This is a genomic window from Methylosinus sp. KRF6, from assembly GCF_018887255.1.
GTDB classification, from domain to species: domain Bacteria; phylum Pseudomonadota; class Alphaproteobacteria; order Rhizobiales; family Beijerinckiaceae; genus Methylosinus; species Methylosinus sporium.
The window spans coordinates 715,855-771,388 of the sequence record NZ_JAHLJF010000001.1 but is presented as its reverse complement, the minus strand read 5'-3'; the positions used below and the strand labels follow the sequence as shown (position 1 = coordinate 771,388).

General features: G+C 65.9%; 55 protein-coding genes, 1 tRNA gene and 1 riboswitch (1 of these 57 cut by a window edge). Of the genes, 31 read left to right on the top strand and 25 right to left on the bottom strand.

Annotated elements, in window-relative coordinates; all coding sequences use genetic code 11:
- From KP010_RS03685 to KP010_RS03580, 22 genes are all read left to right on the top strand, one after another.
- Positions 1 to 187, top strand: the end of a protein-coding gene (locus tag KP010_RS03685) for a phage major capsid protein (protein WP_216280433.1). It extends 1,043 nt beyond the left edge of the window; only the last 187 of its 1,230 coding nucleotides appear in the window; the start codon falls outside the window, past its left edge; it ends in the stop codon at positions 185 to 187.
- 4 nt (positions 188 to 191) lie between these two features.
- Positions 192 to 854, top strand: a complete 663-nt coding sequence (locus KP010_RS03680; RefSeq protein ID WP_371824187.1) for a head-tail connector protein — start codon at positions 192 to 194, stop codon at positions 852 to 854.
- Complete coding sequence (locus tag KP010_RS03675; RefSeq protein WP_216280432.1) at positions 851 to 1,177, top strand: phage head closure protein; 327 nt, start codon at positions 851 to 853, stop codon at positions 1,175 to 1,177. Before KP010_RS03680 ends, KP010_RS03675 begins: the two co-directional genes overlap by 4 nt.
- 10 nt (positions 1,178 to 1,187) lie before the next feature.
- Entirely contained in the window at positions 1,188 to 1,598 is a 411-nt protein-coding gene (locus KP010_RS03670; protein ID WP_216280431.1) for a DUF3168 domain-containing protein, read from the top strand.
- Positions 1,599 to 1,628: 30 nt separating this feature from the next.
- Positions 1,629 to 2,039: a phage major tail protein, TP901-1 family gene (locus KP010_RS03665; RefSeq protein ID WP_108916302.1), complete on the top strand. Its 411-nt coding sequence runs from the start codon at positions 1,629 to 1,631 to the stop codon at positions 2,037 to 2,039.
- A 10-nt stretch (positions 2,040 to 2,049) separates the two neighbouring features.
- Positions 2,050 to 2,400 carry a gene transfer agent family protein gene (locus KP010_RS03660; RefSeq protein ID WP_216280430.1) on the top strand — a complete coding sequence of 117 codons (351 nt, stop codon included), beginning with the start codon at positions 2,050 to 2,052 and terminating at the stop codon, positions 2,398 to 2,400.
- Positions 2,397 to 2,600, top strand: a complete 204-nt coding sequence (locus KP010_RS03655) for a rcc01693 family protein (RefSeq protein ID WP_216280429.1) — start codon at positions 2,397 to 2,399, stop codon at positions 2,598 to 2,600. The genes KP010_RS03660 and KP010_RS03655 overlap by 4 nt, the downstream gene beginning before the upstream one ends.
- Positions 2,597 to 3,187 carry a phage tail tape measure protein gene (locus KP010_RS03650; RefSeq protein ID WP_142863901.1) on the top strand — a complete coding sequence of 197 codons (591 nt, stop codon included), beginning with the start codon at positions 2,597 to 2,599 and terminating at the stop codon, positions 3,185 to 3,187. The genes KP010_RS03655 and KP010_RS03650 overlap by 4 nt, the downstream gene beginning before the upstream one ends.
- 12 nt (positions 3,188 to 3,199) lie before the next feature.
- Positions 3,200 to 3,841 (top strand): DUF2460 domain-containing protein, encoded by a 642-nt coding sequence (locus KP010_RS03645; protein ID WP_216280428.1) that lies wholly within the window; start codon positions 3,200 to 3,202, stop codon positions 3,839 to 3,841.
- A 15-nt stretch (positions 3,842 to 3,856) separates the two neighbouring features.
- Positions 3,857 to 4,762: a DUF2163 domain-containing protein gene (locus tag KP010_RS03640; protein ID WP_216280427.1), complete on the top strand. Its 906-nt coding sequence runs from the start codon at positions 3,857 to 3,859 to the stop codon at positions 4,760 to 4,762.
- The gene (locus tag KP010_RS03635; RefSeq protein ID WP_216280426.1) at positions 4,759 to 5,196 is read left to right on the top strand and encodes an NlpC/P60 family protein; all 438 of its coding nucleotides are present in this window, start codon (positions 4,759 to 4,761) and stop codon (positions 5,194 to 5,196) included. The genes KP010_RS03640 and KP010_RS03635 overlap by 4 nt, the downstream gene beginning before the upstream one ends.
- A gap of 13 nt (positions 5,197 to 5,209) precedes the next feature.
- Positions 5,210 to 9,076, top strand: a complete 3,867-nt coding sequence (locus tag KP010_RS03630; protein ID WP_142863897.1) for a glycoside hydrolase/phage tail family protein — start codon at positions 5,210 to 5,212, stop codon at positions 9,074 to 9,076.
- 5 nt (positions 9,077 to 9,081) lie between these two features.
- Entirely contained in the window at positions 9,082 to 10,491 is a 1,410-nt protein-coding gene (locus tag KP010_RS03625) for a DUF2793 domain-containing protein (protein WP_142863896.1), read from the top strand.
- A 5-nt stretch (positions 10,492 to 10,496) separates the two neighbouring features.
- Entirely contained in the window at positions 10,497 to 11,021 is a 525-nt protein-coding gene (locus KP010_RS03620; RefSeq protein WP_142863895.1) for a DUF4376 domain-containing protein, read from the top strand.
- Between the two features lie 158 nt (positions 11,022 to 11,179).
- Complete coding sequence (locus tag KP010_RS03615; protein ID WP_142863894.1) at positions 11,180 to 12,781, top strand: right-handed parallel beta-helix repeat-containing protein; 1,602 nt, start codon at positions 11,180 to 11,182, stop codon at positions 12,779 to 12,781.
- A gap of 279 nt (positions 12,782 to 13,060) precedes the next feature.
- A complete protein-coding gene (locus KP010_RS03610) occupies positions 13,061 to 13,660 on the top strand; it encodes a hypothetical protein (RefSeq protein ID WP_142863893.1) in 600 nt (199 codons plus the stop codon).
- A 157-nt stretch (positions 13,661 to 13,817) separates the two neighbouring features.
- On the top strand, positions 13,818 to 14,621 hold the full coding sequence (locus KP010_RS03605; RefSeq protein ID WP_142863892.1) for a TIGR02594 family protein: 804 nt from the start codon (positions 13,818 to 13,820) through the stop codon (positions 14,619 to 14,621).
- Positions 14,622 to 14,701: 80 nt separating this feature from the next.
- On the top strand, positions 14,702 to 14,893 hold the full coding sequence (locus KP010_RS03600) for a hypothetical protein (protein ID WP_142863891.1): 192 nt from the start codon (positions 14,702 to 14,704) through the stop codon (positions 14,891 to 14,893).
- Positions 14,894 to 15,009: 116 nt separating this feature from the next.
- Positions 15,010 to 15,336, top strand: a complete 327-nt coding sequence (locus tag KP010_RS03595) for a PepSY domain-containing protein (protein WP_142863890.1) — start codon at positions 15,010 to 15,012, stop codon at positions 15,334 to 15,336.
- Between the two features lie 34 nt (positions 15,337 to 15,370).
- Positions 15,371 to 16,045, top strand: coding sequence for a response regulator transcription factor (locus tag KP010_RS03590; RefSeq protein WP_108916318.1), 675 nt, complete (start codon positions 15,371 to 15,373; stop codon positions 16,043 to 16,045).
- 6 nt (positions 16,046 to 16,051) lie between these two features.
- On the top strand, positions 16,052 to 17,434 hold the full coding sequence (locus KP010_RS03585) for a sensor histidine kinase (protein WP_142863889.1): 1,383 nt from the start codon (positions 16,052 to 16,054) through the stop codon (positions 17,432 to 17,434).
- 54 nt (positions 17,435 to 17,488) lie between these two features.
- The gene (locus tag KP010_RS03580; RefSeq protein ID WP_142863888.1) at positions 17,489 to 17,902 is read left to right on the top strand and encodes a hypothetical protein; all 414 of its coding nucleotides are present in this window, start codon (positions 17,489 to 17,491) and stop codon (positions 17,900 to 17,902) included.
- A gap of 126 nt (positions 17,903 to 18,028) precedes the next feature.
- On the opposite strand, the gene KP010_RS03575 is transcribed toward KP010_RS03580, so the two are convergent.
- Positions 18,029 to 18,114 (bottom strand) — tRNA-Leu (locus KP010_RS03575).
- A 138-nt stretch (positions 18,115 to 18,252) separates the two neighbouring features.
- Here KP010_RS03575 and KP010_RS03570 point away from each other — a divergent pair.
- Positions 18,253 to 20,199 (top strand): hypothetical protein, encoded by a 1,947-nt coding sequence (locus KP010_RS03570; protein WP_142863887.1) that lies wholly within the window; start codon positions 18,253 to 18,255, stop codon positions 20,197 to 20,199.
- A 6-nt stretch (positions 20,200 to 20,205) separates the two neighbouring features.
- Here the strand turns inward: KP010_RS03570 and gpt are convergent, their stop codons facing one another.
- Positions 20,206 to 20,691 (bottom strand): xanthine phosphoribosyltransferase, encoded by a 486-nt coding sequence (gene gpt / locus KP010_RS03565; RefSeq protein ID WP_142863886.1) that lies wholly within the window; start codon positions 20,689 to 20,691, stop codon positions 20,206 to 20,208.
- A gap of 31 nt (positions 20,692 to 20,722) precedes the next feature.
- Positions 20,723 to 21,475, bottom strand: coding sequence for a molybdopterin-binding protein (locus tag KP010_RS03560; RefSeq protein ID WP_142863885.1), 753 nt, complete (start codon positions 21,473 to 21,475; stop codon positions 20,723 to 20,725).
- A 157-nt stretch (positions 21,476 to 21,632) separates the two neighbouring features.
- Between KP010_RS03560 and map the strand changes: the two genes are divergently transcribed.
- The 3 genes from map to KP010_RS03545 all read left to right on the top strand — a co-directional run bounded on the left by map (position 21,633) and on the right by KP010_RS03545 (position 24,695).
- Positions 21,633 to 22,484: a type I methionyl aminopeptidase gene (gene map / locus KP010_RS03555; RefSeq protein ID WP_142863884.1), complete on the top strand. Its 852-nt coding sequence runs from the start codon at positions 21,633 to 21,635 to the stop codon at positions 22,482 to 22,484.
- Entirely contained in the window at positions 22,481 to 23,221 is a 741-nt protein-coding gene (gene radC, locus KP010_RS03550; RefSeq protein ID WP_108916324.1) for a DNA repair protein RadC, read from the top strand. The genes map and radC overlap by 4 nt, the downstream gene beginning before the upstream one ends.
- Positions 23,222 to 23,288: 67 nt before the next feature.
- A complete protein-coding gene (locus KP010_RS03545) occupies positions 23,289 to 24,695 on the top strand; it encodes a DHA2 family efflux MFS transporter permease subunit (RefSeq protein ID WP_142863883.1) in 1,407 nt (468 codons plus the stop codon).
- Here KP010_RS03545 and KP010_RS03540 read toward each other — a convergent pair.
- The gene (locus KP010_RS03540; RefSeq protein WP_142863882.1) at positions 24,692 to 25,387 is read right to left on the bottom strand and encodes an RlmE family RNA methyltransferase; all 696 of its coding nucleotides are present in this window, start codon (positions 25,385 to 25,387) and stop codon (positions 24,692 to 24,694) included. The two genes, KP010_RS03545 and KP010_RS03540, sit on opposite strands and share 4 nt — an antisense overlap.
- Positions 25,384 to 27,483, bottom strand: coding sequence for an ABC transporter ATP-binding protein/permease (locus tag KP010_RS03535; RefSeq protein ID WP_142863881.1), 2,100 nt, complete (start codon positions 27,481 to 27,483; stop codon positions 25,384 to 25,386). Before KP010_RS03535 ends, KP010_RS03540 begins: the two co-directional genes overlap by 4 nt.
- 398 nt (positions 27,484 to 27,881) lie before the next feature.
- Here KP010_RS03535 and KP010_RS03530 point away from each other — a divergent pair, with 398 nt between their 5' ends.
- Both KP010_RS03530 and KP010_RS03525 read left to right on the top strand, forming a co-directional pair.
- Positions 27,882 to 28,832 (top strand): acetyl-CoA carboxylase carboxyltransferase subunit alpha, encoded by a 951-nt coding sequence (locus KP010_RS03530; RefSeq protein ID WP_108916327.1) that lies wholly within the window; start codon positions 27,882 to 27,884, stop codon positions 28,830 to 28,832.
- A gap of 249 nt (positions 28,833 to 29,081) precedes the next feature.
- Positions 29,082 to 30,635 carry a murein L,D-transpeptidase family protein gene (locus KP010_RS03525; RefSeq protein WP_142863880.1) on the top strand — a complete coding sequence of 518 codons (1,554 nt, stop codon included), beginning with the start codon at positions 29,082 to 29,084 and terminating at the stop codon, positions 30,633 to 30,635.
- A 287-nt stretch (positions 30,636 to 30,922) separates the two neighbouring features.
- Here KP010_RS03525 and KP010_RS03520 read toward each other — a convergent pair whose 3' ends face one another.
- Genes KP010_RS03520 through KP010_RS03465 form a run of 12 tightly spaced genes read right to left on the bottom strand, consistent with a single transcriptional unit; the run spans position 30,923 to position 43,577 of the window.
- Positions 30,923 to 32,248, bottom strand: coding sequence for a cobyrinate a,c-diamide synthase (locus KP010_RS03520; RefSeq protein WP_216281450.1), 1,326 nt, complete (start codon positions 32,246 to 32,248; stop codon positions 30,923 to 30,925).
- Positions 32,245 to 33,012: a precorrin-4 C(11)-methyltransferase gene (gene cobM / locus KP010_RS03515; protein ID WP_142863878.1), complete on the bottom strand. Its 768-nt coding sequence runs from the start codon at positions 33,010 to 33,012 to the stop codon at positions 32,245 to 32,247. The genes KP010_RS03520 and cobM overlap by 4 nt, the downstream gene beginning before the upstream one ends.
- Entirely contained in the window at positions 33,009 to 33,581 is a 573-nt protein-coding gene (locus tag KP010_RS23025) for a cobalamin biosynthesis protein (RefSeq protein WP_216280425.1), read from the bottom strand. The genes cobM and KP010_RS23025 overlap by 4 nt, the downstream gene beginning before the upstream one ends.
- Positions 33,560 to 34,768 (bottom strand): precorrin-6y C5,15-methyltransferase (decarboxylating) subunit CbiE, encoded by a 1,209-nt coding sequence (cbiE, locus tag KP010_RS03505; protein ID WP_142864337.1) that lies wholly within the window; start codon positions 34,766 to 34,768, stop codon positions 33,560 to 33,562. The genes KP010_RS23025 and cbiE overlap by 22 nt, the downstream gene beginning before the upstream one ends.
- Positions 34,765 to 35,532, bottom strand: a complete 768-nt coding sequence (gene cobJ / locus KP010_RS03500) for a precorrin-3B C(17)-methyltransferase (protein WP_108916333.1) — start codon at positions 35,530 to 35,532, stop codon at positions 34,765 to 34,767. Before cobJ ends, cbiE begins: the two co-directional genes overlap by 4 nt.
- Complete coding sequence (locus KP010_RS03495; protein ID WP_142864336.1) at positions 35,529 to 36,302, bottom strand: precorrin-2 C(20)-methyltransferase; 774 nt, start codon at positions 36,300 to 36,302, stop codon at positions 35,529 to 35,531. Before KP010_RS03495 ends, cobJ begins: the two co-directional genes overlap by 4 nt.
- Positions 36,299 to 36,931, bottom strand: a complete 633-nt coding sequence (locus KP010_RS03490) for a precorrin-8X methylmutase (RefSeq protein ID WP_142864335.1) — start codon at positions 36,929 to 36,931, stop codon at positions 36,299 to 36,301. The genes KP010_RS03495 and KP010_RS03490 overlap by 4 nt, the downstream gene beginning before the upstream one ends.
- On the bottom strand, positions 36,916 to 38,217 hold the full coding sequence (gene cobG, locus KP010_RS03485) for a precorrin-3B synthase (RefSeq protein ID WP_142864334.1): 1,302 nt from the start codon (positions 38,215 to 38,217) through the stop codon (positions 36,916 to 36,918). Before cobG ends, KP010_RS03490 begins: the two co-directional genes overlap by 16 nt.
- Entirely contained in the window at positions 38,214 to 41,636 is a 3,423-nt protein-coding gene (gene cobN / locus KP010_RS03480; protein ID WP_142864333.1) for a cobaltochelatase subunit CobN, read from the bottom strand. The genes cobG and cobN overlap by 4 nt, the downstream gene beginning before the upstream one ends.
- Positions 41,637 to 41,645: 9 nt before the next feature.
- Positions 41,646 to 42,680 carry a cobalamin biosynthesis protein CobW gene (gene cobW, locus KP010_RS03475; RefSeq protein WP_142864332.1) on the bottom strand — a complete coding sequence of 345 codons (1,035 nt, stop codon included), beginning with the start codon at positions 42,678 to 42,680 and terminating at the stop codon, positions 41,646 to 41,648.
- Complete coding sequence (locus tag KP010_RS03470; RefSeq protein ID WP_142864331.1) at positions 42,677 to 43,384, bottom strand: CbtA family protein; 708 nt, start codon at positions 43,382 to 43,384, stop codon at positions 42,677 to 42,679. Before KP010_RS03470 ends, cobW begins: the two co-directional genes overlap by 4 nt.
- A gap of 7 nt (positions 43,385 to 43,391) precedes the next feature.
- The gene (locus tag KP010_RS03465; protein WP_108916362.1) at positions 43,392 to 43,577 is read right to left on the bottom strand and encodes a CbtB-domain containing protein; all 186 of its coding nucleotides are present in this window, start codon (positions 43,575 to 43,577) and stop codon (positions 43,392 to 43,394) included.
- 30 nt (positions 43,578 to 43,607) lie between these two features.
- Positions 43,608 to 43,801, bottom strand: a riboswitch (cobalamin riboswitch).
- A gap of 41 nt (positions 43,802 to 43,842) precedes the next feature.
- Between KP010_RS03465 and cobO the strand changes: the two genes are divergently transcribed.
- Positions 43,843 to 44,472, top strand: coding sequence for a cob(I)yrinic acid a,c-diamide adenosyltransferase (gene cobO, locus KP010_RS03460; protein WP_142864330.1), 630 nt, complete (start codon positions 43,843 to 43,845; stop codon positions 44,470 to 44,472).
- A 54-nt stretch (positions 44,473 to 44,526) separates the two neighbouring features.
- Here the strand turns inward: cobO and KP010_RS03455 are convergent, their stop codons facing one another.
- Together KP010_RS03455 and KP010_RS03450 are read right to left on the bottom strand one after the other, a co-directional pair.
- The gene (locus KP010_RS03455; protein ID WP_185966602.1) at positions 44,527 to 44,850 is read right to left on the bottom strand and encodes a hypothetical protein; all 324 of its coding nucleotides are present in this window, start codon (positions 44,848 to 44,850) and stop codon (positions 44,527 to 44,529) included.
- Positions 44,851 to 44,990: 140 nt separating this feature from the next.
- Entirely contained in the window at positions 44,991 to 46,316 is a 1,326-nt protein-coding gene (locus KP010_RS03450) for an Nramp family divalent metal transporter (RefSeq protein WP_142864329.1), read from the bottom strand.
- A 465-nt stretch (positions 46,317 to 46,781) separates the two neighbouring features.
- On the opposite strand from KP010_RS03450, the gene KP010_RS03445 reads away from it, so the two are divergent.
- Together KP010_RS03445 and KP010_RS03440 are read left to right on the top strand one after the other, a co-directional pair.
- Complete coding sequence (locus tag KP010_RS03445; protein WP_142864328.1) at positions 46,782 to 47,663, top strand: tetratricopeptide repeat protein; 882 nt, start codon at positions 46,782 to 46,784, stop codon at positions 47,661 to 47,663.
- 225 nt (positions 47,664 to 47,888) lie between these two features.
- On the top strand, positions 47,889 to 48,071 hold the full coding sequence (locus KP010_RS03440; protein WP_108916344.1) for a hypothetical protein: 183 nt from the start codon (positions 47,889 to 47,891) through the stop codon (positions 48,069 to 48,071).
- A 223-nt stretch (positions 48,072 to 48,294) separates the two neighbouring features.
- On the opposite strand, the gene serA is transcribed toward KP010_RS03440, so the two are convergent.
- The 6 genes from serA to KP010_RS03410 form a co-directional block, all read right to left on the bottom strand.
- A complete protein-coding gene (serA, locus tag KP010_RS03435; protein WP_142864327.1) occupies positions 48,295 to 49,881 on the bottom strand; it encodes a phosphoglycerate dehydrogenase in 1,587 nt (528 codons plus the stop codon).
- 101 nt (positions 49,882 to 49,982) lie between these two features.
- The gene (locus KP010_RS03430) at positions 49,983 to 51,155 is read right to left on the bottom strand and encodes a phosphoserine transaminase (RefSeq protein WP_142864326.1); all 1,173 of its coding nucleotides are present in this window, start codon (positions 51,153 to 51,155) and stop codon (positions 49,983 to 49,985) included.
- Positions 51,156 to 51,350: 195 nt separating this feature from the next.
- Positions 51,351 to 52,199 carry an outer membrane protein gene (locus tag KP010_RS03425; protein WP_216280424.1) on the bottom strand — a complete coding sequence of 283 codons (849 nt, stop codon included), beginning with the start codon at positions 52,197 to 52,199 and terminating at the stop codon, positions 51,351 to 51,353.
- A gap of 131 nt (positions 52,200 to 52,330) precedes the next feature.
- Positions 52,331 to 52,879: a hypothetical protein gene (locus tag KP010_RS03420; RefSeq protein ID WP_216280423.1), complete on the bottom strand. Its 549-nt coding sequence runs from the start codon at positions 52,877 to 52,879 to the stop codon at positions 52,331 to 52,333.
- 174 nt (positions 52,880 to 53,053) lie between these two features.
- Complete coding sequence (locus KP010_RS03415; RefSeq protein WP_216280422.1) at positions 53,054 to 54,463, bottom strand: glycosyltransferase family 1 protein; 1,410 nt, start codon at positions 54,461 to 54,463, stop codon at positions 53,054 to 53,056.
- The gene (locus tag KP010_RS03410) at positions 54,460 to 55,455 is read right to left on the bottom strand and encodes an NAD-dependent epimerase/dehydratase family protein (RefSeq protein WP_216280421.1); all 996 of its coding nucleotides are present in this window, start codon (positions 55,453 to 55,455) and stop codon (positions 54,460 to 54,462) included. Before KP010_RS03410 ends, KP010_RS03415 begins: the two co-directional genes overlap by 4 nt.
- Positions 55,456 to 55,534: the final 79 nt, after the last annotated feature.

Sequence of the window (55,534 nt, the reverse complement as noted above, 5' to 3'; positions counted from 1 at the left end):
CGATAGCCTCTCCGTCGCTTTCGGCGATTTCGCGCGCGGCTATCTCGTCGTCGATCGGCTCGGCGTGCGCGTGCTGCGCGATCCTTATTCCGCCAAGCCCTATGTGCTCTTTTATACGACGAAGCGCGTCGGCGGAGGCGTGCAGGATTTCGAGGCCATCAAGCTCTTGAAATTCGGCGCCGCCTGAGGGTGTGACCGGCGCAATAGCGGGCGGCGAGCCGATCTCGCCGCTCGTATCTCGCCTCGTCGCCAATCAGGCATGGGACAAAGACATGATTCCCGATCTTCTCACAGGGCCGGGGTCGGAGCCCGTTTCGCTCGACGAGGTCAAAGCTTGGCTTCGGCTCGATTCCAGCGACGAAGACCAGCTGTTGTCTACGCTGATCGTCTCGGCGCGCATGACGCTAGAAGCCTATACGCGGCGCTTCTTCGTGACGCAGCGTTGGCGAATGCGGCTCGACGCATGGCCGGCGCAGACGCTGCGCCGTCGGACCTTGGCCATTCCATTCGCGCCTCTCTCGGCCGTGTCGGATATTCGCGTCTATGATTCATCCAATGTCGCGCAGACCGTCTCCCGCGAATCCTATCGTGCGGCGCCGACGCGCGAGGCCGGGCGGCTGGTGTTCCTCGAGCCGCCAGCGGAGCCGGGGCGCGCCTATGACGGAATCGAGATCGACATCGATGTGGGATATGGCGAAAGCGCCACGGATACGCCCGAGTCTTTGCGTCGCGCCATTCTGGCGCTCGTCGCGCACTGGCACGAAAATCGTGGAGACGCGGCGGAGACGGGCGCGGCTCTGCCGACGATCGTCCTGGCCTTGGCCAAGCCGTTTCGACGCGAGCGGCTGACATGAGCGCGCCGAAGATCGGCGAGTTGCGCCTGCGCATGGGCCTCGAAGCGCCGGTCGACACGCCGGACGACAGCGGCGCGATGACGCGCAGCTATGTGACGATCGCCGACGTCTGGACGAAATTGACGCCGCTCTCCGGCGAAGCGCGCTTCGTCGAGGAGAGGCAGGAGCAAGTGCTCGAATGGCTAGCGCAGCTCCGGTGGCGCGCCGATGTGGCGAGCGAGATGCGGCTCGTCGCCGGCGGGCGCAGGCTGCGCGTCCTAGCCGTCTATGATCCGGACGGACGGCGCCGCTTTCTGTGGTGCCGCTGCGAGGAGATCGCATGAGGGGACCCGAATGAGCCGATCGCCGATCATCGTTCTGCGCCGCGTGATTCGCGCCTGCCTGGCGAGCGACGCCACTCTCGTCGCAGCGCTCGGCGGCGCGAAAATCTACGACGAGGCGCCGCGCGGCGCCGAAGCTCCCTATCTGCTGTTCGCCGAGGCGTCACTGCGCGACTGGTCGACCACCGGCAGTCGTGGAGCCGAGCAAATCTTTACTGTCTCGGTCGTCTCGATCGAGCGTGGCGTGGCGCAGGCGCTCACGATCGGCGAGCAGATCGTCGCGCTGCTCGACGAGGCGCCGCTCATTCTCGATGGGCATCATCTCGTCGATCTGCGTCATCAGGCGAGCGAGACGCGGCGTGAGCGCAATGGTCGCTTCGCGCGGGTCGATCTGCGCTTTCGCGCGACCACCGAATCTCTCTAGCCTCAACGATAGATATTCTGGAGCCATCGCATGTCCGCACAAAAGGGCAAAGATCTGCTTTTGAAGGTCGATGACGGCAGTGGAGCCTTCATTTCCGTCGCCGGCCTGCGCACGCGGCGACTTTCGCTGAACGCCGAGGCCGTCGATGTCACCGACGCGGAATCGAGCGGACGCTGGCGTGAATTGCTGGACGGCGCCGGCGTGAAGCGCGCGAGCCTCGCCGGGACCGGAATTTTCAAGGATCAGGCTTCGGACGGTCTCATTCGGCAGCTCTTCTTCGACGGCGTGCTGCGCCAATGGAAACTCGTGGTCCCCGATTTCGGCGTCATGACGGGTTCGTTCCAAATCACGAGCCTCGACTATCGCGGCGAACACAATGCCGAAATGACCTTCGACATCGCGCTCGAATCCGCGAGCGCGATCTCTTTCACGCCGGCGTGAGGCTCTCTTCATGGCCAATCGGAAACGCGGCGACGTCGAGGCGACGCTGGACGGAGAGACCTATCGTCTCTGCCTCACGCTCGGAGCGCTCGCCGAGCTCGAGAGCGGGTTCGGCGTCGACGATCTCGTCGCGCTCGCGGAACGTTTCGAAGCGCGCCGCCTTTCGGCGCGTGATCTCATTCGCGTCATCGGATGCGGATTGCGCGGCGCAGGATATGAAATGAGCGACGACGAGGTCGCGCGCATGACCGTCGCCGCGGGCCTCGGCGATTATGTGAAAATCGTCGCAGATCTATTGGCCGCGACTTTCGGAGATGGCGGCGACGCAAACCCTCCGCCGCCGCGGGACACGAGCGGATGAGGCCTCGGCCCTTTCCTTGGGCGCGGGCCATGGCCTTCGGTCTCGGCGTGCTGCGCCTCGCGCCGCGCGACTTCTGGGCGATGACGCCGCGTGAATTGGCCTGCGCGGCCGAAGGCGTCTATGGCCGCGCCGTCGGCGCGCCGTCGCGCGACGCTTTGACGGCGCTGATGCGCGCGTTTCCCGATGGAGACGAAAAGTGACCGACTCGACCAGCAGCGAAAATGGCGCGCAACTCTCCTTCGATCCGTCCTTTCATGCGCTCGATCTAAAGACGACGAAAGCGCTGTTGCAAGACATAAATGTCGCCGCCGCTTCGGCGACGAAGACATTGTCCAGCGGGCTCGCCGGCGCGGCGGCGAATGGCAAGAGCTTCGACGCGACGCTCGCCTCCATCGCGCGTTCGCTCGCCGAGCTCGGCGTCGGCGCCGGAACGCAGGCGTTGACGCGAGGCCTGACGAGCGGACTGAGCGGATTGCTCTCGGGCGCCTTCGGGACGGGAGGCGGCGCTTCGGTGGCGCCATTCGCAGAGGGCGGCGTCGTCGCCAGTCCGACATTCTTCGGCGCGAATGGGGCCGTCGGACTCATGGGCGAGCGCGGGGCCGAGGCGATCATGCCGTTGGCGCGCGGGCCGGATGGACGGCTCGGCGTGTCGATGCAAGGCGCGCAACAATCCGTCGCCGTGACCGTCAATATCGCTGCGCAGGACGTCGACAGCTTTCGGCGTTCCGAAGGGCAGATCACCGCGGCTTTGGCGCGCGCGGTGGCGCGTGGCCGGCGCAATATTTGAGGATGAGGCGCCATGACGGATTTTCACGAGACGCGCTTTCCGCTGGACATATCGCTGAATGGACGTGGGGGGCCGGAACGCCGTACCGATGTGATCACGCTCGGCTCCAATCGCGAGTCGCGCAATGCGCGATGGGCGCACTCACGCCGACGTTACGAGGCGGGCTATGGGGTAAAATCGCTGGCGCAGCTCGCCGCGGTGATCGAATTCTTCGAGGAGCGGCGCGGTCGGCTGTTCGGCTTTCGCTGGCGTGATCGCGCCGATTTTTCCTCCGCGCGATCGGGCGGAGCGGTTTCGGCGAGCGATCAGACGCTCGGCGTCGGCGATGGCGCACGCACGCAATTTCAGCTGCTCAAGACCTATGGCGAGAGCTTCGCGCCTTATGCGCGCGTCATCGCCAAGCCGGTCGCAGACAGCGTTCGCGTCGCTGTCTCCGGCGTCGAAAAGACGTGTGGCGTCGATTTCGGCGTCGATACGACGAGCGGCGTCGTGACTTTCGCGCCTTCGGCGGTTCCGCCGACAGGAGCCGTGGTGACGGCCGGATTTCTCTTCGATGTGCCCGCGCGATTCGATGAGGACTATCTCGAAATCAACGTCTCCTCCTTCGAGGCCGGCGCGATTCCGAAAATTCCGATCATCGAAATCGTTCCTTGAACGAAAGGAGCCTTCATGCGTTCGCCCTCGACCGCCATGCGGGAGCGTCTCGACGCTTCGGCTTCGACCTTCTGCAATTGCTGGCGCCTCGCGCGCAAGGATGGGACGATCGAGGGATTTACCGATCATGATCGCGATCTTTCATTCGGCGGCGTGACCTATCGCGCCGCGTCCGGCCTCACGGCGACGCAAATCGAGGCGAGCGTCGGTCTCGCGGTCGGGAGCGGCGAGGTGGTCGGCGCATTGCAATCGGACGGTCTTTGTGAGCGCGATCTGGCGGGCGGGCTCTATGACGGCGCAGGTGTGGAGATATGGCTCGTCGATTGGCGCGACGCCGACAATCGACTGCTTCTCGATGCGACCACGATCGGCGAGGTGACGCGCAGCGAATTCGCCTTCCGCGCCGAATTGCGGTCGCTCGCGCATCTCTTCGACGAGACGCGCGGCGAAAGCTTCCAGCGCGGCTGTTCCGCCGATCTCGGCGACGCGCGTTGCAAGGTCGATCTCGGCGCTGCGTCGTTTCACACGACGGGCGTCGTGCTGGCGCTCGCTCATCTGGCGCTCGCTCATGGCGCGATCATCGCGGGCCTGGCGAGCGAATTCGCCGATGAGTTTTTCACCGGCGGCTCGCTGACTTTCACGAGCGGCGCCAATGCCGGCGCGCGCGTCACGGTAAAGTCGCATCGGCGCTCTGGCGAAAACGCCGGGATAGCCTTGTGGTCCCAGCTCGCGGGGCCCGTCGCTTCGGGCGATACTTTCGCGATCGTGGCGGGATGCGACAAGAGCGCGGCGAGCTGCGAGCGGAAATTTTCCAATATCGTCAATTTTCGCGGCTTTCCGCATATGCCGGGCAATGATGTGGTGATGTCTTATCCGAGCTCGCTGGCGCCGTCGATGGACGGCGGGAGCTTTTTCGAGTGAGCGGGCTCGCGCGCGCGGCGATCGTGTCGGAGGCGCGGCGCTGGATCGCGACGCCCTATCGTCATCAGGCGTCGCTCATTCATATCGGTTGCGATTGCCTCGGGCTGGTGCGCGGCGTGTGGCGCGCGCTCGTCGGGCCGGAGCCGGTGGAGGCGCCGCCATATTCGCCCGATTGGGCGGAGGCGGAAGGCGAGGAGAGGTTGGCGCTCGCCGCCCATCGGCATTTTTCGTTTGTCGAGCGAGAGGGATTTCGCGCGGGCGACGTTCTGCTGTTTCGCTTCAAAGCGCATTTGCCGGCGCAGCATCTCGGCATAGCGACGAGCGCCACGCATATGGTCCATGCGCATGGCGGCGCCTGTGTCGCCGAGGCGCCGATCGGAGCATGGCGCAAAAGATTGGTCGGCGCCTTCGCCTTTCCCGGCGTCACAGACTGAGCTCGAGGACGAGATGGCCACTTTGTTGTTGCAGGCGGCCGGCGCAGCGATCGCGCCGGTCGGCTCGATCGTCGGCAATCTCGTCGGCGTCGTCGGCGGCGCGCTCGTCGATGCGGCGCTACAGCCGCGCGGCGCGACGCGCTATGAGGTCGGTCCGCGTCTCAAAGCGATGGACGGCGTCGCCTCCACCGAGGGCGCAGCCATCCCACGCGTCTATGGTCGCGCGCGCATCGGCGGTCAGATGATCTGGGCGACGCGCTTCATCGAGCAGGCCAATGTCTCGTTGGACGGCGGCTCCGGCAATAGCGGCAAGGGCGGGGGCGGTTCGGCGCAGACGATCGGCGTCACATATTCCTATTACGCCAATTTCGCGATCGGGCTGTGCGAGGGGCCGATCGCTTTCGTGAGGCGCATTTTCGCGGATGGAAACGAGCTCGACATGACGAGCCTTCCCATTCGAATTTATTCGGGCGACGAGGAGCAGCTTCCCGATCCGTTGATCGTCGCCAAGGAAGGAGCGGAGAATGCGCCGGCATATCGCGGCCTCGCCTATGTCGTGTTCGAGCAATTGGCGCTGTCGGCTTTCGGCAATCGCATTCCGCAATTCACATTCGAGGTGACGCGGCCGGTCGCCGGACTGGGCCGAGAGATTCGCGCGATCGATGTCATTCCGGGCGCGACGGAGGCGGGCTATCAGCCGTCGCTGCAGCTGAGCTTCTTTTCGCCCGGAGCGACCAGCGCGGAAAATCGGCATCAGCTGACGGCGGCGAGCGATTGGACCGCATCGATCGACGCGCTGCAGGCGCTCTGCCCCAATCTCGAGAGCGTGGCGCTGGTCGTGGCCTGGTTCGGCGATGATTTGCGCGCGGCTCATTGCTCGATCGCGCCGCGCGTCGATGCGACATTCAAGACGATCGGCGAGTTCGACTATATGTTGGGGCCGTTCTGGCCTGCCGATTGGTCTGTCGCGGGATCGAGTCGCGCGGCGGCGCGCCTCGTTTCGCAGATCGGCGGACGCGCGGCTTTCGGCGGCACGCCGAGCGACGCATCGGTGCGCGGCGCCATCGCCGATCTTCGCGCGCGAGGCCTCGCGGTCGTTTTTTATCCCTTCTTGATGATGGATGTGGCGCCGGGCAATGTCTTGCCGGACCCGCGAGCGGATGCGATCGGGCAGCCGGCTTTTCCTTGGCGGGGGCGCATCACCTGCGATCCGGCGCCGGGACGCGTCGGCTCGGCGGATGGAACGAGCGAAGCGGCGACGCAGGTCGCGGCGTTTTTCGCGCAATATCGCGCGTTCATTCTACATTATGCGGAGCTTTGCGAAGAGGCGGGCGGCGTCGACGCATTTCTCGTCGGCTCGGAGCTGGTGGGGTTGACGCGCATCCGGTCCGCCGCTGGAGTCTATCCGGCGGTCGCCGCGCTGGCGTCGCTCGCCGCGGATGCGAAGGAGCTCCTTCGCAGCGGAACGAAAATCGGCTACGCCGCCGATTGGACGGAATATGGCGCGCATGTTCCCACAACGGGCGAGCTGCGCTTTCCGCTCGATCGGCTCTGGGCGTCGTCGGCGATCGATTTCGTCGGGATCGACGTTTATTGGCCGCTCTCCGATTGGCGCGATGGCGCAGATCATCTCGACGCGCAGTTCGCGCGCAATATTTATGACGCCGATTATCTTTCGGCGCGGATTGCGTCTGGCGAGGGATTCGATTGGTTCTACGCGAGCGATGAAGATCGTCTGGCGCAGATTCGCACGCCGATCGTCGATGGGCTCGGCAAGCCATGGACGTTCCGAGTGAAGGATCTCGTCGGCTGGTGGTCCAATTCGCATTACGAGCGCGTCGATGGCGCAGAGCTCGGCGCGCCGACCGCCTGGACGCCGCAGAGCAAGCCGATCTGGATCATCGAGACGGGATGTCCGGCCGTGGATCGCGGCGCCAATGCGCCCAATGTGTTTCCCGACGCGCATTCGTCGGAGGGCGGCTTGCCGTTTTTCTCGCGCGGCGGGCGGGACGATCTCATGCAGGCGCGCTTTGTCGAGGCGATGATCGCGCATTTCGATCCGACGCGCGCGGGCGGCGACACGCGCAATCCGCTGTCGAATCTTTATGATAAGCGCATGGTGGATCCGGCGCGCATTCATGTCTGGTGCTGGGATGCGCGGCCGTTTCCGGCCTTTCCCGGCTGTTCCGACATTTGGACGGATTCGGCGAATTGGGAGACCGGACATTGGCTCAATGGACGCCTCGAAGGTGCGCCGCTCGATCGGCTCATCGCGACGCTCGCCGCGACGATCGCGACCGATGATCTCGTCGCGGAGCGGCCGGCGATCGACGGTTTCGTCGACGGCTATGTTCTCGACAGCGCCATGTCGCCGCGCGAGGCGATCGAGCCGCTCGCGTCATTGTTCGGCTTCGACGCGGTGGTCTCCGGCGGAGCGCTGCGCTTTGTTTCGCACGCGATGAAAAGCGTGCGGGAGATCGGCGACGACGATCTCGTTCCGAGCAAGGATGGAACGCTCATCGAATTGCGGCGCGCGCAGGAGAGCGAGTTGCCGCATGAGATCGCGCTGTCTTTCGGCGATTCGGAATTCGATTATCGCACGGGGCGCGTGCTGTCGCGGCGTCTCGAGGGCTACTCGTCGCGACGCAGCGAAGCGCAGACGGCGGTGATGATCGGCCGGAGCAACGCTCAGAGATTGGCGGATATTTGGTTGCAGGATATTTGGGCGGGGCGGGAGACGGCGCGCTTTTCCGTGCGGCCCGGCCTCGTCGCCCTCGAGGCGGGAGATGTGACCTCGTTGGCGAGGATGCCGGGGCGCCTATGGCAGATCACGCGGATCACCGATGGCGCTGCGCGCGAAATCGACGCGCGCGCCGTCGATCCCAGCGTCTATGACGTCGGCGAGCGCTTTCTCGGCCGGCGTTCGCTCGCGGCGCCCGCCGTGATCGGGCCGCCGCGCATCATTGTTCTCGATCTCGCGATCGCGAAGGAAGGCGCGAAGGCCTTTTCCTATGTCGCGGCTTTTGCCGATCCTTGGCCGGGCGCGCTGGCCATTCGTCGGAAGATCGGCGCTTCTTTCGAGCCGGTGGGGCTCATCGAGAAGCGTGCGACGATCGGCGAAACGCTGGATACGCTCGCCCCCGGTCCGCTCGCGCGCTTCAATCGCGGCGCGAGCGTGACGGTGAAGCTCGCCTCTGGAGCGCTCGCCTCGGTGGACGACGCCGGCGCTTTCGCTCTGCGCTCGGCGATGGCGATCCGCGGAGATGATGGATGCTGGGAGATTTTCGCCTTCACGCGTGCGGAGCTCGTCGCGGCGAGCACCTATCGCTTGTCGCGACTTCTACGCGGGATCGGCGGCGAAGACGCGCTCGCGTCGCGCAGCGTGTCGGCGGGGGCGACAGTGGTACTGCTCGATGATGCGATCACGCCGCTCGCGGTCGATTTCGCGGAGATCGATTCTGCGCGCGTCTATCGGATCGGTCCGGCGGATCGCGATTACAGCGATCCGACCTATGTCGAGCTCGAAGTGACGGCGACGCGCAAATCCGCCTCTCCGTATTCGCCGAGCCATGCTCATGCGAGACGCGTGACGGAAGGCGTGGCGATTGCTTTCACCCGGCGCGGACGCATCGATGCGGACGCTTGGGAGCCGCTCGACATTCCGCTCGGAGAAGAGAGCGAGGCCTATGAGATCGTCGTCGCGCTTCCCGGCGGCGCGCAGCGTTCGCTGAGTGTGACGAGCCCTTCGGCGCTCTATGCGGCGAGCGATGAGCTCGCGGACTTCGGAGCGCCGCAGACGAGCCTCGTTGTGCAGATATTTCAAATCGACGCGCGTGTCGGACGCGGCTTTCCGCTCGTCGCGACGCTGCCTATCGAGTGACCTCCATGACCGAAACGACTCATCTCGCTCTGCCCTACATCGATGCGGCGCAAGCGCAGAAGCATGTTACTCACAATGAGGCCTTGCAGCTTCTCGACTCGATGACGCAGCTTTCCGTCATCGATCGCCGCGCATCGCCCCCGGCTTCGCCCGAGGAGGGCGATCGACACCTCGTCGTCGCGACTGCGGCGGGTGGGTTTGCCGGGAAGGAACAGATGATCGCGGCGCGCCACGCCGGCGCCTGGGTCTTTCTCGCGCCGAAGGCCGGTTGGCGCGCTTATGTCGAAAGCGAGGAGGAGCTGCTTCTCTTCGATGGCTCGTCCTGGATCGACGCCGGGCTCGCGCTGCGCGAGCTCGCAAATCTGTCCCGGCTCGGAGTCGGCGCGACGGCGGATGCGGTGGATCGGCTCGCGGTCAAGACGAATGCGGCTCTCTTGGCGGCGTTGACGGTCGCCGAGGGCGGCGCTGGCGATTTGCGCTTCAAGCTGGAAAAAGAGTCGGCGGGCAATACGGTTTCGCAGCTCTATCAATCCAATTGGTCCGGCCGCGCGGAGACCGGGCTCGTCGGCGACGATAATTTTCATGTCAAGGTGTCGGCCGACGGGACCATTTGGCGCGAGGCGCTCATCGTCGACCGGACCAGCGGCCGCGTCGCCTTTCCGAGCGGAATGGGAGACGGCGCGCCGGTAGGTTTTCGCAATCGCCTGCGCAACGCCGCATTCGCGATCAATCAGCGCGGCGTCGCCGGAACAGTGACGCTGGCGGCCGGGCAATATGGCCATGACGGCGTGAAGGCCGGCGCCGCTGGCGCGACCTACACATTTTCGTCGAGCGGAATCGACACGAGCCTTTCCATTTCCGCCGGCTCCTTGATCCTGCCGATCGAAGCCGCGCTGATCGAAGGCGGGGCCTTTGCGCTGGCGCATGAAGGAACGTCGCAGGCGCGCGTCTGGCAGGGAAACGGCTTTGCGGGCTCGGGCGCTTATGCGGCGGCTTCGCGCGGCGCGCCGCTTCTCGCCTCGGGGCTGACCGCGAATGCGCAGACCAATGTGGAGTTTTCGGGAGGCTCGATCTTGCGGCCGCAATTGGAGCCGGGGGCTCATGCGACCGATTTCGAACGGCGGCCTTCCGGCGTGGAATTAGCGCTGTGCCAGCGATATTTCACGACGCTTTCGGTCGGCTGGGCCGGGGTCGCGACGGCGATCTACCAGTTTGCGGGCGGTTATATCCCGTTTCCCGTGCATATGCGCGCGACTCCGACCGCGAGCGCGCCGACCAGCGGGGTGGGCTACAACGTCGTCGACGAATTTGTGGACCTCATATCGCAATCGGGGTTCCGATATCTGATTCGCGCGGCGGGCGAGGGTTCTTTCACGAGCGCCAATTCCATCGTCACTTTCAGCGCGGAGATATGAGCGCGATGAGCTATTCGATCGCGATCGACATCAGCGGAGCCGAGCAGCGGGATTTCGTGCGCAGAGACGCCGACGGCGCACGCATCCCCGTCGACGCCGACACGGCCGACGGCCGCGTCTATCGGGAATGGCTCGCCATGGGCAATGCGCCGACGCCGCTCCCGGCGTCGACGCTGGTCGAGGCGAAGCGCGAGAAGCTCGCAGCGCTCGCCGAGCGGCGCTGGCGCGCAGAGACGGCGGGAGCGACCGTGCTCGGAATGCGCATGTCGACCGACGAGCGGACGCAGGGAAAGCTCACCGCCGCCGTGGTCGCGAGCGTGCTCGATAATAGTTACGCAGTGAATTGGAAGCTGGCGGATGGAACTTTCGTCACTTTCGATCATGCGACGCTGATCGCCGTCGCGCAGGGCGTGCGCGCGCATGTGCAGAGCTGCTTCGATCGCGAAGCGCAGCTCGTCGTCGCCATAGAGGCGGCGCAAGACATGGCTGCGCTCGCGGCGATCGACATAGATTCGGCCTGGCCCGTCTGACGAGAAGGCGCGCGTCCGGCTGTCATGCAGCAGACAGTTTCGGTTTTCTGATCATCGGGTTCGCGATGCTGCGAGCGGAGTCGTCTTGTTCAGAAGAACACGACGAACCCGATGGACGACTCCGTTATTACCATGAACATCTCGCATAGGATGGAACCATGTTCGTTAGACTTCTGTTAACTTTGGCGACAATCGCTTCTTTGGCGACTGTCGCGCGCGGCGCTCCAGCCATTTACCTGACGTGGTCGCAGATACCGACGACGACGATCTCTAGTGAGATTCAGTCATTCGTCACTGCTGGTTATGCGACGGTGTTCGATGGCGGCGAGGGTTGCGAATGGACGCGCGCGACCGTTTCCGCTCCTGGCGCTGTTCAGTCCGCAGACGGCGCCTATTGGGCGCTCTCGACGCAGGCCGCAATCCGGGCCGAATGCTTCGGTCTTGTCGGAACGGTTGCGGATGCGACGCCGATCATGCAGGCGGCGTTCGACGCGGCGATTAATCCCGCGACTGGCTCTTATGGCCGCGTGACGACTGGTCACAAATACCCCTACCCAATCATCCATACGGCAGGGCTGACACAGCATAATGTCCAGGGGTTCTCTGGCTGCGACGCCGGCCGAGCTCGTTTCGAAAGCGATCTCGCGTCTGGTTTTGCCTGGACTGTGATGGGGTCGGCAAATTTCACGCAATGCTTGGAGTTGTATAACAACAATCCGACAAACACGGCTTATGGAATACGTTCAGGAGATGGTAGTCTATATGACGCTGGCGCGCAAAGCCGTCTATTCGACAACTTCTATGTCGGCGGGTTCGACACTGGAATTGCGCAGCTTTCATCGAACGGCTGGACATATCGACATGGCGTAATCGAATCGTATTCCGCCGATGCGATGCTGATCGACAACGCCGTATGCGATGGTGGCGATTGGTCCATCACAGATGTCGTATTTGGTTTCCCGAAAGTCGGCGCAACCGGGACGCATAACATAAATTGGCGTTGCTCCGGCGGCGCTAAAATAACAGCGAACAAACTGTTCGGGGCAGAAACCGGGATAGGACTGCATCCGTCCCATTCCGGAGGGACGCAGGCTATCCAGATCACTGGAAACTCGATCGAGAACCAGACTAGCTTCGGCATCGATTGCAGCACGGACACATCGGATGTCGTCGGAAATGTCTCGATCGTCGGGAATGAATTCGCTGGCCAGCCATATGTCATCCGGCTCAAAAAAGGATGCTCTGGCGTCAATATAGCTGGAAACGTCTCGTCTAGCATCGGCGTCGCTAGCGTGGTTCTAGAGAATGGCGCAACTGGCATAACTCTCGGCCAAAATAATTTCGATTACACGCACCCGGCGCTTGTCGATTCTCGCGACGACTTCAACGAGGACGGCCCAACTCCTCAGCCGCCCATAAAGCGGTGTTTGCCTGTGTCACCGACAGTCCATGAGCTCTATTTCATAGACATCCCAAATTATAGATCGGCTGAATTCGAGGTAATGATTGAGGGTGTCGTGGATATGATCGGACCGACAATGACTAAGCAAAAAATATTTGCGCAAGCGGATGGCGCTGGAGCTTTGACTGTGCAAAAGACGACAAGTATTATAGGTGCTCCTCTCGTCTATACTGTTAACGCTGCGGCACATAATAGAATAAAACTCGGTCTAAATCTCGATGCTGGACAGTCTGGGGCGACTGTCTGCATGTATATCAATCAAACGCAGGGCAAGATTACGCAAATCGTCTATAATTGAGGCGACCGGCGCTTACGTCGCCGGTCTCCACATCGTAGGGCTGTCTTTCGCGACTACGAATTTGTCGCTTTCCGATACCCACGTTCCGAGGAAGTCGGTTCGGCGTCTCAGCGCACCATCGCATCTTGCGGGAATCTCCATAGGCGTGGTTCAGCAGCTCGATCAGCGTCCCATTCTTCGGCGCGCTTCCTATGGGCATGTAACCACTAGCGAAAGCATCAGACAAGAACGTCTCCCTCTTAATTGAGAGGGAGATACGCTATCATAGGAGTTGGAAAAATGAAAATAGCGGCGTCGCTGGCGGCTATGGCGTTGATTATCGCGAACCCGGTTCTTGCGGATGAAACATGCATCAACGGATCGTGCATGGTAGACAATCCATATACTTATACCAACAGCCTTTCGGCGCCGACACAATCCGCCTCCGACAACTCGACGAAGGTCGCGACGACGGCGTTCTTCGTCGCGCAGCTCGGCCAACCGCATACATGGTCGGCGCTACAGACCTTCGGGAGCGAGATTCACCTTAATCATGCTGGCGGGGCGATCCTCGGCAATCTGTATTACGACGGTAACTTCCGATATTACGGCGACGGTTTTGGCACTCAGTTATATCTCAACAATAGCACAGGCGGCATCACGATCTATGGGGCGCCCAGCAACAGCGGCGGCGCTGGCGCGCTGGCTACGCCAGTGCCCATTTTCAACTTGCCTCAGACCGGCGTATTGCAACTCCCTACCTACACTACGGCAGGCGCACTCACCAATGACGCCTCGGGCAATGTGACGACCACGGTTGGCGTAACGGACTCGGGCGCTTCATGCACGATCACCGCCATCACAAAAGGCGTGATCACCGGTGCGTCTTGCGCCAAGTGACATCGACCGGCGCCGACGCCGCGCCGCAGATCGGCGCGACGTCGGCCAATCTGTTCGCCTTCCTTGTGCTCGCCTGACATCCCGGCGCGCGTCTCGCGCCCCGAGCTGATCTGCGCTCGGCCGCTCTGACGGCTTCTTTTCCGAAAGGCTCTCCCATATGACGACGATCTCCGCCCCCGCGGCCTCCGCGGGGTCTCTCGACATGCGCGCGATTCAGCGCGCGCTCAACGCAGGCGGCGCGCATCTCGCCGAGGATGGCGAGACCGGCCCGGCGACTTGCTCGGCGATCTATGCAGCCGTGCAGGCCCGCGTCGGCGGCGTCGCGGCGCCGTGGAGCGCCGAGCGCCTGCGCATCGCCTATGAGCAGATCATGCTGCGCGACGCTGGCCTCTATCGCGGCGCCATCGATGGCGTCGCCGGCCCGCAGACGCAGGCGGCGCTGGCGCAATGGAGCGCGCCGGTCGCCGCGTCGCCCGCGGCTCTGCCGCCCTGGCTCGTCGTCGCGCGCTCCTACCTCGGCACGCATGAAGCGCCGGGCGCGAAGGATAACCCGAAGATCGTCGAGCTCTACGCGCTCTCCGGCCATCCGGAAGTCCAGCATGACGCCGTTCCGTGGTGCGCGGCTTTCGTCGGCGCCTGTCTGCGCAAATCGGGACTACCGTCGACGGGCACGCTCAGGGCGATCGACTACGCCGGGTACGGCGACCGGCTGGCGAGCCCTGTCGTCGGCGCGATCGCGACAAAGAAGCGGGACGGCGGTGGTCACGTGTTCTTCGTGGTCGATTTCGACGAGACCCAAATCTGGGGCCTCGGAGGAAATCAGTCGGATTCGGTCAATGTCGCGCGCTACTCGCGCTCGGTGATCCACTCTGTGACCTGGCCGCACGGCGTCCCGCTGCCGGCGCGGCCTCGAGACGGCGCGTTTCGAAAATGCGCCGTCTCGGCTGGAAGCGAAGCATGAAAGGAGCCGATCGCTCGCGAATGTGAATTTTTCGATCTCGTAACCCAAAAAGCTCTTCTGTCGACCGGAAAGGAAAAAGGATGAACATTCCCTCCATCTTCGTTCGGATCATCGACCGCGCCGTTGAACCGTCCACCTGGGCCGGGACCGGCGTCCTTGCGGCGGTCGTGCATTCGATCGCGCCGGGCGCGCTCGGCGATGGCGTTCTGGCGGCGGGGGCGGCGATTTGCGGCCTGATCGCCATCGTCGCGCCCGAGCGCAAGCCGGCATGACGCGCTCGGCGGCGTCGGAGGCTCAGCCTTCGACGCCGCCCACCCGGCGGGAGCGAAGCGGCGTTCACTCGGCGTTCAGCAGGCGCATCGCATAGATTTTGCGGGGAAAAGCGAGAATGCGTCGGATCGTGTCGAAACTATTGGCCTTCATCGTCGCCGTTCTGCCGCCCGCTCTCGCGCCGGCCGCGGATCGGCCCGCATGGCAATGCCTGACCGTCGCCGAGACCCGCCAGCTCATCGCGGATCGGCGGCTCGGCGATCCTTTCGCGCTGATGCAGGCGCAGAGCAATTCCGCCCATGCCGAGCCGATCAATGCGCGTTTGTGCCGCGAGCAGGAGGACCTCGTCTATGAGATCAGCCTGCTGCGCCGCGATGGGCGGGTGATGCGGATTTATCTCGACGCCGCGACCGGCCAGCCCCATGCTGGCCATAAAGAGCGCTGAAAAGACGATTCGTTCGGGCTGACGGAGGCGGGGCTTGCGGCTTCTGGTCGTAGAGGATGACAAGGATTTGAACCGGCAGCTCGTCTCCGCGCTGGAGCAGGCGGGCTATGCGGTCGATCGCGCTTTCGACGGCGAGGAGGGACATTTCCTCGGCGACACCGAGCCCTATGACGCTGTCGTGCTCGACATCGGCCTGCCGAAGAAGGACGGCGTCACCGTTCTCGAGGAGTGGCGCGCGGGGGGGCGGATCATGCCGGTTTTGATCCTCACCGCGCGCGACCGCTGGAGCGACAAGGTGCAGGGGTTCGACGCCGGCGCCGACGATTATGTGGCCAAGCCCTTCCATATGGAGGAGCTGCTCGCGCGGCTGCGCGCGCTGCTGCGCCGCGCCGCCGGCCATGCGACCAGCGAGATCGTCTGCGGCCCGGTGCGGCTCGACACAAAGGCCGGGCGCGTCGTCGTCGATGGCGCGGCGGTCAAGCTCACCTCGCATGAATATCGGCTGCTCGCCTATCTGATGCATCATTCCGGCCGAGTCGTGTCGCGCAGCGAGATCGTCGAGCATCTCTACGATCAGGACTTCGACCGCGACTCCAATACGATCGAGGTGTTCGTCGGACGGCTGCGCAAGAAGCTCGGCGTCGATCTCATCCAGACGGTGCGCGGGCTCGGCTATATTGCGGCGCCGCCGGAACCGGCGAAGCGCTGAGACGCGATGCCGCGGCTCGGCTTTCCGGGGCGATCGATCGCGGCGCGGCTGTTCTTCGCCGCGGCGGCGCTCAGCTCCGTCGTGCTGATGATCGCCGGCCTCGCCCTCACCGAATATTATCGCCGCACGGCGGAAGACGTGTTCGAGCAGCGGCTCGGCGTCTATCTGCGCGCCATTGTCGCGGATGTTTCCGAGTCGGGAGAGGATGGGCGCAGCGGACCGGGGCAGCTCGGCGATCCGCAATTCGAGCTGGCGCGCTCCGGCTGGTATTGGCAGATCACCCGTCTCGACAATGAGGCGCATGAGATAAAGGCCTCGCGCTCGCTCTTCGCCGCGCGCCTGCCCAGACTCTCCGATCTGCATGTTCCGGCGGAGACCGGCGGCGTGCGGCGCGGCGGCGCTCTCGGGCCGGACGGACGCTGGCTGCGCATCGTCGAGCGCGTCATCGATGTCGGCGACATCGGCGTCTATCTCGTGCAGGTCGCCGCGACGACGGAGGAGACGGAGCATCAGATCGCGCGTTTTCGCTGGTCGCTCATCGTCGCTTTCTCGCTGCTCGCCATCGCCTTGGCGCTCGCCACCGCGGTGCAGGTGAGCGTCGGCCTGCGGCCGCTCAAATTGCTACAGCGGGAGTTGTCGCTCATTCGCCGCGGCGAGCGCGGACACATAGAGAGCGCCTATCCGACCGACGTCGCGCCGCTCGCCGAAGAGCTCAATCTGATGATCTCGGCCAATCGCGACATTGTGGAGCGCTCGCGCACCCAGGTCGGCAATCTCGCCCATGCGTTGAAAACGCCGCTCAGCGTCATCGTCAATGAGGCGGACGCCGCGCCCTCGCCGCTCGCCGCCAAGGTGAGCGAGCAGGCGACTTTGATGCGCGATCAGATTTCCTTCTATCTCGAGCGGGCGCGGGCGGCGGCGCGCGCCGGCGCGATCGGCGCGACGACCGAGGTCGCGCCGGTGGTGGCGGCGCTGCTGCGAACTTTCGGCAAAATCTATGGCGAGCGCGGCGTCGCCTTTTCCGGCGAGGCGGCGGCGGAGCTGCGCTTTCTCGGCGAGCGGCAGGACCTCGAGGAGATCGTCGGCAATCTGCTCGACAATGCGGGCAAATGGGCGGCGAGCCAGGTGCGGCTTTCCGTGGCGCTGGAGAATGCCGAGGCCGGGCGCAGCCGGCTTGTTTTCACCATCGACGATGATGGTCCAGGTCTCGCGGCGGAGTTTCGCGCGCAGGCGACGCGGCGCGGCCAAAGGCTCGACGAGACTCGGCCGGGGACGGGACTCGGCCTTTCCATCGTCGCGCATCTCACCGCCGACTATGGCGGCGCGCTCGCGCTCGACGACAGCCCGCTCGGCGGGCTCCGAGCGCAGGCACGATTGCCGGGCCTTTGACAGAGTGAGGGCCTTGCGGCAAAGGAGAGCCGATTGCGCCAGCGGAGAGAAGTGATGTCGAGACAGGCGAATTCGACGATCGTCACAATAGCGGCGGCCGTGGGCCTGTGCTGCGTCGCGCTCGCCGTCTCGGGCTGCAATTCCACCGAATCTTCCGCGCCGGCCGCGGCCGTCGTCGTCGCGCCCGAGCCTCCCGCGCCGGGCGTCATCGGCGCCGCGATCGGCCGCGAGCTGGACGCCGCGGATCGCGTGACCGCCGTGGCCGCGCAACAGGAAGCGGTCGCCTCCGGCCAGCGCAAGAGCTGGCGCGGAACTCATGGCGCTTATGGCTTCATCGAGCCGGGGCCGGAAGCGGGTTTGGGCGGCTGCCGGGATTATACGCATAAGATATTCATCGACGGCCGGCCGCAGCAGGCCAAGGGCCAGGCCTGCAAGAAGCCGGACGGCGCTTGGCGCGTGACGAGCTGAGAAATCGTCGATCTCCTTCCGCTGTCGGATCGATGGGATCGCGCAGAGCGTGCGCGAGCGGGCGAGCCGCGCCTCGAGCGCGGCGTCGCTTTGAAAGCTCGCTCCTCGGAGCGATGATGCGAAGCGTGGTGCGGACGGCGGGGATCGAACCCGCATGGGCATGGCCCGAGGGATTTTAAGTCCCTTGCGTCTACCGGTTCCGCCACGTCCGCGATTCGCGCAGTGATAGCGCAGCGCGCAGGCCGCGGCAAACAGCGACCTCAACCTCGGGTTAACCATGAAGGCGATAAGCCTCGACGGTTCGCGCTGGAGCCGCCGCGCGCTTCGGGCCTCGAGCGCCGGGGAGTCGATTGCTCACCTCGACCGATCACAATTTCTGCGACGACATCGATGGTGCGCGGTCGTCTCGAATCGCCTTCGGAATCATCGCGCCGTTCGCCGCCTGTGCGGCGATTTTCCTGCTGCTGCGGCCCTATTACGGGCTCGAGCACGACGCGGTCATCTATATGGGCCGCGGTCTCGCCGATCTCGATCCGCAGGGCGTCGGCCGCGACATCATGTTCCGCTTCGACGGCCAATCGAAATTCAGCGTTTTCTCGCGGCTGGTCGATTTTTTGATTCCCGTTCTGGGCCTCGCTGTCGCGGCGAAAACGCTCGCTCTCGCGGGTTGCGCGCTCTGGTTCGCGGCGCTAGCGGCGCTGGCCTCGCGATTGGCGCGAGGAAGCGCCCTCTCCGCGCTGCTGCTGCTGGCCGCCTGTTTCGACAGCTCCTATGGAGGATTCGGCGTCTTTCATTTCGCCGAGCCCTTCGCGACGCCGCGGCCTTTCGCCGAAGCTTTCGTGCTCGCCGCTTTCGCCGCGCTGCTCGCCGATCGGCGCCGGGCGGCGGCCGGCTGCTTGCTGGCGGCTGCGGCCTTTCATCCGATCATCGCCGCGCCCGGCGTTTTGGTCGCTCTGCTCTATGAAGGGGTGAGAGACCGGCGGATTTTCCTCGCCGCGCTCATCGCCGGGGCGGCGGCCCTGGTCGCGGCCTTCGCCGGCGCGCCTCTGCTCGAAAGGCTGACCGCGCGCATCGATCCGCAATGGGCGGCGATCATCTCGGCGCGCAGCGATTATATTTTCCTCTCCTATTGGCCACCCGGCACATGGATCGCGACTCTGCGCCAGGCGAGCACGCTGCTGCTCGCCGCGAGCCTCGCGCCGCCTCATGCGCGGCGGCTTTTCTTTTGCGTGATCGCGGCGGCCTGCCTCGGCCTTTCGGTGAGCTACGCGCTCGGCGATCTGATGATGCGCGAGCTCGGTGCGCAGGCGCAGAGTTGGCGCGCGCTCTGGCTCGCCGCGGCTTTTGCGCCTCTGGCTCTCGGCCTCTGCGCTCCGACGTTGTGGCGGGATGGCGCGCAGGGGCGCATCGCGCTCACGCTTCTCGTGACCAGCTGGATTTTGCGCGCGGCGCCGGAGAGCGCCTTTCTCGCGCTCGTCGGCGTCCTCGCCTGGTGGAGCCGAGAGCGTTGGAGCCATATTTCGCTGGCGCTGCTCGAGCGCGCGCTCTTTGCGCTCTGCGGTCTCTGCGCGGCCGTCATATTCGGCGCGGCGCTCTGGTTCGCGTGGGAATATGCGCGCGCCGCGCCGAGCCGAGACGGGATATTGTCGTCTGTGCTTCGCGCCGGCGAGCCGGCCTATGTCCCGCTTCTCTTCGTCTCGCTCTCTATGCTCGTCGCGAGATGGCGGCCGCGTCCGCTGCTCGCTATCTCCACCGCGGCTGTCGTCGCGCCGATCGCAGCCTTCTGTTGGATCTTTGAACCTTTCCCGCTCCGGTCGGCGGATATGCGTCAGCCGGAGCTGGAGGCGATCGTCGCGAGCCGGGCCGGCGAGGTTCTGTGGCTCAACGACAAGCTCGCGCCCTGGGTTTGGCTCGGCCGCGCCAATTGGGCGTCTGCGGTGCAGGGGTCTGGAGTCGTGTTCTCGCGCGAGAAGGCGCTGATCTGGTGGGAGCGGATGGGCGTTTTGCGCGATCTCGGCTGGGTCGCCGACAGCGCTCTGCAGCGGCGGACCAATGATGTGATTGATTTTCCGCCCTTCACCCGCGCGTCGCTGGAGAGATTATGCGGGCGGGCGGACGCGCCGGCCTGGGTCGTCGGCGCGGTCGAATCGCCGCAGGCGCTCGCCGAAGGGCTGGAGGCGCGCTTCTGGCGTGGGCCGACGCGCTTCTCGCTGCATCTTTCCGAGGGGGCTGCGCATTGGACGCCGATCGCGCATTACGCCATTTTCGATTGCGCGGCCTATCGGCCCGCGGGATAGGCGGGATCAGGGCGCGCCTTTGGCGATCGGCGCCTGAAAGGTGAGGCCGGTGTCCCAGGGGAAATAGATCCAAGTGTCCTGCGACACTTCGGTGATGAAAGTGTCCACCAGCGGCCGGCCCTGCGGCTTGGCGTAGACGGTCGCGAAATGCGCCTTGGGCAGCAGAGCGCGCACGACTTTCGCCGTCGCCCCCGTATCGACCAGATCGTCGACGATCAGCACCTCCTCGCTCGGGAGCGTGAGGATCGTCTCCGAGAGCGGCTTCAGCACGCGAACATCGCCGCGCCGCGTCTCTTCCTCATAGCTCGCGACGCCGATCGTATCGATGACGCGAATGCCGAGCTCGCGCGCCACAATGCCGGCCGGCACAAGACCGCCGCGCGTCACCGCGACGATGGCCGAAAAGCCGCTGACCGCCGCGAGCCGCCAGGCGAGCGCGCGTGCGTCGCGGTGGAACGCGTCCCAGGACACGGGAAAGGCCTTGTCTTCCATCTGTGACTCCTCGCCGGGATTCTCCCGGCCGTCAGATCGGCGTTCCATTGGCGGAAAGATGCGTGATCAGCGCGCGGACCTTTTGCGCAGCGGCCTCGAGCTCGGCGCCGTCGCGGCTGCGCAGCACGATCTGATTGCGTACGCCGGCGCTGGAGAAGGAAGGGTACGAGCCGACCGTCACCCGTTCATGCTCCTTGGCGATGCGCTCGAGATCGGCGGCGTAGCGCCCTTCGGGAATATTATGGGCGTCGACGGTCGCGACCTGCACCTTCACGCCCTTGACGATGCGCCCGGCGGCGGCGTCCAGCATGGCCTGCATGATGATCGGCACGCCGGCCATGACGATCACATTGCCGATCATGAAGCCCGGCGCCTTGGAAATGGCGTTCTCGATGAGATCCGCGCCTTGCGGAATACGGGCCATGCGACGGCGCGCCGGATTGAGGTCCTGGAGGGCGATGCGTTCCAGCAGCATGGCGATGGCGCGCTCGTCCTCGCCGATCGGCACGCCGAAGGCTTTGGCCACGGCGTCGGCGGTGATGTCGTCATGGGTGGGGCCGATCCCGCCCGTGGTGAAGACATAGCCGTAGCGAAAGCGAAGCGCATTCAGAGCCGCGACGATCTCCTCCTCTATGTCCGGCACGACGCGGACCTCGCGCAGGTCGATTCCCAATTCGCCGAGATATTTGGCGATATAATTGGTATTGAGGTCCTGCGTGCGGCCGGAGAGGATCTCGTCGCCGATCACGAGCACGGCGGCGGTCACTATGTCTTCGCGCTCCATCTGGCCGCTCCTCGGGGACAATCTGGCCGAAAGTCTATGCCAGCGCCGCCGCCCTGGCCAGCGGGCGGGCTGGCCGCGCGCCGCGCGCATCTTGCTTTGCGGCGCCAATTTCTTAATTTATAAGCTGAAGCCGGCGGCCAACAACAGAGAGCGCAGCATGACATTCGTCGAGTCCCATCTCGCGGGCTCGGGCCGCAAAAGCGGCCAGATCAAGCTTCACGGTCCCGAGGATTTCGAGGGGATGCGTCGCGCCGGCCGGCTGACGGCCGAGGCGCTGGATATGCTCGTCCCCTATGTGAAGCCCGGCGTCACCACCAAGGCGCTGGACGATCTCGTCTTCGACTTCGCCATAGCCAATGGCGCCTATCCCGCGCCGCTCGATTATCGCGGCTATCGCAAATCCATCTGCACCTCGATCAATCACGTCGTCTGCCACGGCATTCCAGACGAGAAGCCGCTGCGCGACGGTGATATCGTCAATGTGGACGTGACCTTCATCGTCGACGGCTGGCATGGCGATTCGAGCCGGATGTTCGCCGTGGGCGAGGCGCCGCGCCGCGCCCAGCGTCTCATCGACGTGACCTATGAGAGCCTGATGCGCGGCATCGCCGTGGTGAAGCCCGGCGCGACCACGGGCGACATAGGCGCGGCCATCCAGCGCTTCGCCGAGGCCGAGCGCTGCTCGGTCGTGCGCGATTTCTGCGGCCATGGGCTCGGCCGTTTGTTTCACGACGAGCCGAATATTCTGCATTACGGCGTCGCCGGCCAGGGCGTGGAGCTCAGGCCCGGCATGTTCTTCACGATAGAGCCGATGATCAATCTCGGCCGGCCGCAGGTGAAGATACTCGGCGACGGCTGGACCGCCGTCACCCGCGATCGCTCGCTCTCGGCGCAGTTCGAGCATTCGCTCGGCGTGACCGAGACGGGGGTGGAAATCTTCACCGCTTCGCCCGCCGGGCTCGACAATCCTAATGGAGCCTCGCCGAACGCGGCCGCCAGCGCCGAATGAGCGAGACGCGCGTCCCCAGGCGGCGACCGGCCGGCGAGAAACCCGCCGACGGTCTGCGCGAGGAGGCGCCGCATTTTCATGGCCATAGGCAGAGGCTGCGCGACCGTTTCCTGGAGGCGGGCGAGGCCGCGCTCGCCGATTACGAGCTTTTGGAGCTGGTGCTCTATCGCGCCATTCCGCGGCGCGACGTCAAGCCGCTGGCCAAGGCGTTGATCGCTCGTTTCGGCTCATTCTCCGAGGTGGCGGCGGCGCGGCCGGAGCGGCTGCGCGAGATCGACGGGCTCGGCGAGGCGGCGATCTGCGAGATCAAGCTGATGGAGGCCTCGGCCCGGCGCCTCGCCCGCGGCGCGCTGCAGAAGCGGACCGTGCTCGGCTCCTTCATGGATGTGATCGACTATTGCCGCACGGCCATGGCCTATGCCGAGCGTGAGGAGTTCCGCATTCTCTTCCTCGACAAGCGCAATGCGCTGATCGCCGATGAGGTGCAGGGCGTCGGCACGGTGGATCATACGCCCGTCTATCCGCGCGAAGTGGTGCGGCGGGCGCTGGAATTGGGCTCTTCCGCGCTGATATTGGCGCATAATCACCCGTCCGGCGATCCGACGCCGTCCACCGCCGACATACGCATGACGCTGGACATCATCGCCATAGCGCAGCCATTCGGCATTGCCGTGCATGATCATCTGATCGTCGGGCGCAATGGGCATTCGAGCTTGAAGGGGCTGAAATTCATTTGAGGCGGCCGTTTCGACATTCCAGCGAACATCGCCATAAACGATCGTCATCGCCAATCGCAGAGGTCCGTTGCCTTCCTTCGCCGTCACGCCGCTCATCATCGCCACTGCGCTCTTCATGGAGAATCTCGACGGCACAGTGCTGGCCACCGCGCTGCCCGCCATGGCCGCCGATCTGCATGAAGATCCCATAGCGCTGAAGCTGGCGCTCGCCTCCTATCTTCTGTCGCTGGCCGTCTTCATTCCACTCTCCGGCTGGGTCGCCGATCGCTATGGCGCGCGACGGGTGTTTCGCGTGGCGATACTCGTCTTCACCTTCGGCTCAATTCTCTGCGGCTTCTCCACCTCGCTGGCCGGCGTCGTTTCGTCGCGAATCGTGCAGGGGCTCGGCGGGGCGATGATGGTTCCGGTGGGGCGGCTCGTGCTGCTGCGCGTCGCGCCGCGTCACGATCTCGTGCGCGCGCTCGCCTATCTCACCATTCCGGCGCTCATCGGCCCTGTGGTGGGGCCGCCGCTCGGCGGCTTCATCGCCACTTATTTCCATTGGCGCTATATTTTTTGGATCAATGTGCCGATCGGCCTTCTCGGCGTCACGCTCGTCACCCGCTATATTCCAGATCTGCGCGAGGAGAGTGTTCCGCCGCTCGATGTGACCGGCTTTCTGCTGTCGGGCTTCGGACTGTCGAGCCTCGTCTTCGGGCTCGGCGCGCTGGGGCAGGGAATTGTTCCAGTTCCGGCGGCGGCGGGGCTCGTCGCCGCGGGCGTTATCGCGCTCTTCCTCTATGTGCGCCATGCGCGGCGGACGCCGCATCCGATCATCGATCTCGATCTCTTGCGCGTGCCGAGTTTTCACGCCTCCATTGTCGGAGGCTTTCTGTTCCGCATGGGGCTCGGGGCTTCGCCGTTTCTACTACCGCTGATGTTGCAGACCGGCTTCGGCCTCACGGCGTTTCAATCGGGCTCGCTGACCTTCATCGCCGCAATCGGCGCCATAGCGATGAAGACGACGGCGCAGCCCATTCTGAACCGTTTCGGCTTTCGCCGCGTGCTCATCGTCAATGCGTTGATCTCGGCGGGCTTCTTCTGCTTCAATGCGCTGTTCACGCCGGCGACGCCGCATTGGCTCATCATGAGCCTGCTGCTCGCCGGCGGCTTCTTCCGCTCGTTGCAATTCACGGCGCTGAATGCGATCGGCTATGCCGACATAGAGGATGCGGCGATGAGCAGAGCGACGAGCTTTGCTTCTGCCGGCCAGCAATTATCGCTCTCGGCCGGCGTTTCGCTCGGCGCCGCGGCGCTGGAGACGGCGCGCGCGCTGCATGGCGGCGGCGAGTTGCGGCTCGCGGATTTCGATGCGGCGTTTCTCGTCGTCGCGGCGGTCTCGGCTGCTTCGATCGTCGTTTTTCGCGGGCTGGCGGCGAATGCGGGCGAAAGGCTGACAGGGAAAGAATCGATCGAGGCCGACGGGGCGGCCTAACCCCCGCGAAATCCGGTGGCGAGCACATAGAGCTCGGCGGAATCGGCGCGGCTCGCCGCCGGCTTCACATGGCGCACTTGCGCGAAATCGCGCTTCAGCGCCGCCAGCAATTGGCCCTCCGTGCCGCCCTGCAGCACTTTGGCGACGAAGAATCCGCCGGGCGCCAGCACATCTCGAGCGAAATCCACGGCCAGCTCGGCGAGCGCGACGATCTTCAAATGGTCGGTCTGCTTGTGGCCGGTGGCGTTGGCGGCCATGTCGGACATCACGCCATCGGCGCCGCCGCCGAGCATGGCCTTGATCCGCTTCGGCGCGGTCTCCTCATTGAAGTCCATCACCGTGAATTCGACGCCGGCGATGGGCTCCATATCGAGGAGGTCGATGCCGACGACCTTGCCTCTGCCCTCGGCCGACTTCACCCGCGTCGCGGCGATCTGCGACCAGCCGCCCGGCGCGGCGCCGAGATCGACGATGCGCTTTCCTGGCGCGAAGAGCTTGTAGCGCTCGTCCATCTCCAGCAGCTTATAGGCCGCGCGCGAGCGATATCCGTCGCGCTTGGCCTGCGCCACATAGGGATCGTTGAGTTGGCGCTCGAGCCAGAGCGTCGATGACAGCGAGCGCTTCCTCGCGGTCTTCACGCGCTCCTTCAGCGAGCGGCCGCCTTCTCGTCCCCCTGCGCCCGATTTCGTCATGCCAGCACCGCTTCGCGCGGCGCGAAGGTTCCGTCCGCCTCCTGCTCCATCGCGATATGGCGATGGTGGAAGGCGAGCAGGCTCGAGCGATGGCCGATGGAGACGATCGTCGTATTGGGCAGGCGCTCGCGCAGCATGGCGTAGATCTCTCCCTCGAGCTTCTCGTCCAGCGCCGAGGTCGCCTCGTCGAGAAACAGCCAGTCGGGCTCGGCGAGCAGCGCCCGCGCGACGGCGACGCGCTGCTGCTCGCCGCCGGAGAGGCGCTGCGACCAAGCGTCCTCCTCGTCCAGCCGATGCACGAACGGCCCGAGCCGCGCGGCGTCGAGCGCTTCCTCGATCGCGCGGCGAGAGAAGGATTCGGGCGCGCTCGGATAGGCGACGGCCGCGGCCAGCGTGCCGATGGGGATATAGGGCTTTTGCGGCAGCAGCAGCACTTTGGCGTCATCCGGCGTGCGCACGCGGCCCTCGCCATAGGGCCATATGCCCGCGATGGCGCGAAACAGCGTCGACTTTCCCGAGCCCGAGGGGCCGCTCAGCAATGTCGATTCGGAAGGGCGGAACACGAGATCGCGCGCCTCGACGATGCGCCGCCCATCGGGAAGCGACAGAGCGAGATCATGGATGGCGATCTCGGGAGAAGCGCCGCGCTCGATCTTCGGCGCGTCGGCGCTCATGGTCGCCGCGCGCTCGATCGCCTCGTCGAAGGAGGCGAGGCGGTCCAGCACCGCTTTGAAATTGGCGAGCGACGTATAGTAGGTGACGAAGAAGGTCAGCGCATCCTGCACCTTGTCGAAGGCGCCGGCGGTCTGCGTCATCACGCCGAGATTGATCTTGCCCGCGAAATAGAAGGGCGCGGTGAGCAGATAGGGGATGATCGGCGACAATTGCCCATAGGTCGCCGTGAAGCTGATCATCTTCTTGCGCGTCGTGATGATGCTCAGATAGTTGAGGATGATCGCCGCGAAACGGCTCACCAGCGAGGATCTCTCGGCCTTCTCGCCGCTGAGCAGCGCGACCTGCTCGCTATATTCGCGCAAGCGCGCCAGCGAGAAGCGGAAGTCCGCCTCGCGATGCTGACGCTCGAAGAACAGGCCCGACAGCGTGCGACCGAGAAGATGCGTCACCACCGTGCCGACCGCCGCATAGAGCAGCGCCACCCAGAACAAAAAGCCCGGAATGAAAATATCGGTGCCCGGAAAGGCGTAATTGCCGGAAAGTCCCCAGAGGACGATGGAGAAGGAGACGAGCGAGCTCAGCGTCTGGATCAGCAGGATAGAATAGGAATAGATACCGTAGCCGTCGGTGCCGCCGTCGATGAAGCGATTTACATCCTCGGCGATGCGCTGGTCGGGATTGTCGGTCTGGCTGCCGGCGAGCGCCATTCGATAATGGGTGTGATCGCCGAGCCAGCGGGACACGTAATGCTCGGTGAGCCAGCGCCGCCAGCGAATGATCATCAGCGATTGCACGACATATTCGATCACGGCGCTGATGATGTAGGTGAAGGCCCAAGGCGTGAAGACGTAGAGCAGCAGGCGCCAGAAGGCGTCGGCGTTCTTCTCCTGGATCGCGTTGAAGAAGTCGCGGTTGAAAAAGGACAGGCGCACATTGACGCCGACCTGCCCCTGATTGATGAGCACCAGCAGCACGATCATCGTGACGGCGATGCTGCGCTCCCGCGCGCCGAATTGAAAGAGCCCGAGGACGCGCGCCTCGCCGCGGTCCTCCGAATCGAAATAGAGATCGGCGATGCGCGTCATCTCCCGCACGACGGGAACATGCGAGACGGCGAAGACCGCGATCGAGAAGACGGAGACGGTGAGCGGCAGGCTCTCTGGCAGCGCATAATCGGCGAGCGCTGTGGGCCATAGGCCCTCCGCCGCGAGCAGGCGCGCGCCGCCGAAGACGATGGTCTCCACGGAGAAAATGGAGACGAATATCTTCAGAAAGCTCGAAATTGCAGCGCTGCGCCAGGTGGTGAAGGCGCAGAGCCCGGCGGTCGCGGCCAGGAGGAAGAGATTGGCTTCGCCGAGGTGAGCGCCCGCCGCGAGCGTTAGCGCCGCGAAGACGGCGACGGCCGCTCCGAGTCTCTGCATGTCCTGTCCTCTCATTGGTCGCGCCGCATTCGCGCGTCGCGTCGCATTCGGGCGCAGTAATCTCGAGATTGCGCCAATGGCGTGGCGCAGGGCTCGGCGCGCCGCTTTCGCCCTGCGATAGCGCGCTTTCGGGCGAAAGGGCAAATCGTCGCGTCGCGCCGCGCGCCTGCGCCACGAATGGATTTTGCTCGAGCTGCGCCGGCGCGAGGTGGCGACCGTCGCTCTTTCTCCCCGGCGGAGAAGAAATCGTCGGCTTTCGGGAGGCGAGGAAAAAATTCGGCGTTTTCGCTTTCGGCGGGCAAGGATAAGGGGCGCGTTCTTGACTTCCCGCGCCGTTACGGCCAGTTTCCGCGCCGCTTCGCTAGGCTCCCGAGCCGCAATCCCGTGTCGTTCGCCTCATGCGCTCCTATCTCGACTTCGAAAAGCCCGTCGCCGAATTGGAGACCAAGGTGGAGGAGCTGCGCGCGCTGTCCAAGGGCGACGGCGTGTCCATCGCCGACGAGCTCGCCAAGCTCGAGGCCAAGGCCCAAAAGGCGCTGGCCGATCTCTACGCCAGCCTCACGCCGACGCAGAAAATCCAGGTCGCGCGCCATGCGCAGCGACCGCATTTCTCCGACTATGTGCGGCTTTTGTTCAGCGAGTTCACTCCGCTCGCCGGCGACCGCCTGTTCGGCGAGGACGCGGCCATCGTCGGCGGCTTCGCGCGCTTTCGCGGCGAGCCGGTCTGTCTCATCGGCCAGGAGAAGGGCTCCGATACGGAGAGCCGGCTCGAGCATAATTTCGGCATGGCGCGGCCGGAGGGCTATCGCAAGGCCGCGCGTCTCATGGAACTCGCCGACCGATTCGGCCTGCCGGTCATATCGCTGGTGGACACATTCGGCGCCTTTCCGGGCATAGACGCCGAGCAGCGCGGCCAAGCGGAGGCCATCGCCCGCTCCATAGATGTCTCGCTGTCGCTCGGCGTGCCCAATGTGGCGGTAGTGGTGGGCGAGGGCGGCTCTGGCGGCGCCATCGCCATCGCCAGCTGCAACAAGGTGCTGATGCTGGAGCATTCCGTCTATACGGTCGCCTCGCCCGAGGCCTCCGCCTCCATTCTGTGGCGCGACTCCTCCAAGGCGCAGGACGCCGCCACCAGCATGAAGATCACGGCGCAAGATCTGCTGAAATTCGGCATTATCGACGTCATCGTCGCCGAGCCGCCGGGCGGCGCCCATCGCGATCCCGAGACGGCCGTCGCCGCCGTCGGCGAAGGGATAGACGATGCGCTGGCCGGCCTCGCCAATCTTTCCCGCCCGCAGATCGTCGAGGCGCGCGCCGAGCGCTTTCTCTCGGTCGGCCGCAAGGTCTGAGCAGACGAAATTCTCCTGCTCCAGCATTCGACGAACTCGACTTCGTGGTCGGCGCCGGTTTCGTCGTGTCGACCATTCGTTAACCTCGGGGGCGACGGACGCCCTCTGCCGGGCGGCGACAGTCACGCTCTGGCCTTATTCTTCCTCTTGCGTTAGAAAGACGTTGGTAATTCGGCGTCTATTGTGGTGCTAGCGTGCCTGGGCGTGATTCGCGCCCTCGGGTCGCGGATCTCGAGAAACGGGGCGAGAATGAATCTCTTCCGAAACGTCGGGCGTTTCGCCCCCTGGGGGCTCGTCGGCGCGGCAGCGCTTTCGCTCGCCGCCTGCGAGGATCTCGGCTCCGGCTCGCAGCGCGCGCTGTCGCCCATTCCGCCCGAGACCTTGGCGCTGATGGAGCAGGCCGGCGTCACCAAGGAATCGCCGACCCTCATTCGCTCCTATAAAAAAGAGGCCGAGTTCCAAATCTGGAAGCAGCGGCCCGACGGGCGCTACGCCTATCTCAAGACCTTCCCCATGTGCCGCTGGTCCGGCCAGCTCGGGCCGAAGGTTCGCGAGGGCGACCGGCAGGCGCCGGAGGGGTTCTATTCCATCACCCCCGGGCAGATGAATCCGAACTCCGCCTATTATCTCTCCTTCAACGTCGGCTATCCCAACGCCTATGACCGCGCCTACGGCCATAGCGGCGGCTCGATAATGGTGCATGGCGCCTGCTCCTCGGCCGGCTGCTTCTCCATGACCGATCGGCAGATCGCCGAGATCTATGCGATCCTGCGCACCTCCTTCAACAATGGCCAGCGCTCGATCCAGATGCAGTCCTATCCGTTCAAGATGACGGCGGAGAATCTGGCCAAGCACAGGCTCGATCCCAATATCGGCTTTTGGAAGCAGCTGAAGGAAGGCTCCGACCATTTCGAAGTCGCCGGCAAGGAGCCGAGCGTCGGCGTCTGCAATCGACGCTATGTCTTCGACGCGACCTCGGCCAATGGCCAGCCGCTCGACGCCAGCGCCGCCTGCCCGCCGCTGCGCCGCAATGCGGAGATCGAGGCGCAGGTCGCGCAAAAGGCGGCCGCGGACGACGCCAAAGTCGCGGAACTGGCGGCGGCTGGCTTGCGGCCTGTGCGCGTCGTCTATCAGGATGGCGGCCAGCATCCCGATTTCCACGCCCGCATCGCCGAGGTGAGCCGGCCCGAGGCGCTGGTCGCGCCGATCGAGATCGCGCTCGACGAGAAGACCGGCAAGTCGCGTTCGCCGGTCATCGCCATGAGCGCGGCCATGAGCGCAGCCAAGGCCAAGAAGGAGACCGAGTTCAAGGTCGCGGCGCATGAGGCCACGATCGTGAAGCAAGCGGAAGCCGCCCCGCCGGCCGAGCCGGCCAAGGCCGGCGCTTTCGCCGTCGCGACGGATTCGATCGGCGGTCTGCTCGGCCTCACCAAGGAGCAGCCGGCCGCGCCCGCGGTCCAGAGCGAGCCTGTCGCCAAAACCGAGCCGATCAAGGCGAGCGCCAAGACGGAGGTTTCCAGCGTCAAAGCCGATGCTTCCAAGACAGAGGCGACGAAGGCCAGCAAAGCCGTTTCGGTCAAGCCGGCGGTGATCGCGACCGCGGTCGTCGCCAAGTCGAGCGGGGCGAAGCCCGCCGCGACTTCTTCTCAGGCGCCGGCGTCGCTGCCGTCGCATCGCGCCGCCGATCCGGCGAAAAAGCCGCAGGCCTCACTCGGGGCCGAGCGACGCGCCAAGGTCGCGGCGGCCATGGGCGGCGCGTCGGGACTGCGCGAGGCCTTGCCGCCGGTCCCCGCGCGGCCCTGATCGAAGAAAACCCACAGATTTTGTGATCTTACGATCCGCCTGACAGCGGATCGTCTCAATTTTGCCTGCATTCGTCGGAAAAAGGCGTCGCGAGCGTTGCTGTTCGCTGCGGCCGCGCGCCGGAAATCGCCGCCGAAATATCGCTCTCGATGCGACATTGTGGCGGTCCTCCAAAAAGGCGCTTGACACTTGTGCGCCGCAGCAATACAACAGTGCGACGCAGCGAGAACTTCTCTCGCTCCGTAGCCCTCCTTGGGCGTTTCCTCCCTTGACTTGGGCCGCTGGCGTTACCGGCGGCCCTTTTTTTTCGTCATTGCGTGGAAGAAGCTTCCCGTGACCAGTCCCGCCCGCAGCCCCGCCGGCCGCTCCTCCTGCGAATAAGCGTCTGTAACCATCGCAAAGGGCCGGCCCTTTTCGCTTACGGTGGTCGCGTAGTGGAACTCGTGTCCGGCGAGCGCATCGCCCGCCGCGCCCAATGCGCAATCGCCGAGGAGTCGCGCGCGCCTATAGCCCAAATGAAGTTTGCGCTGCGCAAAACTCGTCGTCAGATCGAGCAGGCCCGCCATCTCGTGAGCCGCGCCGGCGGCGTCGATCAGCGTCCGCCCGAGCGTCATATAGCCACCGCACTCGCCATGGATCGGGCGCGTTGCGGCGAAGCGACGGAGTCCGCCGAGAAAGCGCTGCGCCGCGGCGAGGCGGCCCGCATGAAGCTCGGGATAGCCGCCGGGCAGCCAGCAGGCGTCGCAATCTTCGGGCGGCGGCTCGTCGGTGAGCGGCGAGAAGAAGACGATATCGGCGCCGGTCTCGCGCCAGCCGCGGGCGAGATGCGGATAGAAGAAGGAGAAAGCTTCGTCCCGCGCCACCGCGATGCGTCCGCCTCGCGGCCGTGGAATGTCGAGAGGCGCGTGGCCGACATCGGGCGATCCGCCCGCCGCGGCGGCGATCAGCGCGTCGATGTCGACATGGGACTCGATATGTTCGGCCAGCCGATCGAGAAGAGTGTCGAGACCCCGCGTCTCGCCGGCCTGCACGAGGCCCAAATGGCGCTCCGGCAAAGCGATCCCCTGATCGCGCGGCAGCGCCCCGAATATTTTTATCCCGATCGCCTCGATCGCCTCCTGCGCGAGCTTGCGGTGGCGCTCGGAGGCGACGCGATTGAGCAGCACGCCGGCGAGCTTCACCCGCGCGTCGTAGAGCGCGACGCCATGCGCTATGGCGGCGGCGCTCTGCGCCTGTCCCGAAACATCCATCACCAGCAGCACGGGCCAGCCGAGATAGGCGGCGACATCGGCGGAAGCGCCGGTCTGCGCCGGCGCGCCGGGGGCGCCGTCGAAAAGCCCCATCGCTCCTTCCGCGACGATGATATCGGCCTCCTCTCCAGCGCGTAATGCGAGCTGGCCCAAGAGTTCGGTCTCCATCGTCCAGGAATCGAGATTGAAGCTCTCGCGTCCGGTCGCGGCGGCGTGAAAGGCGGGATCGATGTAATCCGGCCCGCATTTGACGCCCGAGACACGCAGCCCCCGCTGCGCGAGCGCGCGCAAAAGGCCGAGCGTCACAGTGGTCTTGCCGGCGCCGGAACGGAGCGCGGCGACGAGAATTCCGGGGGCGGTCAGCGCCCGGCTCCCATCGGCCGGAAGCGGCGGTCATAGCCCGCGTCATAGAGCGCGCTTTCGCGGAAATCCTCGGAGGCCAGCGCTGCGCCGACGAGAATGAGCGCGGTGCGCTCCATGGGCGCGGCGCCGGCCAGCGCTTCGATCGTGGAGAGCGTTCCGCGGATGATGCGCTCGTCGGCCCAGGAGGCGCGATAGACGAGCGCTATGGGGCAGTCTGCGCCATAGAAGGGCGTCAGCTCGGCGACGACGCGCGAAAGCGCATGGATCGAGAGATGAATGGCCATGGTCGCGCGCGTCGCCGCAAAGGCGGCGAGCGTCTCGGGCTCCGGCATGGCCGATGCGCGGCCCGAGGTGCGGGTCAGCACCACCGATTGCGCCACTTCCGGCAGCGTCAGCTCGCGTTTCAGCGCGGCGCTGGCGGCGGCGAAAGCCGGCACGCCGGGGGTGATAGTGTAGGGAACGCCGAGCGCCTCGAGTCGCCGCGTCTGCTCGCCGACCGCGCTCCAGATCGAGAGGTCGCCCGAATGCAGCCGCGCGACATCCTGCCCGGCCTCCGTGGCCTTTTGCATTTCCGCGATGATGGCGTCGAGGGAGAGCGGCGCAGTGTCGACGATGCGCGCGTCCGGCGGGCAATGGGCGAGGACTTCCGGCGCGACCAGCGAGCCCGCATAGAGGCAGACAGGGCAGCGCGCGAGAATATCGCGGCCGCGCAGAGTGAGCAGATCGGCGGCGCCGGGGCCGGCGCCGATGAAGTGAATGGTCATGGCGCTTCCTCTAACGCATTTCGCGCGATCGCGCAGGTGACGCCGGCGCTGGCGAGGCGCGGCCCGAAGAGACGGCTTCCCGCCCCTGCGCCGACCAACGCCGCAGCCTCCGCCACGCTGCCGACGCCGGTGAGCGCCTCCACGCGCAGCGATCGGGTGAGAAGCTCGTCCTTGCGCGCGAGGAGCGCATCGAGCGGAAGAAAGACGAGCGGCAAATTCAGCAATCGCGCCGCATCATGAAGTCCGATCTCGCCCCGCTTCGACTCGATGGTAAAAAGCGCAATCTCGCCACGCCACTCCTTCTCCCACTCGTGGGAGAAGGTGGCCTCGCGAAGCGAGGTCGGATGAGGGTCCGCGCCGCTCTTATCCTCGAGACGCCGGCGCGACGGCGAGCCCTCATCCGACCCTCGCTGACGCGAGGGCCACCTTCTCCCGCAAGCGGGAGAAGGACCGCGCACATAGGCTTCGCAAACTTTCTGAATCAACGCGACCGCCTCGCGCGCCTCCACGCCGCTGCGCGCGCCTATGCCAATGGCGTAGCGCGCGCTCAAGCCTTCACCGCGCGCCATTGCAGCGCTGGCAGCGCCGGCTCCAGCGCGTGATAGGAGCCGATCGGGCGCGCTTTCGAGATCGCAATGCTCACCAGCTCGCCGCCCATGCGCCCGAAAGCGTCGATCAGCAGCGCCTGCGTCTCGATCGTCACCGCATTGGCGACGATGCGTCCGCGCATGGGCAGCGCGTTCCACGCCGCCTCTATGATCTTCGCTTCGCCGCCGCCGCCGATGAAGACCACATCCGGCGTCGCCAATCCCGCGAGCGCTCCCGGCGCCGCGCCTTCGACGATCGCGAGATCGGGAACGCCGAGCGAAACCGCGTTGCGCGCGATGCGGGCGGCGCGCGTCGCATTGCGCTCGATCGCAATGGCGCGATTGGCGGGATCGGCGAGCATCCATTCGATCGCGATGGAGCCGGAGCCCGCGCCTATGTCCCACAAGCATTCGCCTCGGCGCGGCGCGAGCGCCGCCAGTGTCACAGCGCGAATGTCGCGCTTGGTGATCTGCCCGTCATGCTCGAACCAATCATCCGGCAAGCCCGGCGTCAGCGGCAGAATGCGCGCATTCGGCCCTGCGACGACTTCGACCGCGATGGTGTTGAGCGGCGCGATGTCCCGAAAAGAAAAGTCCTGCGCGCGCGCGCTGCGAATGCGCTCCTTCGCTCCGCCCATATGTTCGAGCACATGGATGCGCGATTCGCCCATGTCGAGCGTCATGAGATGCGCGGCGAGACGCGCGGGGGTCGTCTCGTCCCAGGACAGGATCAGCAGTTTCCGGGATGGTTGAAGATGCGGCGTCACGCGCTCGAAAGCGCGGCCATGCAGCGACAGCAGCGCGCAATCCTGCTGGCTCCAGCAGAGACGCGCCGCGGCTAGGGCGAAAGCAGAAGGCGCCGGAAGGCAGAGAATTTCGTCCGCTGCGACATTGCGCGCGATCATATCGCCGACGCCGAAGAACAAAGGATCGCCGCTCGCGAGAATCGCGGTCGGCGCGCCGCGATGCGCGACAATCGTCTCCATCGCGGCGGAGAGCGGCGAAGGCCAGCGCAGCGTTTCGCCCTTTTGCGGGCCGATCAATGAGAGATGACGCGCGCCGCCGACAATCAGCGACGCGTTGGCGATGAGCGCGCGCGCGGCGGGCGACAGCGCATCGACCCCATCTTCGCCTATGCCGATCAAAGAGAGCCAGCGCGCCGCGCTCATGGCGCCTTCCGCGACGTGTAGACGAAAGGCCGCGCGCCGTCGCGTGGAACGAGCTTGGCTCCGCTCGCGCCGATGAGCACGAGGGTCGACATGTCGACGACGCTCGGATCGGCTTCGCCGAGCGTGGTGATGATGAATTGCTCTTCGGCGCGGCCGACGGATTTCGCGAAAACGACGATGCGATCCTGCGGCAATTCACGGCGCAGCAACGCGAATGCGTCGTGAATGCGCTGCGGCCGCGCGCGCGAGGCGGGATTGTAGAAGGCCATGACGAAATCGGCGCGCGCCGCCAGCTCGAGACGATTTGCGATCGTCTCCCAGGGCTTCAGATTATCGGAGAGCGAGATCACGCAGAAATCATGGCCGAGCGGCGCGCCGAGCCGGGCCGCCGCCGCCTGCATGGCGGAAATTCCGGGTAGGACTTCGATGTCGAGATCGCGCCAAGCCGGATCGCCATTGTCGATCGCCTCGAAGACGGCCGCCGCCATTGCGAAAATTCCAGGGTCGCCGCCCGACACCACAGCGACCTCATATCCGCTCGCGGCGAGGCGCAGCGCCTCTTGCGCGCGCGCGATCTCGACGCGATTGTCGCTGGCGAGGCGCGTTTGTCCGGGCGTCTCGGGAACGCGCGCGACATAAGGCGCATAGCCGACGATATAGCGCGCCGCGCACAACGCCTGCTGCGCTTCCGATGTGAGAAAGCGGGCGTCGCCCGGGCCGAGACCGACGATGGAGAGACGCCCGCGCCGATTTGTCTGCGTCATGGCCGGCGTCCATCGCCGGGCACGAGGACGAGCGCGAAATAGGGCGCGTCGTCGTCGCGCTTGTCCGTCAGGCGCATGATTTTTTCATCCGCCATCGTGCCGCGCTCGACATAGATGGCGCGCTCGGCGAGCTTCGCATCTTGGAGCGCGAGGCGCAGCTTGCCGAGATTGCCGCCGAGCTTCATCACCACCGCCGCATCGGTGGCGGCGAGACGCATGGCGAGCGCTTCGCGCGGCAGAGTGGCGGGAATGACGGTCAGAACATCGTCGCCCCATGTCATCGGCTGGCGCGCCGAGGCGAAGCAGCCAGACATGCCGGAGACGCCCGCGCAGACCTCCACGCTGAAGCGCGACGACAAGCGCGTCTGCAGATGCATGAAGGAGCCGTAGAGCATCGGATCGCCCTCGCAGAGCAGAGCGACGTCGCGGCCGAGCGAGAGATGCAGAGCGAGGCGTTCCGCGCTCTCTTCATAAAATGCCGCGAGCGCGGCGACATAATCGGGATGATCGAAGGGAATCTCGGTCGTCAGCGGATAGGTGAGCGGAAGTTCCGCGCAATCCTTCGCGATGAAGCGCGCGGCGATGGCGCGCGCATGGCTCGGCTTTCCGCGCTTGGAAAAATAGGCGACGATCTTGGCTTCGCTCACCTGACGCGCCGCTCTCAGCGTCATTAGCTCGGGATCGCCGGGGCCGAGGCCGACGCCGCGCAGAACGCCGAGCGTGATGCGCGACTCTCGATCTACGTGCAAATTCGGATCGACGATATTCATTCGTTCTCGCTCGCCAGCGCATTGATCGCAGCGGCCGCCATGGCGCTGCCGCCCTTGCGTCCGCGTACTATGGCGGTCGGAACGCGCCCATCGGCGATCGCCGCCTCTTTCGATTCCGCCGCGCCGACGAAGCCGACCGGCATTGCGATGACCGCAGCGGGCGGGGCTACGCCTTCGTCGAGCATCTCCAGCAGTCGGAACAGCGAGGTCGGCGCATTGCCGATGGCGACGACGGCGCCAGAGAGCTTCTCGCGCCACAGCTCCATCGCGGCGGCGCTGCGCGTCGTTTTCATCTCTTCGGCGAGCGCGTGCGTGCGCGGATCGGCGAGGGTGCAGATCACCTCATTATTCGCGGGCAGGCGCGCGCGGGTGACGCCGTGAGCGACCATATTGGCGTCGCAGAAAATGGGCGCGCCATTGCGCAGCGCAGCGCTCGCCGTTTCCGCGAAGCCGGGCGAAAAGACGATATCGTCGGCGATCTCCACCATTCCGCAAGCATGGATGATGCGCACTGCGACGCGCTCCTCCTCGCGCGAGAAACGCTCGAGCCGCGCCTCCGCGCGAATAATGGCGAAGGAGCGGTCGTAGATCGCGGCGCCGTCGCGTATGTAGGTCAATGCGCCGGACATTGTAGCTCCTTGCTCGTGGCAAGCGCGATGCGCGCTTTCATTGCGTCTTCTATCTCGTTCACGCCGAGGCCTCGCAACGTCGGCGCATCGCTCGCGCGTCCATCGTCGATGAGATCGAATCCTCGCGGCGTCGCCACCAGCGTAACCTTTGCCGTCGCGGGAGAGGCGCAGCCCTTGGCGCAGCCCGATATGTGCAGCCTCGCGCCCTTCGACGCAAGCCGCGCCGCGAGAGGGGCGAGAATTTCGGCGAGATCACGCGTCGGCGCATGCGCCTGCGGACATTCCGGCGCGCCGGGACAGGCGATGACGGAAAGGCGCGGATCATCCGCCGCAATGACGAGGCCGCGCCCGGCCGCGTCCTCGACGATATTTTGCGCGACATCGAGATCGGCGCAGGGCAGCAGCAGCGCGCGCCAGGGCGTGAGACGCAACTCGTTCAGGCCATGGACTTCGGCCAGCGCCGCCAGCGCGTGAAGATCATCCGCGCGCAATCGTCCAGAGGGCGCGCCTATGCCGGCGAAGGCCCTCACTCCTTTTTCCCCGCTATCACGAGACAGAAGCGCTCCGAAAATCTCTGCTGCAGAGGCTGCGCGACAGAGCGATTCATACGGCGTCGGCGTGAGAGCAGCCGCCTCGGCCAGCGCCTCGAGGCCGAAGGCGGCGACGACGTTGCGCATGCGACGCAATTCGAATTCACGGCCTTTCCGCAAGTCGAGAAAAGCACGCGCGAGCGCGAGCGCTACATCGCTCGCCGTTTCCGGCGTTGCGAGAAAAGCGCGCGCGCGCGCGCCATCGGCGATGACGGCGACAGTGTCGCCATGCGCCTCGAGGCGAATATCCATTGTCGAGGCGGAAAGGCCGAGCGCGCCGCCATCATCGACGAGAAAGCCGAACTTTCCTGGCAACGCCAGCAGAGCAGCGTCCTTCACGAGCGATTGCGCGAGACGCGCGACGAGGGCGCTCGCCTGCGCGCCGGCGAAAGGCGAGACGAGAAAATTGAGCAGGCTCTCCGTCGCCGCATCTTCGGCGAGCAGTCCGAGCGCGGCGAGGCGGCTCTGCGCCTGCTCGAGCTTCTCTTCGCTCACGCCGCGCAATTGCAATTGCGCGCGCTGCGAGAGATCGACGAGGCCATTGCCGCAATCCCGCGCGATCGATGCGATCTCGCGCGCGTGCTGCGCCGAAAGACGCGGATGCGTGGTTTTCGCGCGCAAGAGAAGGCCGTCGCCGCTCTGCATCGGCCGCAGCGCGCCGGGACACCAGCCTTGGATTTTTGGCGCGGCGGTCATAGCGAAAGCCCTTCGAGCGCCGCGGCGACGCTGTTGCGCCGCGTGCGCCACAAGCCGCGCGCTATGGCGCGCTGGAACATGTCGCGAATGGCCTCCGCCGCGCGCGGATTGGCGGCGAGCAGAAAATCGCGAACATTCGGCGCGCCGAGCGTCGAATCGAAGACGAGATCCCATTGCGCGTCGCGCACATGCGGCGTCGTCGCGGCGAAGGCGAAGAGATTGTCGAGCGTCTCGGCGATTTCCGCCGCGCCGCGATGGCCATGGCGCATCTGCCCCTCGAGCCAGCGCGGATTGGCGGCGCGACCGCGAATGACGCGCGCGATCTCTTGCTCGAGCGAGCGCAGCTTCAATGCTGCGGGGCGCGTCGCGTCGATATGCGTGATCTGCGCGGAGCCGCCGAGCGCGGCGTTGGCGGCGGAAAATCCGCCTTCGAATTCGGCGAAGGCGGCGCCGGTGAGCACATCCGTCTCCGCCATATCCTGCACATGCAGCAGAGCGTCGGCGACGCCGACGCGCTCGCCGAAAGCCTCGCGCGCCGGCGCGCTCTCGCCATTGCGCGAGACCGCATGGCCTCCCGCCATGAGAAAAGCCTGGCCCAATGCATTGCGAGTCTCGCCGCGCGCGATGGCCTCGGAAAGGCCGAGGCCATAGCTTCCCTGCGCGGCGCCGAAGACGCGCTCGAGCGCTCGGCCGGCGCGGCGAGCGGCGGCGAGCGGATTGGACTCGTCCTCTTCATCGAGCGCCGCCACAGCTGCGACAGCGTCATGGTAGAGCGCGATGAGGCCGGGGAACATATCGCGAAAGAGCCCCGATATATGCAGCGTGACGTCGACGCGTGGAAAATCGCGGCTCGCGAGCGGCAGGATCTCGAAGCCGCAGACGCGCGCGCTGGCGTTGTCCCAGAGCGGCGCGACGCCTATCAGCGCCAGCGCTTGCGCGAAATCCTCGCCGCCGGTGCGGATGGTCGCGCTGCCCCAGAGATCGAGCACGATATTGCGCGGCCATTCGCCATGCTCTTGCGCATGACGCATCATCACCTCGCGCGCCGCGCGGGCGCCGATATCATGCGCGGTGCGCGTCGGAACATGGCGCGGATCGATGCAGAAGAGATTGCGGCCTGTGGGCAGAACATCGGCGCGTCCGCGCGAGGGGGCGCCAGCCGGGCCGGGCTCGACGAAACCGCCCGCGAGCGCACGCAGCAAGCCGCTCGCTTCGGCTGCGCCGCATGGCCCTTCGCCGAATATGTGCAGCCCATCGCCGATGCGCATTTCCTTCACATCGCAGAGCCAGGCGTCGAGCCGCGCCAATGCTTCCGCGCGATCGGTCTCGCGTGTGACGCCGCAGTCCTGCGCGAGGCCGCTGCGTTCGGCGACATCGAGAATCGTTTCCGCCACCAGCTCGGCGCGGCGTGGATCGAGAGTCGCGGCGCTCGCATATTCGTCGAGCAGGCTCTCTATCTCCTCCGCCTCGGCGACGAGTCCAGCTTCGACGAGCGGCGGAGTCATATGGCCGATCGTCACCGCGCCGGCGCGGCGCTTGGCTTGCGCCGCCTCGCCCGGATCATTGACGATGAAAGGATAGACGAGCGGCGTGGCGCCGAGCAAAACCTGTGGCGCGCAAGACGGGCCGAGCATCGCCGATTTGCCGGGCAGCCATTCCAGCGTGCCATGTGTGCCGAGATGAATCAGCGCGTCTATGCGTCGACTGTGGCGGAGCCACAGATAGAAAGCGACATAGGCGTGGCGCGGCGCGAGCTCGGCGTCGTGATAGGTCTCGCGACGTTCGGCTCTGCTTCCGCGATCCGGCTGCAATGCGACGACGAGCTTGCCGGTCTCTATGCAGGAAAAGCGAAAGGCGCCTTTCGCGAGCGCCGGATCTTCTTCTGGCGCGCCCCAGGCGGCGAGGACTTGCCGCGTGAAGTCGTCCGGCAGCGTGGCGAAGAGGCGATGATATTCGGCGAGCGGCAGCTCGGCGCAATGCGCAGCGTCCTCGAGCGCGCGCATGACGAGATCGGGAGCTGTCGTCTCTCCGCCGTCATGATCGAGAGATCCGATTTCGTAACCGGCGTCGCGCAGCAGATCGCAAATGGCGATCACGCTTTGCGGCGTGTCGAGGCCGATCGCATAGCCGCCGCGTCCCCGTCGGGCCGGATAATCGGAGAGCACCAGCGCGAGATTTTTCTCGCTATGCCCGAGGCGGCGCAGGCGCGCCCAATTTTGGGCGAGCGCCGCGACGTGATCTATGCGCGACGGCTCGGGCGAATGGCGGATTTCCGCGAATTCGCTCGCTGCGCGTTCGCGCGTTTGCGCCTTGAACGAGACGGCGCCGGCGAAGATGCGGCCGTCCACCTCGGGCAGCACGACATTCATCGCGAGATCGGCGCCATTGGCGCCGCGCTTGGAGTTCTCCCAGGCTTCGCGCGTCGAAGTGGCGAGCGCGATTTGGAGAACAGGCGCGTCGGCGCGATCGAGCACCGAGCCGCCTTCCGTGCGCGCGGAGAAGGCGGTGGCGTTGAGAATCACATCGGGACGGAATTCTGCGATCGTCTGCGCGAGCAGCGTCTCGCAGGCGGCGTCCTTGAGGCTGGCGACGAAATAGGCTTCGACGCAGAAGCCGCGGTCATGCAGCGTATCGGCGAGCGCGACGATCGGTGCGAAATCGCCGGCGAGCCAGGCGGAGCGATAGAAGGTGACGAGCGCGCGCGGAGCCGACGCCGCCTGTGCGCCGCTCGATTGGCCGGAGGCTCCCTCATCCTGAGGAGCCCGCGCAGCGGGCGTCTCGATGGACGGGAGAGCCGTCCTCTTCGTGCTTCGAGACGGCGGCTGCGCCGCCTCCTCAGCATGAGGGGGAGGGTTGGCGCCGAGGGCGGTGCGGCAGGCTTGTTCGCAGCGGCCGGCGAGCGGCGCGGGCGCGCTCTCGCTCCAGGGCGTGGGCGTTCCTGCGAGAGTCGCGGCGTAGCCGAGGAAGGAACGTAGATTGTCCGGGCCGCCGTCGCGGAAGAAGGACCAGATGCGCGTGAGCGCGTCGGAAGAAAGCGTGGAGGCGCGCTCCAGTCTTTCATCGCTGTGCATGTCGCCCGGAACGATCGCCAGCGCGAAGCCGCGCATTTTCGCTGCGGTCGCGAGCTCGTCGACGCCATAGGCCCAATAATCCTTGCCGCCGAGCAGGCGGACGACCACGAGCCGCGCATGACGCGCGACCTTGTCGATATAGAGATCGACCGAATAGGGGTGCTTCAGCCTGGCGAGCGAGGCGCAGCGCAAGGAGGGAAGCGCGGCGTTCTGCTCATGCAGCTCGGCGAGGAGGGAAAGCTCGGCGTCGGAGAAGGAGAGGAAGACGATCTTCGCGGGCGTCTGCCCGAGGTCGACCGCCGCCTCATTATCGTCGAGGCCATGGAGATCGCGCGCGAGCAGATGCATGGCGCGTCCTCAGCTCGTCAGCATGGCCGTCACGCCCGCGCGATCGAGACCCTTTTCGCCGATGACGACGAGGCGGCTCGCGCGATTCTCATCGGCGCGCCAGGGGCGGTCGAACTGATGACGAAAGCGCGCGCCGACGCCCTGCACCAATAGGCGCATCGGCTTGCCGGCGATCTCGACGAAGCCTTTCATGCGCAAAACATCATGCGCCTCGGCGACGCGAGCCAAGCGCTCGATCAGCTCGGCCGGGTCGCGCGCGGCGGCGATCTCGACGATGAAGCTCTCGAAATCGTCGTGATCGTGGTCCTCTTCCGTATCATGATGAGAGGGGCGATTGGCGAGATCGTCCTCCGCCGCCGCGCCGAGACCGAGCAGAATGGCGGGGTCGAGCCTGCCCTCGCTGGCGCGCAGCAGCTTTACCGCGCGTGGCGCAGTGGCGCGGATTTGCTCCGTGACTTGCGCTTCCTCTTCCGCACTCAGCAAATCGGTCTTGTTGAGCACGATGAGATCGGCGCAGAGCAGTTGATCCTCGAAAACTTCTTCCAGCGGATTGTCGTGGTCGATCGCGAGGGTTTCGGCGCGCTCTTTCGCGATGGCGTCGAGATCGTCGGCGAAGCGGCCTGCCGCCACCGCCGGGCCGTCCACCACGGCGATGACGCCGTCAACGGTGAGATGCGGGCGGATCGTCGGCCATTCGAAGGCTTTGACCAGAGGCTTGGGCAGAGCGAGGCCGGAGGTCTCGATGATGATGTGCTCCGGCCGGTTCGGATGCGCGAGCAGCGCCTCGATCGCCGGCGCGAAATCGTCGGCCACCGTGCAGCAGAGGCACCCATTGGCCAGTTCGACGATGTTTTCCTCCGGGCAATTCTCCACGCCGCAGGCGCGAAGAATATCGCCGTCGACGCCGACATCGCCGAACTCGTTGATGACGAGTGCGAGGCGGCGGCCACGCGCCGTCTCGAGGATGTGGCGAATCAGCGTCGTCTTGCCGGCGCCGAGAAATCCGGTGACGATGGTCGCGGGGATTTTGGCGAATGTGCTCACGCCGCGGCCTCCGCGCTGGTCTTTGTCGAGAGATGCCGCCAGACGAAGCCGACCGCCGCGCCGACCAGAATCCAGGTGATCGCGTGAATGGCGAGAGAAGCGGCGGCGAAACGCGCGGCCAGTTCGGCTGGCGCGGTGCTCTCGGGCGCGGGCGGCTGCGGCGCGCCGATGAGATGCGGCGCGAGAATCAGCGCGACACCCAGTGCTTTGATGAGCGGACGCTCGACGCGCAGCACGGCGAAAAGGCCGGCGCCGGTCGCGGCCGCGGTGCCGATCCACCAGAATTGGCGCGCGGCGAGATCGCCGGCGGCGCTGCCCGGCAGTTCCGGCGCGAGGCCGAGACTGGTGGCGAGGCCGGTGGAGGCGAAGGCGCAGGCGCCCCAGAGCGCGGCGCGCTTGGGTTCGATCGTCTCGCCGGAGAGCAGCATCAGCGCGAGCAGCACGAAAGCGTAGCCGACCGCGGTGACGCTCGTCGCGACGCTGGTCACGGCGGTGCGCTGGAGGCCCGGCGCGGGCTCCCAAGCGGACTCGGCGGCGTGCTCGTGCTGATGCGCCTCGCCTCCCGCATGGGCCTGCTCGGCCGCGGTCTCATAGACCTCGGCGGCGAGGATCAGCGGAGTCGTGGTGACATTCTGCAGGGCCGCGACCGCGAGCCCCGCGAGAAGGCCGGCCAATAGGCCGACCGCGAGGAGTCGCTGGATCACCGCTGCGTCAGTGGCAGGGGAAGCCGAGCGAATGGCGCGAATCATGCGCTGCGTTATGCGCGACGCTCGCATAGGAGAAGCCGGCGAGATAGACGAGGCCGGCGCCGAGCGTGAAGACGACCAGCGCGGCGCGCAGGATCTCGAGGCGGCTGGCGGAGAGAATCGCGGCGGCGGAAAGGGTCTTCGTGGTCATGTTCTGCTCCTCGCCGCCCCACCGGCGGCATTCGTGGTTTCGCTGGACGGCAGGTCTCCTGGCTCACGGGTCGCTGCGCTCGCCGCCTTCCCGGGCTTTCACCCAGTGGCCTCACGGGCTCGCGCTCGCCGCTCACAGTTGCGGGGGCAGCCGCGGATCGGGGCGAGCCCCTACCGCATTCCCTCTTCGCCTCCTTGCGGAGGACCGTCGCGAACAGTCATATGACGGAGAGAAGGAGCCGTCAAACGGCTAGGAGGCGCTGATCATGTCGGAAGTCGCGGAAGAAGACGCCGCCCGCCGCCATCGCGAGAAGATGGAGAAGCGTAAGGCCGTGCAGGACGCCGAGGTCGCCGGCAAGAGCATCGCCGAGAAGGGCCTGCTGATGGTCCATACCGGCCCCGGCAAGGGCAAATCGACCGCGGCCTTCGGCCTCGCTCTGCGGGCCATGGGGCATGGTTTCCGCGTGGGCGTCGTGCAATTCGGCAAGGGCGCCTGGGACACCGGCGAGCGGCGAATCCTCGAGAAGCTCGGCGCAGAGGAGGAGCTGCTCTGCTGGCGCACGCTCGGCGAGGGCTTCACCTGGGAGACGCAGGACCGCGTCCGCGACGAGGCTGCGGCCCGCCGCGCCTGGGACGCCGCGAAGGAGATGATGGCCGATGCGTCGATAAGACTGCTGGTGCTCGACGAATTGTCGATCGCGCTGCGCTATGAGCATCTGCCGCTGGCGGAGGTGGTCGAGGCGCTAACGGCCCGGCGCGGCGATCTGCATGTCGTCGTCACCGGCCGAAACGCCAAGCCCGAACTGATCGCCATCGCCGATCTCGTTACCGAGATGACGCTGGTGAAGCATCATTTCCAGGCCGGGGTGAAGGCGCAGAAGGGCGTCGAGTTCTGAGAGCGGCGTCCCGGCCGGCCGAGGCCTCGCCGGGAGCCGATCGACGAGCCGCGATCAGCAGACCCAGTGACGGCGGCCGTTCCACCAGCGCCAGCAGGCGTTGGGGGCGACGCGCGGCCCCGCGTAATAGCGTGGTCCCGCATAATAGGACCGTCCATAATACCCCCCGCCATAACCGCCGCCCCATCCGGCGTGGCGCCCGGCGTGATGGCCGTGATGGCCGTGATGATGATGGCGGCCGTGATGATGATGGTGGCGGTGGTGGTGGTGGTGGCCGTGATGGTGATGGCCGTGATGATGGTGGCCGCGGGCGGAGGCCGCGCCGGGCAGCATCAGCGCGCCGATCAGAGCCGCTGCATAAACCATATGTCGAATCATGCCGTTCTTTCCTTGCTTTGATCGAGGAGGCTCTCGGCGCCGCCTCGGCTGGGAAAGAACGTCGCGCGCAAAGGGATTGTTCCGGCGCGCGCATGGTAAACGCCGCCTTGCCGGACCACATGGTCAAGGGAGGGTTAAGATCAGCCGAGGATCGCGTCGAGGATGAGCTTGCCGTTGAGCGCGATAATGGCCAGCGCGATGACGGCCGCGACGGCGGTGGTCGCCCGCGGCGCCGTGAGTTCGCCCATGAATTTGCGCGAGGCGGTGAACCAGACCAGGGGCCCGACGGCGAAAGGCAGAGTGAAGCTCAGCACCACCTGGCTCAGCACCAGCAGATGGGCGGTCGCCTCTTCCCCGGCGATCAGCGTGACGGCGACGGCCGGGACGATGGCGATGAGCCGCGTGATCAGGCGCCGCAGCGCCGGCCTCATGCGCAGCTCGAGGAAGCCCTCCATCACGATCTGCCCGGCGAGTGTCGCCGTCACCGTGGAGTTGAGGCCGCAGGCGATGAGCGCGATGGCGAAGAGCTTGGCGGCGATCGGCGCGCCGAGCAGCGGGGCGATCAGCGTATAGGCCTGGCCGAGCTCGGCGACCTCGGTATGGCCGGAGGCGTGGAACACCGACGCCGCAAGCACCAGAATCGAGCCATTGATGACGAGCGCGAAGAGCAGCGCCAGCGAGCTGTCGAAAATGGCGAAGTCGATCGCCTCGCGGCGGTCGGCCGGGCCGGAGCCGACGTCGCGCGTCTGCACGATATAAGAGTGCAGGAAGAGATTGTGCGGCATCACGGTCGCGCCGAGAATGCCGAGGCCGATATAGAGCATCTCGGGATTTTCGATCAGCGCCCGGGTGGGGACCAGGCCGGCGGCGACCGCGCCGAGATCGGGCCGCGCCAGCAGCAGCTGGCCGCCGAAGGCGAGCGCGATGATCCCCAGCATGGCGACGACGAAAAGCTCGATCTTGCGAAAGCCGAGGCGCTCGAAGGCGAGCACGAGGAAAGTATCGAGCAGAGTGACGACGACGCCGAAAGCGAGCGGCAGGCCAAACAGCAATTGCAGGCCGATCGCCGTGCCGATGACCTCGGCGAGATCGGTCGCCAATATGCCCGCCTCGGCCAGGAGCCAGAGCCCCATCGAGGCCGTGCGCGGAAAACGGCGGCGGCAGGCGCTGGCGAGATCGAGCCCTGTGGCGAGGCCGAGCCGCGCCGTCAGCGATTGCAGCACGATCGCCATCAGGCTGGACAGGACGGCGACGAAGAGCAGAGCCGTGCCGAATTTGGAGCCGCCGGCGAGGGCGGTCGCCCAATTGCCGGGGTCCATATAGCCGGTGGCGACGAGATAGCCCGGGCCGAGGAAGATGAAGAGGCGGCGAAAGCCGACGGTCTCGCGCGGGACGCGCACCGAACCGCGCATATCGCCGCGCGCCGAAACGAGCGTGGCGGAAAAATCGGGCGAGACGGCGTGCATCGGGCGACCTTCGGCTTCGCTCGCCTTCCTCCGAGGCGGACCTTCCTCGAACGATATAGGCCCCTCCCGCCGCGAGCGCCAGCGATCGGCGCCGGCGGCCGCGCAGGCGCAATGTGGACTGGGTCGTTTCTATGTCGCAATGCGTAGCCGGATGCGTCGTGGAGGCGTCCGGCATGTGGCGAAACGCGAAAACTTGTGACCTTGTTGCAACAGTCGTCGAGATAGTTTTCCGCAGAGCGCGCAAAGCGCCACATGCCCCTTTTCAGCCATAAACGCTGCGCTAATCTCGGCCGGTCACAAGGTCATCGAGGACATGGGGACGCCTCCCGCGCCGGCTCGTCGCGCGGGAGAACGCTCTTCTCGTTTTTGAACGACTGTCGTCGAATTTTCGACAGTGACGCATGGCGGTGGTGGTGCGCGGCGTTTTTTTCGAACGCCAGCGGCGTTGAGAAAGTCAGATCCTCGATGATCGTGTTTCTCCAGGCGATTGCGTCGACGGTAGGGCCGCGCGGGCGTCTCGGGACGCTCTATCTCGCGCTCGGCTGCGCGACGGTCGGGGCTGTTTCCGCGGAGCGGGCCCTCGCCTTCGACGGGAAGGAGCCGCGCTCGCTCGCCGCCGCCACACAGCCGCTCACCATCTTCAAGGATCCGCGAGCGGCTCTGCGCGCCGGTCTCGAGAGCTATCATGCCGGCAACGCCAAAAAGTCGGTGGAGGCGCTGCGCTACGCCGCCGATGGCGGGGAATCGCTCGCTCAGTGGAAGCTCGGCCGCATGTATGCGGATGGGGACGGCGTCACCCGCGACGACGCCAAGGCCTACGCCTATTTCTCCAAGCTCGTCGATCATTTCGCCGATGACGAGCCGAGCCCGCGCGAGCGGTTGATGGCGGCCGGCGCCTTTGTGGCCGTCGGCGTCTATTATCTCGAGGGCATCGCCGCCGCGAAGATCGAGCCGGACGCCGGCCGCGCCTTCGATCTCTTCCGTTACGCCGCGACCTATTTCGGAAACGCCGACGCTCAATATAACCTCGCGCGCATGTATCTCGACGGCAATGGCGTCTCCAAGGATGCGCGCCAGGCCGCCAATTGGCTCGATCTCGCCGCGCGCAAGGGCCATGCGCCGTCGCAGGCGCTGCTCGGCCATCTTATGTTCAACGGCGAGGCCGGCGGTCCGCCGCAGCGCGCCCGCGGACTGATGTATCTCACGCTGGCGCGCGAGGCCGCCGGCGATCGCCCGACCGATCAATGGATCGTCGAGCTACATTCGCGCGCGCTGGCGCGGGCGAGCGAGGGGGACCGCAAAGCGGCCGTGGCCATGCTCGAATATTATCTGACGCGCCGGGACTGAGCGCCCTTTCTCACGCAATGAGACATATGAGGCGATCCTGGAGCCGTCGGGCCCCGGGGTCGCCTTTTTGCGTCCGCGCTTCCGTTGCGCATTGAAACTGACTAATTTTGTCGCGCGCCTACATGCCGCATTGAAACTGGAAACGAGATGGTGTAGGCTTGCGCCGATGCGCCGCATCAAGTGCAAAAAAAACAAAATAAGCACCAACATTCGGAGGATCGTCACATGTCTATCGGCACTCACAGCAGCGCGGATATCGGCAAAACCGTGCTTTGGATCGTCGGCATCACGGCGTTCGTCATTATCGCTCTGACGAAGGTTCCGGACTGGATTTCGCCGGCTGGCACCAATGGCACCGGCAACGGCTCCGATCCGGGCGTCGGCCGCACCGTGAAGATGATTCAGTAATAGAGACGATCCTTCGCCTTTCGGCTGTGGCTTCGCTCCCTTCTCGTGAAGCTCGCGGCTCGGCGTCGATCGTGGACTTTTGAAAAGTCGTCACTCGATCCGCCTCCTCCGCCTCGATGTCGCGACATCGAGGCGGAGTGAGGCGGACGAGGAGGCGCCGAGGAGAGGACTCCCCGTCTGCGGCCGGGACGCTCCGCCTGTGAAAAAGCGCCGCTCTTTCCTTTTAAAATTGCAGAGTCGTGGCGAAGCGCACGCCGGCGAGCGCGGCGATCTCTCGCATCGTCTCGCGCGGCGCCGGCTCGTCGACCGCGACGAGGGCCACGGCCGAGCCGCCCGGCCGATCGCGTCCCAGAGCGCAAGTGGCGATATTCACGCCCGCCGCGCCGAGTAATCCTGCGAAACGTCCGATGAAGCCGGGCCGGTCGGCGGTGGAGACGAAAATCATCCGTTCGGCGAATTCCGCTTCCACGCGCACGCCCTCCACCGCAACGATGCGCGGCCTTTCATCGTGGAACACAGAGCCGGCGATCCTTCTTTCCCCCGCGCGCGTTATTACCGAGACGGCGACGAGAGAATCATAATCGCTCTCGCCGGAGCGCGTCGCTTCGTCGATCGCGATCCCGCGCTCCTTGGCGATGGCGAGCGCCGAGACGAGATTGACCTCGGCCAGCGCCGGACGCAGCACGCCGGCGATGGCGGCCGCCGTCATCGCCGCGATATTGCGCTGCGCCGCCGCGCCTTCGTAGACGACGGAGATGCGCTCGATCGGCGCTTCGGTCGCCCGGCCGAGGAAGGAGCCGAGCTTTTCGGAAAGATCGACGAAGGGCGCGAGCCGCGGCGCTTCCTCGGCGCCGATCGAGGGAAAGTTGACGGCGTTGACAATCGCGCCGCGCGTCAAAAAATCCGACATCTGCTCGGCGATCTGCACGGCGACCTTCTCCTGCGCTTCTATCGTCGAAGCGCCGAGATGCGGCGTGCAGACGACATTGGGGCGCGAGAACAGCGGATTTTCGCGCGCCGGCTCGGTCTCGAACACATCGAGCGCGGCGCCGGCCACATGGCCTTCATCCAGCGCCGCGACGAGCGCCGCCTCGTCGAGAAGGCCGCCGCGCGCGCAATTGACGATGCGCACGCCGCGCTTCGTCCTGCTCAGTGATTGCGCGTTCAGCAGATGCCGCGTCTTGGCGGTGAGCGGCGTGTGCAGAGTGATGAAATCGGCGCGCGCCAGCAGCTGTTCGAGATCGACCGGCTCGACGCCGAGCCTTATGGCGCGCTCCTCGGTGAGGAAGGGATCATAGGCGATGACGCGCATCGAAAAGCCGAGCGCGCGCGTCGCGACATTGGCGCCGACATTGCCGCAGCCGATGATTCCGAGCGTCTTGCCGGCGAGCTCGACGCCCATGAATTTGCTCTTCTCCCATTTGCCGGCGCGGGTGGAGGCGTCGGCGGCGGGAATTTGCCGCGCCAGCGAAAGCATCAGCGCCATCGTATGCTCGGCGGTGGTGATCGAATTGCCGAAGGGCGTGTTCATCACGATGACGCCGCGAGCCGTCGCCGCGGCCACATCGACATTGTCGACGCCGACGCCGGCGCGGCCGACGACCTTCAGCCGCTCGGCCCGCTTGAGCAGCGCTTTGTCGACTTGCGTGGTCGAGCGAAGGGCGAGTCCATCATAGGCGCCGATGGCGGCGGCGAGCTTGCTCGGCTCCTTGCCGAGCTCCGGCCGGTAGTCGGCCTCGATCTCGCGGGAGCGGAAAAGCTCGAGAGCGGCGGGCGAGAGCGCGTCGGAGACGAGCACGCGTTTGGGCATGAAGGGCCTCCCTCGGGCCGAGCCCGAGATTTCGCCCCCTTCGGCGCCGCGCTGGCGCGGCGGCCGTCCCTTTCCCTAGATCGTGACGAGCGGCCCGCGACTCAAGCCGCTTTGGCCGCCTGCGCCGCCGCCTCGGCATAGGCCCAGTCGATCCATTGCGTCAGCGCCGCGACGTCGCTGGCCTCCACCGTGGCGCCGCACCAGATGCGCAGGCCGGGCGGAGCGTCGCGATAGGCGCCGAAGTCGAAGCCCGCGCCTTCTTTTTCGACGAGGCCGACGATGCGCGCGGCGAGCGCCGATTGCTCGGCGCGCGGCAAGCCGGCGACGGCGGGATCGGCGAAGACGAGGCAGACGCCGGTGTTGGAGCGCGTCGCCGGATCCTGGGCGAGATGGGTGAACCAGGGCGTTTTCTCGACCCAGTCATGCACCACTTTGGCGTTGGCGTTGGCGCGCGCGAAGAGCGCGTCGAGCCCGCCGATCGATTTGGCCCATTTCAGCGTGTCGAGATAATCCTCGACGCAGAGCATGGAGGGCGTGTTGATCGTGTCGCCCTCGAAAATGCTCTCGACGAGCTTGCCGTTTTTGGTGAGGCGGAAAATCTTCGGCAGCGGCCAGGCGGGCGTGTAGCTCTCGAGCCGCTCGACGGCGCGCGGCGAGAGAATCAGCATTCCATGCGCCGCCTCGCCGCCCATCACCTTCTGCCAGGAGTAGGTGACGACATCGAGCTTGTCGAAATCGAGCGGCTGCGCGAAAGCGGCCGAGGTGGCGTCGCAGATGGTCAGCCCCTTGCGGTCGGCGGGGATGAAATCCGCGTTCGGCACGCGCACGCCGGCGGTGGTGCCGTTCCAGGCGAAGACGAAATCATTGTCGAAGTCTATCTTCGACAGGTCGGGCAATTCGCCGAAGGGGGCGACGAAGCTGCGGGCGGCGCCCGGCTTCAACTGCTCGATGATGTCGGTGACCCAATCGGCGCTGAAGCTCTCCCAGGCGGCGACATCGACGCCGCGCGCGCCGATCAGCGACCACAGCGCCATCTCGACGGCGCCGGTGTCGGAGGCGGGGACGATGGCGATGCGATGGCTCGCCGGCACGCGAAGCACCTCGCGCGTCAGATCGATGGCTTCCTTCAGCTTCGCCTTGCCGGCCGGGGAGCGATGCGAGCGGCCGAGGGCCGCGCCCGCGAGCGCGTCCAGCGTCCAGCCGGGACGCTTGGAGCAGGGACCTGAAGAAAAACGTGGATCGGCCGGCTTCACGCCGGGCTTTTGAACGGGCATTTTCGTGCTGCCTCCCCGGGGCATGGATTTTCGGAGCCTGCGCTACGCGCAACACGTCTTCGCGTCAAGTCGGGCGCGAGCTGGGGCGGGGCGGTCGCGTTCCGGGGCGCGGCGGCGGGGGCGCTTCTCGCGAGGGGACAGGGCCGCCGACTCGCGGGCCGGCTGCGGTTCCAGGCGCGGCGGCGAAGGCGAAACTCAGTCGATCAGATAGCGGAAACCGAGCCGCACCTGCTGAATGTCGAGCTTGCGCGAATGGCTGACGCCCAGCGCGTCCTTGCCGGAGATCGTGCCCAGATTGAGATAGCGATAGCCGATGTCGACCGACCAATGGTCGGTGATGTCATAGGCGAAGCCGCCCATGAAGGCATAGGCGAATTTCAGATAGGTGTTGGAGTAGCTGCGGTCCCAATTGGCCATATAGGTTCCGAGCGTGAAGGGGTCGGTCCAGGTCGTTCCGGCATAGGGAACGAGATTGCCCATGTACCATTGCACCTGGGCCTTCTGGAACAGCACGTCGACGCCAGCGCCGGCGCCGATATAGGGCGTGAGTCCGCCCCATGTGCCGAGATCGACATAGACATTGCCGAGGAAGACCGAGGCGGTTCCGCGGCTCTGCGAATAAGGGAAGCAGTCGGTGTAGACGCCGACGGAGTTGGTGTAGGGTCCGCCGGCCGGCGTGCCCACCGCGCCGGTCTGGCAGGGCGTCCTGACATAGGAGGCTCCCGATCGGCTGTAGAGCGGCTGATAATCGGCGGTGAGATCGGTGCGCAGCCAGCTATTGTAGCGATAGCCGAAGCCGATTCCGGCCGACCAGTTGTTGACGAAATTATTCGCCGTCACGGCGCCGTCGATGTTCAGCACGGGCGAGCGAACCGCGGCGATGTCGCCGCGAAGATACCAGCCGGTCCCGAGCTCGACGGGCTCGTATTCCTGCTCGGGCGGCGCAAAGAAAGGCATGTCCGCCGCGACGGCCGGGCCGAAGGTCGAAAGGCTCAGGACCGCATAAAAAAGCCTCGCCCCGGCGCAGGAACCGGAAAATCTCATTGGTTCATCCTCGCTTCGCGCCGGGCGGCCTCGAGCGGGCCGCGACGCGGGTGATGACCAATGCGTAAGTGATTATGCTTAATGCTTGCTTAATGGGCCCCGCCGCGGCTCGGCGGCGGGGCGCAGGGCCGTCAGAGCAGGTTGAAGACGCGGACCAGCAGCGGCGACAGAATCAGCAGCGTGAATCCGATGTAGATCGCCCCTAGCGCGAAGGCAGGGATGAAGCGCATTCCGGCGTGACGGTAGATCCACAGGAACACGGTGAACTTCCACAGCACCAGCGGAAACAGCACGAAGCCGACGAGCTTCATGGCGGGCATCGGCGGCGGAAATATCTGCGCGACCATCAATGACAGAACCATCGAGACGAAGCCGATGACCGCGCCCGTGGAGGCGAGGGAGATCAGCGTCTGCTGCAAGCGCTCGCGGGTTCCCGTCAGGACCAGTGCTCCGAAGGTCAGCGCGGCCAGCAGAGCGGCGCTCGCCACGCCGTAGGAGATGGAGGGAAGAATGTCGGCGCTCACCAATTGGCCGCCCGCCTCGGTGAGAAAATAGGCGGCGAGGCTGATCCACAGCGCCTGCCGGCTATCGGGCATAGAGGCCGGCCCGGCGTCGAGCTTGATGAGGTCGAGGAGCGCCTTGGGCGTCGGCGGCAGGCTTATGGACGACGAGAACGACATATGACGGCCTATGGGGTTCGAGCCTTTTGTCGCGGAAGTCGCGACTTGCGCTCCCGCTGCGAACAAAAGCGGCGAAGCCTGCGGTTCGAGTGAGCCGCAGGCGCCGCCGCCGCAATTCGTTCTCTATCATGCTTTCGGGCGTGGCGGAACAATGCCCCAAATCCGCTTCGCCGCTCACGGCAGCTCGGCGTTCCAATCCTCGGTCGCGATGACCTGCGCGACGCGATGCGCGGCCTCGGCCCAGGAGACGCGGCTGACGGCGGACGGATCGGCCTCGGCGCGCCCGTCCAGAAACGCGCCGATGCGCTCGGCGAGAGCTGCCGAGTCGTTGACGCGGAAATAGAGGGCGCCGGCGCCGCCGACCTCGCGGAACACGGGAATGTCGCTGCAGATCACCGGGCGGCCGCGGCGCGCCGCCTCGGCGATCGGCAGGCCGAACCCTTCCGCATAGGAGGGGACGAGCGCCGCCGCGCTGCTGTCGTAGAGAAAGGCGAGCTCGGCGTCGCCGATATCGTCGAACCAGAAGAGCCGCCGCCCGAATTCTCCATGGCCGCGGATTTCGGCGCTGAGCGCCTCCTCGAACCAGCCCCGCCGCCCGACGAAAACGAGCCGAATGTCGCGGCCCTCGCGCCAGAGCGCCTCGAAAGCCGCCAGCGCGACGCGATGCCCCTTGCGTGGCTCCACAGTGCCGACGCAAAGAAACATGGCGCCTCCCGCGGCGGCGGCGATCGGCGGCCGCGGCGCGGCCGGCGCGCCTTCGGCGATGTCCGAGCCGCAATGGAACCAGCCGATCGAAAGATTTGGGCGATGCGGCAGGCCCGTTTCTTTCACGAAATCCGCGAGCTCTTCGGCGACCGTGCGCGAAATGGCGAGAAAGGCGTCGCTCTCGACGAGCGCGCGGCGCAGCCAGGCCGCATAGCGCGGCGGCGTCACCTCGTGGCAGGCGTGCGGATAGAGCACGGGGATGAGATCGAAAATGCAGGTGACGATCGCGCCGCCGCCATCGCGAATAGTCGCGAAGACCGGCTGAAACTCCTCGAAGGCGTTCCAACTGTCCGAGAGCATGAAGAAGCGATCGCCGGGTTCTATCTCTATTTCCCGATCCGCCCCCGCGGTCCCTCCGACGAGCGCGGCGACGAAGGCCTCGCAAGTGAAAAGCCGCCCGCCCTCGCAGCGCACGGCGATCACCGGAATGGGAAGCTCGCTGTCGCGATAGAGCGCCTGCGTGATTTTCTTGACGACGCGCTGAATGCCGGTGCCGGCGTCGCGCCGCGCGGTGGCCGTCACATCGACGAGCAGGCGTTTCGGCTTGCGCGTCTCTCGCGTCGCGGGCGGCTCGACGAGGCCGGCCTCGATCGCCGGAGCGGCGCGCTCGCGCGAGACGTGGCGCAGCAGCGGCGTGACGGCGTCGACCAACGCCGCCTCCAAGCGGCGAAGCGGGCGGAAGATCAGCCATGCGGCCGAATAGACGTTTTTTTCGCGCTCATGGACGAGATGGAGAAGCTCGGCCCTCTGAAAGTCGAGCTGATATTCGAGCAGGCGATTGCGCTCCTCGAGACGTCGCTCGCGCTCGCTTTTCGTCATTTCGCCGCTTCTGCGGCCGCGCGCCAATAGTCGAGCAGATCGACGAGCGTCTCGTCGGTCGTGCGGGTCGGGCTCCAGCCGGTCGCCGCGCGCAGCTTGGCGGCGACGCAATGGGCGACCGGAATGTCGGCCGGCCGCAGTCTTTCGGGATCGACCACGATCTCGAAATCGCGCCGCGCGAGCCTGCGCATCGCCTCGACCAGAGAGGCGAGCGGGCGCGTCGTCCCCGAGGCGATGTCGAATATGTCGCGTGCGGGAAGATCGGGCGCGATGGCGATGAGCCGCAGATAGGCGTCGACGACGTCGCGCACGTCGAGGAAATCGCGCTGCACCGAGAGATCGCCGACGCAAAGGCGCGGCTCGGCGCGTCCGCTCTCGATCTCGACGATCTGCGCCGCGAAAGAGGAGATGGCGAAGCGCTTGTCCTGCCCGGGGCCGATATGGCTGAACGGCCGCGCCACGACGAGCCGCGCCGTCTGCGGCAGAACATCCGCGAGCATGGTCTCCGCCGCCAGCTTGGAGCGGGCGTAGGCGTTGAGCGGACGCGGGATCATCGCCTCATGCGCCGCGTCTTCTCCGAGGCTCGCGCCATAGACGTCGGCTGTGGAGGCGAAAATCACGACAGCCTCGGCCGCATGTCGCGCGAGCGCCGAGCCGAGATTGAGGGAGCCGACGAAATTGACGCGCCAGGTTTCCTCCGCCGCGACGAAGGATTTCGCCGCCGAGGCTTGGGCCGCGAGATGGACGACGAGATCTGGCCGGGCCTCGCGCATCGTCGCCTCGGTCTCCGCGGGATCGAGCAGATCGAAAGCGATCGGGCTCCAGCCGGCGGCGGGCGCGGGCTCGCCCGGCCGCGCGAGCGACATGCGATGTGCGGCGGGATAGGCGCGCGCCAGCCCCTCGAGCATATAGCGGCCGACGAAGCCGGAGCCGCCGGTCACCAATATGCGTTCGAATCGGGCCGCGGAGGGGAAGGCCGCTGCGGCGCTCATCGCGTCCCCGGTTCCCGCTTCAGCCGCTCGAGATCGGCGTCGACCATTTCGCGGATGAGCTGATCGAGCGATGTCTCGG

What these genes read in the sequence shown, in the direction of transcription:
- KP010_RS03675 (WP_216280432.1), top strand. Translation starts at nt 851, where the DNA reads ATGAGCGCGCCGAAGATCGGCGAGTTGCGCCTGCGCATGGGCCTCGAA.
- KP010_RS03670 (WP_216280431.1), top strand. Translation starts at nt 1,188, where the DNA reads ATGAGCCGATCGCCGATCATCGTTCTGCGCCGCGTGATTCGCGCCTGC.
- KP010_RS03665 (WP_108916302.1), top strand. Translation starts at nt 1,629, where the DNA reads ATGTCCGCACAAAAGGGCAAAGATCTGCTTTTGAAGGTCGATGACGGC.
- KP010_RS03660 (WP_216280430.1), top strand. Translation starts at nt 2,050, where the DNA reads ATGGCCAATCGGAAACGCGGCGACGTCGAGGCGACGCTGGACGGAGAG.
- KP010_RS03655 (WP_216280429.1), top strand. Translation starts at nt 2,397, where the DNA reads ATGAGGCCTCGGCCCTTTCCTTGGGCGCGGGCCATGGCCTTCGGTCTC.
- KP010_RS03645 (WP_216280428.1), top strand. Translation starts at nt 3,200, where the DNA reads ATGACGGATTTTCACGAGACGCGCTTTCCGCTGGACATATCGCTGAAT.
- KP010_RS03640 (WP_216280427.1), top strand. Translation starts at nt 3,857, where the DNA reads ATGCGTTCGCCCTCGACCGCCATGCGGGAGCGTCTCGACGCTTCGGCT.
- KP010_RS03630 (WP_142863897.1), top strand. Translation starts at nt 5,210, where the DNA reads ATGGCCACTTTGTTGTTGCAGGCGGCCGGCGCAGCGATCGCGCCGGTC.
- KP010_RS03625 (WP_142863896.1), top strand. Translation starts at nt 9,082, where the DNA reads ATGACCGAAACGACTCATCTCGCTCTGCCCTACATCGATGCGGCGCAA.
- KP010_RS03620 (WP_142863895.1), top strand. Translation starts at nt 10,497, where the DNA reads ATGAGCTATTCGATCGCGATCGACATCAGCGGAGCCGAGCAGCGGGAT.
- KP010_RS03615 (WP_142863894.1), top strand. Translation starts at nt 11,180, where the DNA reads ATGTTCGTTAGACTTCTGTTAACTTTGGCGACAATCGCTTCTTTGGCG.
- KP010_RS03610 (WP_142863893.1), top strand. Translation starts at nt 13,061, where the DNA reads ATGAAAATAGCGGCGTCGCTGGCGGCTATGGCGTTGATTATCGCGAAC.
- KP010_RS03605 (WP_142863892.1), top strand. Translation starts at nt 13,818, where the DNA reads ATGACGACGATCTCCGCCCCCGCGGCCTCCGCGGGGTCTCTCGACATG.
- KP010_RS03600 (WP_142863891.1), top strand. Translation starts at nt 14,702, where the DNA reads ATGAACATTCCCTCCATCTTCGTTCGGATCATCGACCGCGCCGTTGAA.
- KP010_RS03595 (WP_142863890.1), top strand. Translation starts at nt 15,010, where the DNA reads ATGCGTCGGATCGTGTCGAAACTATTGGCCTTCATCGTCGCCGTTCTG.
- KP010_RS03585 (WP_142863889.1), top strand. Translation starts at nt 16,052, where the DNA reads ATGCCGCGGCTCGGCTTTCCGGGGCGATCGATCGCGGCGCGGCTGTTC.
- KP010_RS03580 (WP_142863888.1), top strand. Translation starts at nt 17,489, where the DNA reads ATGTCGAGACAGGCGAATTCGACGATCGTCACAATAGCGGCGGCCGTG.
- gpt (WP_142863886.1), bottom strand. Translation starts at nt 20,691, where the DNA reads ATGGAAGACAAGGCCTTTCCCGTGTCCTGGGACGCGTTCCACCGCGAC.
- KP010_RS03560 (WP_142863885.1), bottom strand. Translation starts at nt 21,475, where the DNA reads ATGGAGCGCGAAGACATAGTGACCGCCGCCGTGCTCGTGATCGGCGAC.
- map (WP_142863884.1), top strand. Translation starts at nt 21,633, where the DNA reads ATGACATTCGTCGAGTCCCATCTCGCGGGCTCGGGCCGCAAAAGCGGC.
- radC (WP_108916324.1), top strand. Translation starts at nt 22,481, where the DNA reads ATGAGCGAGACGCGCGTCCCCAGGCGGCGACCGGCCGGCGAGAAACCC.
- KP010_RS03540 (WP_142863882.1), bottom strand. Translation starts at nt 25,387, where the DNA reads ATGACGAAATCGGGCGCAGGGGGACGAGAAGGCGGCCGCTCGCTGAAG.
- KP010_RS03535 (WP_142863881.1), bottom strand. Translation starts at nt 27,483, where the DNA reads ATGCAGAGACTCGGAGCGGCCGTCGCCGTCTTCGCGGCGCTAACGCTC.
- KP010_RS03530 (WP_108916327.1), top strand. Translation starts at nt 27,882, where the DNA reads ATGCGCTCCTATCTCGACTTCGAAAAGCCCGTCGCCGAATTGGAGACC.
- KP010_RS03525 (WP_142863880.1), top strand. Translation starts at nt 29,082, where the DNA reads ATGAATCTCTTCCGAAACGTCGGGCGTTTCGCCCCCTGGGGGCTCGTC.
- cobM (WP_142863878.1), bottom strand. Translation starts at nt 33,012, where the DNA reads ATGACCATTCACTTCATCGGCGCCGGCCCCGGCGCCGCCGATCTGCTC.
- KP010_RS23025 (WP_216280425.1), bottom strand. Translation starts at nt 33,581, where the DNA reads ATGGCGCGCGGTGAAGGCTTGAGCGCGCGCTACGCCATTGGCATAGGC.
- cbiE (WP_142864337.1), bottom strand. Translation starts at nt 34,768, where the DNA reads ATGAGCGCGGCGCGCTGGCTCTCTTTGATCGGCATAGGCGAAGATGGG.
- cobJ (WP_108916333.1), bottom strand. Translation starts at nt 35,532, where the DNA reads ATGACGCAGACAAATCGGCGCGGGCGTCTCTCCATCGTCGGTCTCGGC.
- KP010_RS03495 (WP_142864336.1), bottom strand. Translation starts at nt 36,302, where the DNA reads ATGAATATCGTCGATCCGAATTTGCACGTAGATCGAGAGTCGCGCATC.
- KP010_RS03490 (WP_142864335.1), bottom strand. Translation starts at nt 36,931, where the DNA reads ATGTCCGGCGCATTGACCTACATACGCGACGGCGCCGCGATCTACGAC.
- cobG (WP_142864334.1), bottom strand. Translation starts at nt 38,217, where the DNA reads ATGACCGCCGCGCCAAAAATCCAAGGCTGGTGTCCCGGCGCGCTGCGG.
- cobN (WP_142864333.1), bottom strand. Translation starts at nt 41,636, where the DNA reads ATGCATCTGCTCGCGCGCGATCTCCATGGCCTCGACGATAATGAGGCG.
- KP010_RS03465 (WP_108916362.1), bottom strand. Translation starts at nt 43,577, where the DNA reads ATGACCACGAAGACCCTTTCCGCCGCCGCGATTCTCTCCGCCAGCCGC.
- cobO (WP_142864330.1), top strand. Translation starts at nt 43,843, where the DNA reads ATGTCGGAAGTCGCGGAAGAAGACGCCGCCCGCCGCCATCGCGAGAAG.
- KP010_RS03455 (WP_185966602.1), bottom strand. Translation starts at nt 44,850, where the DNA reads ATGATTCGACATATGGTTTATGCAGCGGCTCTGATCGGCGCGCTGATG.
- KP010_RS03450 (WP_142864329.1), bottom strand. Translation starts at nt 46,316, where the DNA reads ATGCACGCCGTCTCGCCCGATTTTTCCGCCACGCTCGTTTCGGCGCGC.
- KP010_RS03445 (WP_142864328.1), top strand. Translation starts at nt 46,782, where the DNA reads ATGATCGTGTTTCTCCAGGCGATTGCGTCGACGGTAGGGCCGCGCGGG.
- KP010_RS03440 (WP_108916344.1), top strand. Translation starts at nt 47,889, where the DNA reads ATGTCTATCGGCACTCACAGCAGCGCGGATATCGGCAAAACCGTGCTT.
- serA (WP_142864327.1), bottom strand. Translation starts at nt 49,881, where the DNA reads ATGCCCAAACGCGTGCTCGTCTCCGACGCGCTCTCGCCCGCCGCTCTC.
- KP010_RS03430 (WP_142864326.1), bottom strand. Translation starts at nt 51,155, where the DNA reads ATGCCCGTTCAAAAGCCCGGCGTGAAGCCGGCCGATCCACGTTTTTCT.
- KP010_RS03425 (WP_216280424.1), bottom strand. Translation starts at nt 52,199, where the DNA reads ATGAGATTTTCCGGTTCCTGCGCCGGGGCGAGGCTTTTTTATGCGGTC.
- KP010_RS03420 (WP_216280423.1), bottom strand. Translation starts at nt 52,879, where the DNA reads ATGTCGTTCTCGTCGTCCATAAGCCTGCCGCCGACGCCCAAGGCGCTC.
- KP010_RS03415 (WP_216280422.1), bottom strand. Translation starts at nt 54,463, where the DNA reads ATGACGAAAAGCGAGCGCGAGCGACGTCTCGAGGAGCGCAATCGCCTG.
- KP010_RS03410 (WP_216280421.1), bottom strand. Translation starts at nt 55,455, where the DNA reads ATGAGCGCCGCAGCGGCCTTCCCCTCCGCGGCCCGATTCGAACGCATA.